Raw genomic sequence first — 57,671 nt, forward strand, 5'->3', positions numbered from 1 at the left:
ACTAGTAATAGCTAGCATTACAGCAAATGGACACTAAGCGGATATACATTAAAATTTAATCAAAAATTTACTTATTTATTATTTTAAAATAAATTTAACTTATTTGCATTTTAAATAAAATAGCTTTAATTAGCTAGATTATTATTCAAACAAAACACGTTTTTGTAAACTCAATTTTATTTGTAAAGTCTTAATTCATAATTACACTTATATCCAGAGTTTATAGTAGCACAAAAACTATTAACATTTGCAATACAATCACCATATATTTCTTACAGGTGTTTTTTAACGATTTTTCTTAATATTAAATACTTAACTTCTAAATAATCAACCTTAGTTTTAACTTGCAAATACTACAGTTTCTCGGTCTCTTAATTAAATTTACAAGGTACTCCCTATTTTTAACCTCAATTACCTACATTATATGGTTTTTTATTAACATTTTGAAGGCAAGCATCCTCGTACTTTAAGCTGTGCTTGTATTTTAAATCAGATCCGGCATTCCCTGTGAATAACTCCACCAAAAAAAATAATTTAAAGCATTATTTTCAACGTTCGTATTTGTAATTTAGCTGCTCAGCTTATGAAACAGTTTATAGTATCAGCACGCAAATACCGACCGCAACAATTTAAGGATGTTGTGGGGCAACAAGCTATTACCAATACATTACTTAATGCTATTGATAATAATCACTTAGCCCAAGCCTTACTATTTACAGGACCGCGAGGTGTAGGGAAAACTAGTTGCGCGCGTATTTTGGCGCGTAAAATTAATGCTGATGATACTACTAACGATAATGAAGATTTTGCCTTCAATATTTTTGAATTGGATGCCGCTTCAAACAACTCAGTAGATGATATTCGTAGTTTAATTGATCAAGTGCGAATACCACCTCAGGTAGGAAAATACAAGGTATATATCATTGACGAGGTGCATATGCTTTCTACCTCGGCGTTTAACGCTTTTTTAAAAACATTAGAGGAGCCGCCTAAACACGCTATTTTTATTCTGGCAACGACCGAAAAGCATAAAATTATTCCAACCATTTTATCGCGCTGTCAAATTTTTGATTTTAAACGAATTACCGTTGCTGATGCCAAAGCACATTTAGTTGAAATTTGTAAAACTGAAGGCATCACTGCCGATGAAGATGCCTTGCAAATAATTGCCCAAAAAGCAGACGGCGCTATGCGCGATGCACTATCAATCTTTGATCGCGTAGTAAGTTATTGTGGTACAAATTTAACGCGACAAGCGGTTACTGAAAATTTGAATGTACTGGATTATGAAACTTATTTTCAAGTAACGGATCAAATTTTAAACAACAGTATTCCTGAATTAATGATTAGTCTTAATGAAATCATTACCAAAGGTTTTGATGCCCACCATTTTATTGCAGGTTTAGCGTCTCATTTTAGGGATTTATTGGTTTGTCAAAATCCCCAAACTATAAATTTACTCGAGGTAAGCCAACAAATAAAAGCTACTTATCATGAACAAGCGCAAAAAGCACCTGCTTCATTTTTAGTGGCTGCCATTGAACTTGCCAATACTTGTGACTTAAACTTTAAATCAAGCAAAAATCAACGCTTATTGGTAGAACTGTGCCTCATGAAATTAGCTTCATTAACGGCTACAAGTGAAAAAAAAAAGTGGATCTAGTATAATTTCATCTTCTTATTTCAGCACATCTTCTAATACTATTGCAGCCTCAAATACACCAAAAAGTAGTACTCCAACCCTTGCTAATCACACTGCTGTAGAAGTTACAAAATCGTCTACTACAGATGTTAATAATGAAAATACAACAGTAAATACCAAATCAAAACCTGATATTTCAATTGAAAACGCTGTAGGATCTGCATTATCTATAAAAGGAATTCAGCAAAAAAAAGCACTTAGTAAAAAAAGAAAAGTAATTGTAGAAGATCCTACAAAACTTCCGAAAACTCCTTTTACGGAAGCGCAGGCGTTAAAATTATGGAATACTTACGGTAAACGTATGGACAAAAAGGGAGAACGAATTATTGGCTCCATGTTTGCCATGAACAAACCAAAGCTCAATGATAATTTTGAGCTTGTTCTGGAATTGCCTAACGAAACCATGCGCCTTGATATTGAAAATATTCAGACACCCTTACTTGCTTATATGGGTGAGGAGCTGAACAATTACAGTATTACCTTAAAAATAGTAGTCAACGAAGCTGTAGCCGTAAAACATGCATTTACACCTCAGGACAAATACGATAAACTAAAAGAGAAAAATCATTTTATTGATAAATTAAGAGCTAAATTTGATTTAGACCTGTAATACTAAAAGCTTATGTTAGGATTAAAGCTTCCCACAGACCCACGTTGGGTTAATATTGTTGAAAAAAATATAGACGAGATATTAATTGATCATGCTTACTGTGAACTTAAAGCCGCATCAACCGCTATTTCATTAATTAATAGTTTTCCTGAATATACGGAACTTGTTCAAGAAATGATTGCTTTAACTAAAGAAGAAATGAGTCATTTTAAACTGGTTCACGATAAATTACTTAAACGTGGTAACGTTTTAGGCCGTGATCGTAAGGATGACTATGTAATTGAGCTTCTCAAATTTTTCCCTAAAGGGGGAAGTCGCACCACGCAATTGGTACACCGGTTGCTATACGCTGCTTTAATTGAAGCACGTAGTTGTGAGCGCTTTAAATTACTATCAGAACAATTGCCTGATGCTGAATTATCTAAATTTTATAGAGATCTTATGGTTAGCGAAGCCAATCATTATACTATGTTTTTAAACTTTGCTCGCCAATATGGTGAGCGTACGGAGGTGGACAGCAAATGGCAAGAATTATTGGATTACGAATCTAAAATTATGCAATCTCTTAGTAAAAATGCCAGTATACATGGTTAATCGTACTTTGCTATTCATTTAATAAACACTTTACTAATAATAAGTAAAGTGTTTATTCATTATAACTTCAAACAAACTAATTAGCTTTTACAATGGTAAACGTCTCTTGTGAAAGATCCCCATTTAATGACTTAGTTAAATAAGCATTCAGAGCAAAAAGTTCACCCGATCCTAATTGAACAGCTGTTGTTGGAAACTTTTCAGCTTCTATCGGAAAATATGAAATCGTAGATGCCGAATTAAAATTATCAGTAGAACTAATTACATGTACACCAGGTTCACTGCCAAAGCCATTCTCCGTAATAGCAATATTACCGTTAGCTAGTAATTCCAATCCATCTAAACCGTTAAACGCTTTAGCTTCGATTTTAGTGACTTCTGATGGTGTATCTATTTTAATTTTAAACAAACTTCCATCATTAAGCTTTTCAGTAATTAAATAATCACCAACAACCACAATTCCATTTAGTGCAAATTCCATAGGAGCTGGCATGAAATTTTCTGAATTGTTTACAAAAATAGAAGCCTCCAAACTTTCACTAGATACCTTATATATTACTGGTGAAAAAGAATCCGTTATATAAATATTCCCTTCTTTATCAACTGCTACATCGTTAGCAAATGCAGGTGCATTTTCAGGTAACAAGGCTTGTAAATCGATTCCTTTGAATTTTTCTCCTGTAGCTAAATTATAAATTCCTACATATGCCGATGACGGTGCAGGATCATTATTACTATTTACTGAAAAAGGCAACCTACCAGAAGCTACAATAAGTCGATTTCTTGTTTCGTCCGTAAATACACCAGCCGGGCTACCCAATTCAGCATCCGATACAAAAGTAGTGTATGCTCCTGTTAATGGATTAACTAAACCTACTTCACTTTTTGCCAATGCACTAACTACAAATTGCTTTTTAATTTCATCAAAGTCAATCCCTTCAGGGTACAAACCTTGCTCCGCAATAATCAACACATCTGTAATTGGAATAAAAGTTGGCTCCGGAGTACTGTTATCATCATCCCCACAGGATGTTAATATGAGTAACGATACTATAATACTGCAACTTAATTTAAACTTTAAAGTTTCAATTTTTATTGATTTTAAGTGAGTGTATTGAGTCGTTTTCCGTGCTGAATTGTTACACTTTATATCATTGTTTCTGATTAATTAGAAAATACTTTAGTCCAATGTGCGCCCCAAACCTGAATTTAGTTATATCTTATTTTTTACCAAATTTGGATATTTTGTATAATATTTTGACTTCAAAATAGTTAGTAATTAATTACATCTATTTAATACGCTTCTTTTACATTTAAATTTTGTTTCTTACAAATACTACTTCCCTCCTGTACCTTTAAAATTCTGATTGCTATTTTTAAAGAGCACATTAAACGTGGTCAAACTACCATAAATTCGACTAATGTATTGCTGTAAATCAATTTTATCTTGTTCTTCCAGCACTTTTGAACTATTTATTTTTTGTTCCATTACTCTCACACGGTCACGTACCATCACTATTTTATGAAAAAAAGTATCAATCGGAATTTCTTTAGAAGAAAGACTCATATCTTTTGGTTTTAGATTGATAGTACCCCCTTTCCACTTATCCGCCATAGGCACTATTTCTGAAATATCACTGTATTTATGTAATAGCTTTTTAAAAATATCCTCCACTTCATAAAAACTAACGGTATCCACTTCATCATGCACAGCTTCTACAACTTCAAAATCTGCATCAACCTCAATGGTTTCCAAACCATTTTCAATAAAAGTAACCCAATAGTATTTAGCTGAAACATTAGTAACCACTCCCATTCCAAATTTTTCATGCTTTATACGCGAACCAATTCCTAAAATCATATGTATTATTTCTGTTAAAATTCTAATTATAAGATTACTATATTTTTACAATGCATACAATTTTTTCAGAAAGAAAAATTTACATAAAGTGGACATTGGAAGTTTAAAAAACTTTTTAAGATCTCGTTTGCAATAGTTATTGCAAATTACAATTTGAATTGGCTACCTTTAACCCGAATATGAATACAAGTGAATACACCGAAAATACTATTCATGTGCAAGGCGCACGTGTACATAATTTAAAAAATATTGATGTTGTTATCCCTAGAGATAAATTGGTTGTTATTACTGGTTTATCTGGCTCTGGTAAGTCATCATTAGCTTTTGATACTATTTATGCCGAGGGTCAACGCCGGTATATTGAAACTTTTTCGGCCTATGCTCGTCAATTTTTAGGTGGACTTGAACGTCCCGATGTTGATAAAATTGATGGCCTTTCGCCAGTAATAGCCATTGAACAAAAAACAACTAGTAAAAGTCCGCGGAGTACGGTTGGAACTATTACTGAAATTTATGATTTTCTCCGTTTACTTTATGCGCGTGCCAGCGACGCCTTTAGTTATGAAACTGGTGAAAAAATGGTTAGTTATTCCGATGAGCAAATCCAAGAATTAATTACTGAAAAATTTGAAGGGAAGCGCATTAATATTGTTGCGCCTGTTGTACGTTCCCGAAAAGGACATTACCGCGAATTGTTTGAACAAATTGCCAAACAAGGTTTTGTAAAAGTACGTGCCGATGGTGAAATTATTGATATTGTAAAAGGAATGAAGCTGGATCGCTACAAAACTCATGATATTGAAATTGTAGTTGATCGCCTTCTGGTTTCAACCGAAGAGGATGCACAAAAAAGACTTTCTGAAAGTATTAAAACTGCCATGTATCATGGAAATGATATCCTTATGGTGGTGGAACATAAAAGTCCGCAAGGACGCTTTTTTAGTCGTAACTTAATGTGTCCATCCTCGGGTATTTCTTATCCAAATCCTGAACCCAATAACTTTTCATTCAACTCACCCAAGGGTGCTTGTCAAAAATGTAATGGTATTGGTAGTTTATATGAGGTGAATTTAGAAAAAATTATTCCTGATGATAGCATTTCAATTAAAAACGGTGGATTAGCTCCTCAAGGGCCACAAAAAAATAATTGGATTTTTAAACAATTGGAGCTTATTGCCATGCGCTACAATTTTGCGTTAATGGATCCTATAGATAAAATTCCTAAAGAGGCATTAGCAATCATTTTACACGGTGGTAAAGAAAAATTTACCGTAAATAGTAAAGAACTTGGTGTAAAACGGAACTACTCCATAGATTTTGAAGGTATTGCTAATTTTATTCAGAGTACTTATGACAATAGTGACTCCACCTCCCTAAAGCGTTGGGCTAAGGAATATATGGATCATGTAAATTGCAGTGCTTGCCAAGGAACTCGATTACAAAAGGAAGCTTTAAATTTTAAATTAAATGGAAAAAACATAGCCGAATTGGCACATATGGATATTGTTGAACTAAAAAAATGGTTTGATGAACTTCCAAAACATATTAGTAAAAAACAACAACAAATTGCCAGTGAAATTATTAAAGAAATTTCCACTCGTATCCAATTTTTAGTTGATGTTGGACTTACCTATTTATCTTTAAACCGAAGCAGTAAATCACTTTCTGGTGGGGAGGCACAGCGGATCCGTTTAGCAACTCAAATAGGATCGCAACTAGTAGGCGTGCTTTATATTTTAGACGAACCAAGCATTGGATTACACCAACGTGATAATGAAAAATTAATTCAATCCTTGGTGCAACTACGCAATATTGGAAACTCAATAATTGTAGTGGAACACGATAAAGATATGATCGAACAAGCCGATCACGTTATTGATATTGGCCCAAAAGCAGGTCGTTTTGGGGGTGAAATTATTAGTGAAGGTGCTCCTAAAGATTTAAACAAACACAACACATTAACTGCGGATTACCTGAGCGGAAAAAAAGATATTGCTGTTCCTGCAATCAGGAGAACAGGAAACGGCAACGTGTTATCCTTAAAAGGCGCTACTGGGAATAATCTAAAAAATGTTTCTATTGATATTCCTTTAGGACAAATGATTGTGGTTACTGGTGTATCTGGTAGCGGAAAATCAACGTTAATAAATGAAACGTTATATCCCATTTTAAACAATCATTATTTTAATGGAAAAATGGAACCAATGCCTTATAAAAAAGTTGAAGGTTTGGATCATTTGGATAAGGTAATTGACATCAATCAATCACCCATTGGACGTACACCTCGCTCAAATCCTGCAACTTACACTGGTGTTTTTTCTGAAATTAGGAGCTTATTTGCAATGACACCCGAAGCTATGATTCGTGGATACAAGCCCGGACGTTTCAGTTTTAACGTAAAAGGTGGACGCTGCGAAATATGCGGCGGCGGCGGTTTACGCGTTATTGAAATGAACTTTTTGCCTGATGTTTATGTAGAGTGCGAAACCTGTCAGGGAAAAAGATTCAATAGAGAAACACTTGAAATTAGATACAAAGGAAAATCTATTTCTGATGTGCTACAAATGACAATTAACGAAGCTGTTGATTTTTTTGAACCAATTCCTAAAATTTATCGTAAACTAAAAACTATTAAGGATGTTGGATTAGGTTACATTACCTTAGGACAACAATCTACTACACTTTCTGGTGGCGAGGCGCAGCGTATTAAACTAGCTTCTGAATTATCAAAACGAGATACTGGCAATACGTTTTATATTTTGGATGAACCAACCACGGGATTGCATTTTGAAGATGTCCGTGTGTTGATGGAAGTGCTCAATAATTTAGTGGATAAAGGAAATACGGTGCTTATCATTGAACATAATATGGATGTTATTAAATTGGCTGATTATATTATTGATGTAGGTCCCGAAGGCGGTAAAGGTGGAGGAACTATTGTGGCTAAGGGCACTCCAGAAAAAATATGTAAAAATAAAAAAAGCCATACCGCTAAATTTTTACTTAAAGAATTATAGTAACTAGTCCCCATGTAACATTATTAATCAAACTGCGTTATTTAAAGCAGTAAAAACAAAAAAATTGAGAAACGAACAACATTACAAGCGTTGGAACGAAATTAAAACAAACGATTCCTGGGCAATATTTAAAATCATGGGCGAATTTGTAAATGGATTCGAAAAAATGAGCGAAATAGGGCCATGCGTATCCATTTACGGATCAGCACGTACAAAAAAAGAGCATCCATTTTACCAATTAGCTACTGATATTGCTGCCAACATTGTTAAACACGGTTACGGAGTAATTACTGGTGGTGGTCCTGGTATAATGGAAGCCGCTAATAAAGGTGCTTTTGAAGCCGGAGGTACCTCAGTAGGTTTAAATATTGACTTGCCATTTGAACAGTTTGACAATCCTTATGTTGATCGTGACAAAAATTTAAATTTTGATTATTTTTTTGTTAGAAAAGTGATGTTTGTCAAATACTCGCAAGGTTTTGTAGTCATGCCTGGTGGTTTTGGTACGCTCGATGAACTTTTTGAAGCAATTACCCTTATACAAACTAATAAAGTAGATAATTTCCCGGTTATTTTGGTGTGTACCGAATTTTGGGGCGGACTTTTTGAGTGGATTAAAAACACATTACTTGACAGTTTTGGAAATATCAGTCCTGGAGATTTAGATTTGGTACATTTGGTGGATACTCCTGAACAGGTAATTGAAATTTTAGATAAGTTTTACGACAAAAACAATCTTAAGCCTAATTTCTAGTTTCAGTACTTTGTTCAAAAAATTGCTTTTATTGGTATTTTTATTTGTTTCGCTAATTTGTAGCGGACAAAATGAATCTTACCTAAATGCAGTACTTTTTGACGAATTAAAAACCATTGTAGTTATACAGGAACTTCAGTATCAAAATACTTCAAATGATACTTTAAATGAAATTTATTTACTGGATTGGGCTAATGCCTTTTCAAGTAAAGAAACCCCTTTAACTGTTCGGTTTAATGAAGATTTTAGACGTGCTTTTCATTTTTCCAGTAAAAAGGAACGAGGCTACACTGAAATTGTAAATTTTAGAATAGGCTCTGAAAAAAGTAAGCAATGGTTCAGACTGGATGAACATCCCGATGTTATTAAAGTCAAATTAACTGATAAGCTTTTACCGGGTGAAAAAGTAAAATTAGAATTTCAGTTTCAAGTAAAAATACCTGATGATCGATTTACCAAATATGGCTACGGAAAAAATGAGTATCAACTCCGGTATTGGCACTTAGCCCCTGCCCTTTACAACCATGGCTGGAATTTTTTTAGTCATAAAAATTTGAATGATTTTTCAGCCGCTATTTGTAATTATACTCTTAATTTTAAAAGTGATACCGATTTTTATGTTGAAACCAACTTAAATAAAACTTCAGAAGATAAAAATGGTTTCACTACCTACAAAGAGAATAATGTAACCAACATAGTACTTTATTTATCAAAAAAACAGCGATTTGATACCATTAACTATAAAAATAAGCTGATTACTACTGATATTCCTAAAGAATCTTTAAACGACAAAGAACAAAAAGAATCCATTCAGAAAGTATATGATTACGTGGAAGCTTTTTTTGGAGAACTCCCTCAAAAAAAACTTTTACTTTCTTACACCAATTACAAAAAACAACCTGTATATGGTTTTAATCAATTACCCAATAAATTAAGGCCCTTTAAACCCAATTTTCAATATGAGATGATTTTATTGAAAGAAATGACAAAGGAATTTAATAAACAATGCATACAAACAGATTTACGAAAGGATCATTGGTTTACCGATGCCATTCAAGTGTATGCCATGATTAATTATGTAGATACTTTTTATCCCGATAGTAAATTAACAGGTCGTTTAAGTAAATTTATTGGAGTCAGATGGTTTCATGCTGCAAAATTATCTTTTAATGATCAATACTACTTAGGTGCAAAAAACATGGCAGCTCGTTTTTTAGAGCAACCGCTAACGACGCCTAAAGATTCGTTATTAAAATTCAATTACAATATTTCAAGCCCTTACAAAGCGGGAATGGGATTAAATTATTTAGACAAAAATTTGAATGGCTCCTTAAAAAAAACCATAGCACATTTTTTTTCTAACCAAAAATTAAAAAATACTACCAGTAACGATTTCAATAAGGCATTGGAAAACAGCACTGAGAAAGATATCAGCTGGTTTACTAAAAATTTTGTGAATTCCGATTCAACATTAGATTTAAAAATAAAGGGAGTTACTAGAAAAAAAGATAGTGTTTATTTACACTTGAAAAATAAAGGAACTTCCATACCTGTAAAAATTACTGGACTAAAAAAGAAAAAAATTAGTACTGAAAAATGGGTACCAAATTTTGAAGATTCACTTACTATTGGCTTTCAAAAAAAACGTGCCAATCATTTTGTATTAGATTATGATGAATATTTACCTGAAGTTAATCGACGTAATAACTATTGGAAAACTACTGGTGTTTTAAACAAAAAAATACAGTTTAGGTTATTTCAAGATATCGAAGATCCCAAATATCATCAAACCTTTTTGCTTCCTGTATGGGATTTTAATGTATATGATGGCTTTTTACCTGGTATTAATCTATTTAATAAATCCCTTATCAGAAGAAATTTTAATTATAATCTATCACCAGCTTACGGTATTAAATCAAAAAAAATATTAGGCTCTTTTGGAGTTGGACATACGCATCAATTTAAAAAAACCGGATGGTATTTGATCAATTTCGGAGTTAGTGCTTCAACGTTTAGTTACGCTCCAGACTTACTTTTCAGAACATTTACTCCTACGATAAGTATCAACTACCGTCCAAAAGATTTGCGTAAAAACATCAGTCAAAGAATTAGTAATCGACTAGTTTCTATCCAAAGAGAAAAAGATCCTAATATTCCCTTACAAACACCCAATTATAACGTTTTTAATACCCGCTACCGATATTCAGATCCCAATTTAACCTACTCATTAGGTATACTAGTTGATTTTCAGCAAGCTAAAAATTTTAATAAAATTGCTGCTACTTTTGGATACAGCAAACTATTTTTAAATAATCAACGTATCAATTTTAGATTTTTTGGTGGGACGTTTATAAATAACAAAACTCAGGCAGATGGTGATTTTTTTAGCTTTGCATTAGACCGACCAACAGATTATTTATTTGACTTTAACTATTTAGGAAGAGTAGAAAGTTCAGGCATTACCAGTCAACAATTTATTTCTGCCGAAGGTAATTTTAAATCGCAACTCACCCCTGCCTTTGCCAATCAATGGCTAGCCACCACTACTGTAGAAAGTAGTATATGGAATTGGATACAAGCTTATGCTGATGCTGGTTTAGTAAAAAACAAGGGATTTGCCCCTGAATTTGTTTACGATTCTGGTATTAAACTTAATTTGCTTACCAATTATTTGGAACTATTTTTTCCCTTGCAATCTTCACTTGGGTTTGAACCTAGCTTTTCGGATTACGAAAAACGTATCCGTTTTAAAGTTTCGTTAAGCATTAATACGTTGGTAGGCTTATTTACTCGTGAGTGGTATTAATTATAACAAAAAAAATAATACAAACTATATCAACCTAGTCTTTCATTGAGCTTTTTTTTTGGAATAATTCTCAATAAAAGTACTTTTTAAGGGAAATCCAAGTCCTTTATTTGAATACGTCACAAAGTAGAAACAGGATAACATTGTAAAAAAGCTTATTTATACTTATTTTTGTTTAGTCCAACTTAAACCATTGTATGCACACTAAGTCATCATCCACACTATCATTATCATTTACTGAATTTAAAGAGCAAGTTTTATCAGATTATAAAATTGCATTTATGAGTAGAGAATGTAGTTTGGCTGGTCGTAGAGAAGTGCTTACAGGGAAGGCTAAATTTGGAATATTTGGTGATGGTAAAGAACTGGCACAACTTGCTTGGGCAAGAGTGTTTGAAAAAGGTGATTTTAGGTCAGGATACTACAGGGATCAAACCTTTATGTTTGCTGTTGATTGTTATAAAATTTCAGAATTTTTTTCAGGACTATATGCTTTTACTGATATTAATGAAGAACCCTTTTCTGCCGGAAGGCAAATGGGAGGACATTTTGCCACCCATAGTTTAAACGAAGATGGGAGTTGGAAGGTACTGAGTGACCAAATAAATTCTGCCTCGGACATATCCCCTACCGCAGGGCAAATCCCACGTTTAGTCGGTTTGGCACAAGCTTCAAAAATATATAAAAATATTACTGAACTTAAAAACCGCACTAATTTTTCAAAAAACGGAAATGAGGTTGCTTGGGGTACTATTGGAAACGCTAGTACCAGTGAAGGTTTGTTTTTTGAATCCATTAATGCTGCGGGAGTATTACAAGTTCCTATGGTAATTAGCGTTTGGGATGATGATTACGGAATTTCAGTACATAACAAACATCATACAACAAAAGAAAGTATATCAGAAGTACTTGCTGGATTTCAACGGACGGAAACTGCTAAAGGTTTCGAAATTTTAAAAGTAAAAGGCTGGGATTACCTTGCATTGATTGAAACTTACGAAAAAGCAAATAAAATTGCACGTAAAGAACATGTGCCTGTAATTATTCATGTCACCGAATTGACACAACCGCAAGGACACTCTTCCTCTGGATCACATGAACGTTATAAAAATGAGGAACGTTTACTTTGGGAACGTGATTTTGACTGTAATAAAAAATTTAAGCAGTTTATTATCGATAGTAATTTAGCTACTGATGACGAAATTAAAACTATTGAAAAAGAAATCAAAAAAGAGGTTAGAACAGTTAAAAATGCGACTTGGAAAAGGTTTATTTCAGTTGTAATTAATGAACAATTAGATGCTTTAACCTATTATAAACCTATTATACAAAAGAGCACGCAAAGTGTTTTTATTAAAACTATAGTGAGTGAGCTTGAAGCTAAAAATGAGCCTTTACGCAAAAATATTTTAGAAACTGGACGCAAAATTTTACGCTACATTGCGCACGAAGATTTTCCTGAAAAAACTGCTATGATCAATTGGTTAAATGGTTATCAGGAATCATTACGTCCTAAATTTAGTGCGCACCTTACTAATGAGAATGAAGATCGCGCTACGTATATTGATGAAGTAATCCCTAGTTATGACAATGATGCCCCTATGGTTGACGGTAGAATTGTACTTAGGGATAATTTTGACAAAATTTTCGAAACCATTCCCGAAACATTAATTTTTGGTGAAGATGTGGGCTATATTGGCGATGTAAATCAAGGTTTAGAAGGGTTACAGGAAAAATACGGAGCTATCCGAGTAGCTGACACAGGTATCAGGGAACCTTCAATTATTGGTCAAGGAATCGGAATGGCACTAAGAGGACTACGGCCAATTGCTGAAATTCAGTACTTAGATTATATTTTGTACTGCTTACAAACATTGAGTGATGATTTAGCTTGTTTACGTTACCGAACTTTTGGAAAGCAAAAAGCGCCATTAATTATCAGAACTCGCGGACATAGGTTGGAAGGTATATGGCATTCGGGTTCGCCAATGGGCGGAATTATCCATTTGTTGAGAGGAGTTCATGTTTTAGTTCCTCGTAATATGACAAAAGCTGCTGGTTTTTACAATACATTACTAGCTAGTGATGAGCCTGCACTTGTTGTTGAATGCCTGAATGGCTACCGATTAAAGGAAAAATTACCAAACAATTTAGGAGAATTTAAAACTCCTATTGGATATGCCGAAGTTTTAAAGGAAGGCAAAGATATCACGCTTGTTTCTTACGGATCAACACTACGGTTGGTTGAAAAAGCTGCCAAAGAACTTCTGATTGTTGGTATTAATGCTGAAATTATTGATGTACAATCCCTAGTTCCGTTTGACTTAGATCACGCGATTGCTAAAAGTGTTTCTAAAACAAGCCGTATACTATTTATTGATGAAGATATGCCCGGTGGTGCTACAGGATACATGTTACAACAAGCACTTGATGTTCAGCAAATTTTTAAATATTTGGACAGCGCACCGCAAACACTAAGTGCACAGCCACACCGACCTGCTTTTGGTACTGATGGTGATTACTTTAGTAAACCCTCAATTGATGATATTTTTGAGAAAGCTTATGCCATTATGCATGAAAGTGATCCTGCAAAATTTCCTAAATTAAGGTGATATTGAATTAGTGTATTCAACTATTTATTAAGAAAACATATTCCCAGATATTTTTTCATGAATCGCTTGTGCTGCCAATTCACCTGAGTGCATGGCTGCATTTAATGAACCGTTTAATAAAGTATCCCCTGCTAAAAAAATATGCGTTGTCAATTGCGTTTCCGAAGGATGTACTGTTCTTTTAACATCAGTCAAATCAGGTAAAGCAAGTGGAATGGTATATTTTTTCAAAAATCGTAATGGTTTGCAATTTGCAACCGTCTTCAAATCTTTTTCTACTTCAATAATTAAATTAGCATCAGAAAATTGATGCGTTTTAGTAATAGAAACAGACAGTAATTTGTGTTGCGCTTCAGGCAAAACACTTTTAGGAAAACAAATAGAATTAATAATACAATTTTCGTCAAATGCAATTAACCCAATCATATGCCGTTCAAAAGTATTTTTTTCTACTTCAAAATAAAGGGTTTCGGTACCTTTCCATGTCAATTCCGATGCCGCTAATTGAGGGACTATTTTAGAGGCCTCCGTGGCTACAATAATATAATCTGATGTATGAGTTGCACCGTCCGAAAAATGAATAGTATTGCCTACTATTTTTTCCACCTTAGCGGAGAAGTAAATTTTGGTTTCCTTTAACTGAGCTTGTAACTGATTGGGAATTTCCTGTATACCCTTTCTAGGAATTACTGCGTTTCCTTCGTTAAACATTTTAAAAATAAATTCAAACATTCTGGAGGACGTTTGCAATTCATTTTCTAAAAATATACCCCCAAAAAAAGGTTGAAAAAAGTCTTTTATAAATGGTGTTGAAAATCCAAAATCTTTCAAATAATCATAGGTGCTTTTTTCTTCAGCATTAAAAATCTCATCTATTGTTTTACTTTTCAAACTTCGCGAAAGCTTAAAAATTTTCAGTTTATCCGAAAATGATCCAATTGTTGAAAATAAAGTAGGTAAAACCAGTGAACTATCTCTCAATGGATCACCGATACAAAATTGTTTTCCATTTTTAAATATATAGGAACCTGACTCAAAACTATCCAAAGCAAGGGTTTCAAAATTCAAGTATTTTTGAGCCATAGGGTAAGCACTTAGCAACACCTGAAAACCATGATCCATAATATAACCTTCATAAACATCACTTTGAACTCTACCTCCTACCTTTTTATCAGCCTCAAAAATCACGGGAGTATACCCCAAAGATTCTAATTCAATAGCTGCGGTAAGTCCACTTATTCCTGCTCCAATAATTGCTATATTTTTACTCATAGTTTGCTATTTTACAAAACAAAAATAGCCAATCCTACTATTTATTTGTGCATAAAATGAATAAACAACGCTTGCACTTTAATATGCTCAACAATGCATTACAACAATGTTTTTTTAGTATCTAAATTTTGACACATCGACTACTCCGATGGCTAAAAAATGTATCTTTGTTAAAAATTTTATTCAATGCAAGAATTACAACAAATTATAGAAAAAGCTTGGGATAACCGTGAGCTTTTAAAGGAAACTGCTACCCAAGATGCTATCAGAAAGGTAATAAGTTTACTGGATGCTGGAGAATTGCGTGTTGCCGAACCTACTGCTAACGGATGGCAGGTAAACGAATGGGTAAAAAAGGGCGTGGTACTTTACTTCCCAATTCAAAAAATGGAAACATTGGAAGCTGGTATTTTTGAATACCATGATAAAATGCCGTTAAAAACGGACTATAAAGAAAAAGGAGTTCGTGTTGTTCCTGGTGCTTCGGCTAGGCAAGGTTCATACTTGTCGGCAGGTACTATTTTAATGCCTAGTTACGTAAACATTGGTGCTTACGTGGACGAAGGTACTATGGTAGATACTTGGGCAACTGTTGGTAGTTGTGCACAAATTGGCAAAAATGTACACTTAAGTGGTGGTGTTGGTATTGGTGGTGTTTTAGAGCCTTTGCAGGCGGCACCTGTAATTATTGAAGATGGTGTTTTTGTAGGTTCGCGTTGTATTGTAGTTGAAGGAGTACGTGTTGAAAAAGAAGCCGTTTTAGGCGCTAACGTTGTACTTACTATGAGTACTAAAATTATTGATGTTACTGGGGATACACCGGTTGAAACTAAAGGTGTTGTACCTGAACGTTCAGTTGTAATTCCTGGTAGTTACACAAAAAAGTTCCCTGCTGGAGAATACAATGTGCCTTGTGCATTAATTATTGGTAAACGTAAAGAAAGTACGAACAAAAAAACATCATTAAATGATGCTTTACGTGAGTATGATGTAGCCGTATAGATTACTTGCTAGTATGATATTAAAAAGTCTTCTATTTTTAAAAATGAAGACTTTTTTATTTTAAAGGTATTTACACGATTTACGAATAAAAATTTCGTAAATCGTATTATTTATTTTTCAACTTTCGTTTTAAATGTTCTTTTTTTCTAATTTTTAATTTGAAAGCATTACTGCTTTTAAGTAAATTATGGTAAACGCTATCGTAGGAATAAGTACTTATTTCGGCGTATCGCTGTGCCACAATTTGAATCATCTGTTTTGATAGCCATAAACGTTTTAAATTTTCCATACGTTTTGGTAGCGATAAAGCCTCAAATTTCAACCTGTTTAAATCAATTAAATAAAAGTCATAATTCCCGTTTTTATGATCAATTATTAAAGTATTCCCAGGTGAGTGATCCAAAAAGTTCACTTTATTTTCATGTAATTTATATGTAAAGTCAGTAAATTTTTTTAAAATTTCAATTCTATTTTTAAACAGTGGATTATGAATTAAATGCCTAAAATCAAAATCATAATCAACGTTCAAACTCACATAATAACTCTCCTTTAACCCTAATAACGAAGATGCTTCAATGTAAGCCACTGGATTTGGAGTCAAAATATCCAAGCTTAATAACTTTTTAGCATAGTCAAAGGAACGTTTTGCCTTGGTCGGTCTAATAAATTTATACACAAACGCATTAAATGCCCCTGGCTTTCGAAATGATTTTACATTAAAGGTTTGTCCCTCAACAATAAATTTTTTAATCGTATTTCTTGCTCCTTTAGTTACATATTCCCCTTGACTGTCAAAATTTTTTATCATTTCTACAAGCTTTTCTTCCAGGTGAATATATTGGGGGTTGAAATGTATTTGATTCATAATTTCAAAGATATGTGAATTCAAATTTTATTTACATCACAAAAAATAATAATTTCGATAATTATTAAAGTACAAGTGCAATGAAAAAGATACTGGTAATTCAAAATAAACGCATAGGCGATGTACTTATAGCTTCAGTGATTGCTCAAAATATCAAAAAAGTTCATCCCGATGCTAATGTTGATTTTCTAGTTTATGATTTCACTACCGGAGTAATACAAAACAATCCATATATAAATCATATCATTGCTATTAATGAAAAGGAAACAAAACAGCTACCGAATTTAGTCAAACTCGCATTTACAATTAGAAAAAAAAATTACGATATCATTTTTGATCCCTATGCAAAATTTCAAAGTAAATTTATTTGCTTGCTTTCGGGAGCAAATCAGCGTATTGGATTAGTAAAGCCTAATAAAAAATTACCTTTTAAATTTTATACTGATGTGGTACATTTACTTGAAGAAAAAAGTAATGTGTGCGGAAAATCTATTGAAGATAGGGTAAATATGGTCAGTTCCTTGTTTCCCATTCAAAAAAATAAAATTGATTATACGCCCAAAATATTCCTTACTGAAAAGGAAATAAATTACAATAAACTAGATGGCTACAACCAGCCGTTTATTATGTTAGGAGTTTTAGGAAGTACGCCTCAAAAATCAATGCCTTATGACTATGTTACTGCTTTGATTGATTTTGTTACCGATACTTTTCAAGTAAACGTACTGTTTAATTATGCACCTCATCAAAAAAAAGAAGCGCTAAAAATTTACGAGACCTGTAAAAATAAATCACAAATTGTTATTGACATTTATGAAGATACAATTCGTGGTTTTATTAAGTTAATGAATAAATGCAGCTTGCTGATAGGTAACGAAGGTGGAAGCATTCACATTGCAAAAGCATTAAACAAACCTACGTTTACTATTTTTTCACCTTACGTACACAAAGAGCATTGGGCAAGTTTTGAAGATGGCGTGTTGCACACATCCGTACATTTGATTGAGGAAAAACCACATTTATTTGGAGATGACTTAGGTTTTGAGAGTATGCGAAAAATAGAAAACGATCCAGTAGCTATGTATCGTGAACTTACACCTGAACTTATGATCCCTAAACTCAACCTTTTTTTACAACGCTATTTAAAACAAATTAAATGAATATTATTAATAAATTTCATAATTGGAGAAGAAAAAAACGCTGGAATACGCAATACAAAAATGGCCGTTGGGATAATTTAAGAGGCAAAATCGAAATTGAACGCTACAAAACTATTGTTGATATTTGTAAAAATTACGCAAAGCCAAATCCAAGTATTATAGCTATGGGATGCGGCGAAGGTATTTTACTTGATCACTTACAAAGTATGCCTTACAGTGATTTTTTAGGCATGGATTTTTCAGAAGTATGCATTGCAACTGCCAAACAAAAGACACACCCAAATTCTGAATTTATATGTGCCGATATCCACACGTTTGTTCCTAAAAAAACTTATGACGTTATTGTTTACAACGAAGTATTTTACTATGTACAGGCAGCGGAAAGACAGCAAGTGCTTAATACTGCTCTTGATCACCTCTCGGAAAAGGGTATTATTATAGTATCAATGTTTAGAGACGGTAAAGGAGCCTGGACTTTTTTTGAAAATCCAAAACTACAAGAGGTGCAATCCGTAACGATTGAAAACGATGAAAAAGAAAACATGTATTGGAAAATAGCTACTTACACTAAAAAAAAGTAACATCACTTGTGTTATACCCCTAAAAAAAAGTTATAAATCCAGGTGGACACGTAATAATTAAAATGATGTACAAATTAATTGCTTTCCTTTTCTAGCTTTTCAATTCCATACCTAGTTTTAATCACTTTATGATCTTTAGTATGTTTTCTGATAGCTAAATTTCTATCCAAAGATTCCTTTGTTTTATATCCTCGCGGATGATCCAAATGCAAACAAATTGCTTTGTACCTAATTTGTTTAGTTTTTATGCCATAATTTACCAACCGCTCTCCCAACTCGCGGTCAGGTCCACCGTACTGCATACGCTCATCATAACCATTTATTGCAATTAAATCTGCTTTCCATGCCGAAGAATTGCAATTATTAAAGGTAGCACCAGTAGGAGTTACCACATCTAAAAAATTAGCTAACGTATCACCTACGCTTAATTTCAATTCTTGTTTTTTGCCTAATTGCCCTTTACTTTTTAACCACTTTACATTAAAACAATTGCCTTGTTCAATATCGCTTGGGGTAATGGCTTGGCTTGAAGGCATGTCTAACTTGCAGTAACCTCCAGATAAAAAATAGCCCTTTTCAGCATATTTTGCGTGAGTTGAAACAAAATCAGGTCTAGCAATACAATCCCCATCCGTCATTAAAATGTACTCAAAAGCTGCTTCAGTAATAGCAATATTTAATATGCGCTGCCTTCGGTAGCCTTGGTCTTCATGCCAAATGTGCCTTAAATTTACAGGGTAATCTACTTTAAAAGCATCAATTAATTCCTTGGTACTTTCTTTAGATCCATCATCGGCTACTATTACCTCAAAATTAATATAATCCTGATACTTGTAGCTTTCCAAAACATTACGCAACCATGTTTCAGAATTATAAGTACTTACTATTACGGATATTGATATTTGACTCATTTTTATACTTTTTTACGATGCTAATAAATAGATACATATGTAATCGTCCATTATTTGTTTCGTCTTTAAATTAAGTGATTTTAAGGTAGTATTTATCGTTTCTTTGGTAAATGGCAATTTTTCATTTGTTTGTATAAAATCAGCTTTCCAAATCGAATAGTTTGCGAAATCTATCCCTTCATTTTCTTGCTTATTTTCGTTCAGTTTCAACCATTTTTTATCAAAATAAGTTTCATTATAAATATACTCCAAACTATTTGAAGTAGGAATTTTTACTCCCGTAACAGCTTTGCAATTTCCTGTAATTTTATACCCTTCTTCCCTTAACATAATATGCTTTTCAATAAAAAATTTACTGGGTATAGCGCTTCCGCTAGAAAAGATTAAATAGGATGAAATTGTTTCTTCAAATAAAGCTTTTAATTTTATAACGCGTATTGGAAAAAAAAAGTTTTCTTATTAGCTTCCACTTCTGAGAGTATCTTATCTGAAAAGTCAGTAACAATAAGTAGCAACTCAAATTGCCTATAATTCTGGTTATTATAACCATGTAACACATGATTTAAAATTTCAAAACTTCCTTCATAAAAAAGAACTACCGTGGTGTCTATTTTTGCCATTTCATATACAAAGATAAAGTTTTTTTATAATTTTACTTTATGAAAAATCTGACTGTAATTATTCCTGCATTTAATGAAGAACACTATATTCAGGGAGCCATACACTCAGTATTATTTGCCACAAAAATAATTGTAATTGACTCCTTTAGTACGGATGATACTGTGGCTATTGCTGAATCCTTTGGCTGCGAAATTGTACAGCGTAAATTTGATAATTTTTCTAATCAAAAAAATTACGCCTTGCAATTTGCTACTACTGAATGGGTATTATTTGTTGATGCTGATGAGCGCATACCCTATAAATTACAGCAGGAAATAAAAACTGCAATACACTCAAACACGCATAGCGCATATAAATTAAATTTCCCACACTTTTATATGAATCGCTTTTTATACCATCATAGTGATCATGTTACGCGTTTAGTTAAGCGAACGAATGCTCATTTTGAAGGTAGCGTACATGAAAAACTAATTATAAAAGGAACCATAGGAAAACTTAAAAACCCTGTATTACACTACACTTACAAAGGACTCATTCATTATATTAGTAAAAAGGATAGTTATGCGTGGTTTCAGGCAAAACAGCTTTTAAAAAAGAAAAAAAAGCAACTTACTTCCATTTGATTTTCAAACCCTTTTACCGTTTTTTTAGCAGTTACATTTTACGCAAAGGCTTTTTAGATGGTATTCCTGGACTAACAGTGGCTACTATAAATGCTTATGGGGTTTTTTCCAGATATGTAAAATTAATGCTCATTGAAAAAGACTTAAAATAACTTACTCCCCCATTTTAATTTTCGTTTAAATTTAGTTAATCCATCTTCAGCCTTTATGTCCAAACGTTGAATTTCGAAATTGTTTTTAAAAGGAAACGAGTTTATTCTGTTACCAATACGCAAAGCATATTTTATATTATTTTGTCGCAAAATAGCATTGAACTCCTTATTTTGATTGCCCTTTCTCGGAAATTTCCCATAAGGATATGCCAAAACGTTGCTCACATTCAAACTATTTTCTTCTATAAAATTCAAACTTTTTTCAAAATCCAGCTCCAATTCATTAGTATTTAATAATGGGTATGCTTTATGTGCATAGGAATGTAACCCCAATTCAATTACCGATTCGTCAAATGATTTTAATTGAGATATATCCATAATTTCCTGCTTTCCTGTACTCCAGTCGTCCTTACCATTAACATATTTAAATGGCACAAAAAAACTAGCTTTTAAACCATATTTTTGTAATAACGGATAGGCTATAACCCATTGACTTTTATACACATCATCAAACGTGATAATTACTGATTTTTTTGGCAATACAAATGATGGCTCTCCTAAATCTTTAAAGTGAAACGTGGAGTACCCTTTCTCCTTTAAATAATTAAAGTGTGATTCCATAGTATCTTTAAATATAGTTAAACCCTTTGCATCACTTTTATTAAGTGTTACATTATGATACATTAAAATAGGAAGCTTTGCCATATTAATTAACTGATAAACACTACTACACCTTTAAATAATAACAATAGTTTCAATTGCATTAAATATATTTCAATAATAAATTTATTTAAAAATATACTATGGGAATAAAACAAAAGTGAGTATGGAAAAAATCTTAAAATGATTACTTTTGACACAAATATATACAACAATATATAAATGGTAAGTGCATTAGTAATTTCAAACAATGAAAGCTTTAAAATTAATGAAATAAGCACTAATCTAACCTTTGCCGATGAGCTCATAATTGTGGATCATTGTGATTTTGATAATAACCAATCAAAATCGCCAGTATGTACGTTTTTGAAAAGCGAACAGCAACAAGTAGAACTGAGAATTTTAGAAGCTGTTGAATTAGCAAAACACCCTTGGATTTTTATATACTACACAAACGAACACCTCCCCGATGGTTTAAAAAAAGAAATTTTATCTATTTCAAATTCTAATACCTCCAAAACATTTGCCATCAAAACAGACTTCATTTTTATGGGAAGAATGATACGTTTTGGTACATATAACAGGCATACATCCTGTAGGTTATTTAATAAAAAAACATGCAAAAACATACTACAAGTAAAAAGCAATTCATTTTTAAAGAATAAATTAATTGATGAAAGTTATATTGGAATTGATGAATTTAATATCCAGATAACCAAAAAAAGTATTGCAGATGCAGATGTGCTGTACAAAAAAAATAAACGTCCCACGATTTATCATTTATTGCTAAAACCATGGTTTACCTTTTACAAACTCTATATATTTAAATGGCTATTTTTACAAGGTAGAGAAGGCTTTATATTAGCATACTACATATCTTTCGGAACCTTTAAAAAGTATATCTATTTATGGGGTAAATACCGAAACTTGGATTAATAAAAACCAAGTACCAATATTCCATTGATTGTAAGAAATGATTACTTTTTAGTATTTTCACCGTCAAACCCCTGAATTCTAATTATTATGGACTATAATGATCTCGAAAAAGAAAATAAACGTTTAAAAGCTGAACTTAATAATCGCGATACTCGAAAAAAAGAAAAATGGGCCAAACGTGTTAGGATCACAAAAAAAATTTCAGCAAATTTTTTAGGAAGCAATTTAAAAAATGCTATTACTGATTTTTTTACTGAATTGGAAGAAAAAAGAAGTGTTTCAAAAAACACAGTTTCTGAATTGCTATCGGCTTTGTTTATGCGAATCACGCGGATTGGTGTTTTTCTTATTCTTACCTCTGTTTTGCCAACACTTTTTTTACTCATCCAAGTGTATTATTTACGTAATCAAAATCAATTAATTACTGGTCAAAATGAGCGTTTAGGGCAACAAACTAATTTACAAGAAGCTGACAGACGGAGTTCCATGCTGTTTGTTTTAGACCAAATGATTAAAGATGTAACTACCGATGGATACAGAAATAATGGTAAAATTTCAAAGGCAAATAGTACGCGCATCATTGCAATGAGTAAAATACTTAAACCTTATAAATATTTAGATAAGGACACATTAATAACTAAGCCTGTCAGTCCTGAAAGAGGGTATTTATTAATGTCCTTACTAGAAAGCAACATTGATTTAGGTAAAATGATTGATCAAAACACCAAGCAAACCCTTGCTTCACTTTTAAATTTCGAGTATGCGGAATTAACCAAAGCCAGTATCACTGGTATTGACTTAAAAAATTTAAATTTAAGTCATACCAGAATGGAGGAATCTAATTTTATAAAATCTTTTATTCATAAAACAAAATTTAATGAAGCCAACTTGAAAAACACCAATTTTTCAAGAACCGATATTATTGAATCTAATTTTATGAATGCTAATTTAAAAAATGCAACTTTTAAAGGAGCTACGCTTAAAATTGTCAATTTTGAAAATTCTGATCTTACCAACACGAATTTTACAGAAGCCGATTTAATTGAAGTTAATTTTAAAAATTCAACAATAAAAGGCGCTAAGTTTGACAACGCTTTAGTAGCTCCGAACTGGATGGATTTACAAGAAGAAAATTTGAATAGTGATAATTTTAACTATTTAGAAAATCATTATAAAATAAAAGTTCACAATAAAAAAGGAATTTTGATTGCTAAATAAAATGTTATTTTTAAGTGGTGTTTTTGAGTTAATAAATACCATTTACTTCAAATTTCCCACTAAAATATTTTTAATGATCCCTTGAAATTAAACCCCGCTTAAATGTCAATAGAATAGCTATAAAAATGCGTATCATTTTTCAGTAAACTCCATCTCTGTAGGTTTAAACTCGCTAATAGGAGCATCGCAGACTGAACAGCAATACGAATCTGGTAAATCTTCGAAAAAAGTACTTGGAGCTATTCCGTTTTCTACATCACCTACTGATGGATCATATATTGTAAAACAATGATTGCACTGATATACCTCTAATACAATTTTTTCATCTTCTAAATTTAATGATCCAGGCTTAATTACTTCCTGTTTTTCACTATCTAGATTTTGAAAATATATTTTAGTCAGTTCCATCAATAAATTTGGCAAATCCATTTTATCAATATCCTGAGCATAAACTACATAACTACGTGTGTTTGGATTAAAATTTATGGCATATACTACATTAAATGTTGGTCGTACCACAAAATCCGTGTTGTTGATTTCAGGCAAAGGATTTGATTCAATAACAATAGAAGTAAAATACCTATTCCTATCTTGATTTGAAGTTATGGCAAAAGTTAGTCCGTAGGTACTAATATCATTTTGATCAAAATTTAATACTAAATTCTTTTTTAAATCAAGTGCAGCCTTATTATCAACAGGTAAATGCCAGTTCAATTCTAAAGCAGAATGCCTAACATTTATACCATACTGACCCAATAATTTTTCAAGTGCAAGCTTATAATCTGCTTGAATACCTTTAACTATAAATGATTTCCATGGCGTTAAACATAATTTACCAATACGATATTCAACACAAAAAGCACATAATGCCTTTAAAAAAGACATACTATACCTATTATCTCTCCAATACAAACCTAACCAATATTGATTAGTGTGCATTTTATTCATTCCTTCGTAATAAGGAAAGGGAGAAAAATCTACGTTCAGTCTTTTTTTTATTATTTTATTATTTAAGGATGTTGTTTTATTTAGCGTTTCAAACAACTCCTGTACAGAATTAACTGTTCTGTAAGTATCTTCGATTAATTCCGTTAAATGAGCAATATCCCAAGTATACACTAAAACAGGATAATATTCCTGATCCAAACCTGGTAATTTGGTATACAAAAACCAATAATCTTCATGCTCTGAAGCTATAAAATTAAGCTCCCCAGAAAACAATGGCACTATTTGTTGCTTTGGGTCAACTATATTTATTTTTAAATTAGGAGCATATCTAAATTCTTCTAAAATATACAAATATGTTGTTCCACGTAACCATACGGTTGAAGGAAAAATATCAATACATACGTATGAACTCATTATATTTTGCTCCTCAGGCTTTGAAAATAAAGACAAGTCAAAATTTTCATGATCAGCTGTAATTTCCTTTTGATCGTTTTTTGTGGGAAATAAAATATCTTGTCTTGATCCAAAATGTAATGCATCTAAACCTATAGACTCCGCCATTGAAATTACTTTTTGTAATTCACCTGGCGATATAATACCTCCCTTAACCTGTATTCTTTGTAAGTAATTTTCCATAATTATGCAGGTTGTAATGTATTTTCCATTATTTGTTTCACTTCACTTTTACAGCTACCGCAACCTAAACCAGCGCCCGTTTGTTCACAAAGTTTAGCAAAATCAGTACATCCATTTTTAATTGCAGCCTCTAAATTTCCTTCGCCTACCTGACTGCATGAGCAAACTAATTTACCCACAATAGGTTCATCTACTTTACTTGAGCGTAATAATTCTTCTCTTTTTTCCGAAAGTTCAATTTTTTCTTCAATTAAACGCTTGAATTCAGCAAACTCACTTTTATCTCCCATTAAAATGGCTCCAATTAACCAATCGTTGTAAACAATGCATTTTTTATAAAAACGCTTAGACACATCCATTAAAACGATCTCCTGATAAGCCGGATCATTTTGAGGATAATCCAAAGTACCAATACTACATAAATCTAAATCTTCGAACTTTAAAATATTCATAAAGACAGATCCTTTATAAATAGCAGAATAATCACCTAATAAAAATTTAGCAACTATATCTGCTTGCTGTTCAGCTGCTGCAGTAATTCCGTATAAACTACCATTAAAATCAGCAATTTCTCCAACTGCAAAAATAGACGGATCGGAAGTTTGCAAATAATGATTTACAACGATACCTCGTTTACAAGTTAACCCAACGTTTCGTGCCAGTTCTATATTAGGAATTGTACCAATAGAATATACTATGGCATTACAATTTAATTCTTTACCAGTTTTTAAAGTGACACTTAATTGATAGTCTGATTCATTAAAAACAGTATCTACTTCATTATCAAAATAAATTTGTATTCCTTTATCTTTTACATCTTCAGCCAAAAGCCTACTTGCTACTACATCCAACTGGCGCTCCATTAAACGGTTACCACGCTGTATAATGGTAATAGCCACATTCTTTTTTCGAAGCGCTGCAGCTAATTCCAAACCTAATAAACCACCTCCAACAATAACTACATGCTGATTATCAACAGGTAATCCTGAATCGTCTAAATAATTTTTTAACTTATCAGCATCTTCCCTGTCACGCATGGTAAAGCGTCCTGGTAAATGTATAGGAACTTCTTTAGGTACAAAAGCACGACTACCAGTAGCCATAAGCACTACATCATAATTATGCTTTACACCTTTACTATCTAAAATGTATTTTTCTTCTCTATTAATTTCTTCAGCAGGATTACTCATTTCCAACCGAATATTAAAGCGTTCCAACTCTCCTTCTCTCAATTTTTGCAACTGTTCCCAAGTTAACTCCTCAGAAACATACTCGGGTAACAATACGCGATTATAAAAAGGATAGGGTTCTTTACAAAATACTACAATTTCATCTTCCTGATTATGTTCCCTGTAGGTTTGAATAAATCGAAATGCTGCTGTTCCCGCTCCAACGATACATATTTTTTGTTTCTCTTTTTTAAATTTTGTTACCTGTACGGCAGAAAACTTAAAATCTGGTTCTTTAGAAATTGGATCTAAAATGCTTGTCGTTAAATTATTAACACGAGCATAATCATTTCCAAAAACCTTACCCCAATGGATTGGCATAAATACCACGCCTTTCCCAATATTATCCGAAATTTGAACTTTTACTTGAGTTGTACCACGTTTACTTGCCACATTGACGATATCGCCCTCCTTTAAACCTCTAATAAATGCATCCACTTGGTTCATTTCCACATATGGGTCTTGTATGTGGGTGAGTAATCGGTTTACCTTGCCCGTTTTCGTTCGGGTATGCCATTGATCCCTGATACGTCCCGAAGTAAGGACTAATGGAAAATCTTCAGTTGTTGTTTCAGATGTTGGCATTACAAATTCGGGAAGCTTAAATTTTGCTCGCCCATTATCTGTATAAAATTTATTATCGGTAAATAAACGCGGTGTTCCTGGATGTCCAACAGTTGGTACTGGCCATTGAAACGTTCCTTCGTCTTTTAGTCTTTCATAACTTAAACCTGAAATATCAATTGATGTTCCTTCTGTCATACGGACATACTCAGCATACACATCGGAAGCCGAAGAATAATTGAAGCTTTCATATCCCATTTTTTGAGCAAATCGCCAGATAATTTCAACATCTGGTAATGCATTACCAGGAGCGTCAACCACTTTACTTAGGTGCGAAATTCTTCGTTCACTATTGGTCATGGTTCCTTCCTTTTCTGCCCATGCTGCGGCAGGAAGAATTAAATCTGCATACTCTAAAGTTTCAGCATTGCTTGAAATTTCCTGTACAACAACAAATTTTGCATTTTTTAAGGCGCGTTCCACCTTATTTGAATTTGGTAAGCTTACCAGTGGATTGGTACACGCTATCCAAACGGCTTTTAATTCACCACTTTCAAGAGCATCAAACATTTGGGTAGCTGTATATCCTGGTTTTTCTGAAATTTCTTTTCCTCCCCAAAAATTAGCTACTTCATTACGATGTTGTTCATTACCTAAATCCTTATGAACAGCTAATAAGTTAGCCATTCCACCAACTTCTCTACCTCCCATGGCATTTGGTTGCCCTGTTAATGAAAAAGGACCTGAACCAGGCTTACCAATATGACCTGTCATTAGTGACAAGTTTAGTAACGCATTATTTTTATTTACACCTATCGAACTTTGGTTTAATCCCATAGCCCAAAGTGTCATAAAACCATTGGCATCCGAAATCATATCGGCTGCTTTTTTAATATCTTCAACAGATACGCCACATATTTTAGAGGCTTCTTTTAAGCTTTTTTGTTTTACAAGTTCTTTTACTGCCTCAAAATTATCGGTATGATTTTCTATAAAGGATTTATCAATTTTTTTTCTATCAATCAAACGTAATGCAATTGCATTATAAAGTACCACATCCGTACCTGGCAATAATTGCAAATGCAAATCTGCCAAATCACAAGTTTGTGTTCTTCTAGGGTCAACTACAATAATTTTCACATTTGGATTTTCTTCCTTATGGGCTTCAATTCGGCGCCATAAAATTGGATGACACCAAGCTGGATTAGCCCCTGCAACCATAAATAAATCAGCCTCCTCTATATCAGCATATGCTATAGGTACACTATCCTCTCCTAAAGCTTGTTTGTATCCAACTACTGCGGAACTCATACATAAGCGAGAATTAGTATCAATATTATTAGTACCAATAAAACCTTTGGTAAGTTTATTAAATAAATAGTACTCCTCAGTCAAACATTGACCTGAAACATAAAATCCAACACTATTAGATCCGTATTTTTTTATAATTGAACTAAATACGGCCGCAGCACGTTCCAAAGCAGTATCCCAACTAACATCTTGTAAATCATGATTTTTACTCCAGCGCATTTGTGGTTCAACTAATCGATCTGTTTTATCTTGAACAACATGGTGTAAATTCATTCCTTTGGAACAGAGCATACCTTTGTTTACTGGATGATCTTTGTCTCCTTCAACAGTTATTGCCCCATTAGCATCTTTACTGGCAACTATACCGCACCCGACACCGCAATATGAACATGTAGTTTTATGAGAAGTTGTTAATGACATAGGGAATATTTAATTTTTCCAAAACTACGTATTAATACTTAAATAAGCTTCATTTTCGAATTTCTTTTTTGATAAAAAAAACCCACAAATATTAATAATATTAATACTTTAACAAATATTTGTAATGTTTTTATCAATTCAACAAACTACGTATTAGTATCCAATTAATTTTCAAAAAAAACATCACTTTTTTTACTTAAAGTACAAAAGAGATGATTTTTTAAGCATAAAACAGTAAGCAACTTATGCTATTTCAGTCTAATGATTCAAACGAAAAAATAGTAGTACTCTCAAATTTTTCCTTCCCTTTTAAAATTGATTTTGGACTATCAATATTAGGGCCATTAGGGTAGCGATGGGTTTCAAAACAAAGTCCTTGATATTTTCCGAATTGTTGACCATTTTCGCGCATTAATTCGTCTGATGTATACTTCCCTGTATAAAATAGCACCCCTGGTTCAGTTGTAGCAATTTCCATTTTTAATTTTCCGACTTTACTAGTAATGGTAGCTACACTTTCTAATTCAAAATTATTTTTATCAAAAATATAGTAATGTTCAAAACCTTCATTCATCGCTTGATGAACTTCACCAATAGTTTTAGTGACACGTAAATCATCAACCGCTCCTTCTAAATTAATAATGTTTCCGTTACATGCCCCGGTAGTGTCCATTTCGAGTTTTTTACTTGCCTTTATAGAAACCGTATGTGATTCAATAGATGTTTCAAAACCCGACAAATTAAAATACGTATGATTTGTTATTGTAAACGGAGTATCCTCGTCACTAAAAGCTTCATAAAATATTTTCAATTGATTTTCCGCAGTTAAAATAAAGGTTACGGAAACGGTAATATTCCCAGGAAAACCTTCTTCCATATCCAAACTATCCAAACGCATTTTAACGGAAGTTCCTTCAGGAGTACTATAGGGTTGCGCTAGCCACATGCGTTTATCGTACCCAACATTACCACCATGTAAATTATTATCATCGCAATTTTGAGCGATATTAAAGTGTTCACCATTTAAGTAAAAATAAGCATCTTTTATTTGAGAGCAATAACGGCCAATTGTTCCTCCAAAATAGGGGGCATTATTTAGGTAAACCTCTGAAAAGTAACTTTGAAAAGTGTCAAATCCACAAGTAATTTCTTTGAAACCTTCCTTTAAATCAGGAACTTTTATTGATGTGATCGTAGCTCCAAAATTCATGACATGCACTTCCATTCCGTTAACATTGGTAAGTATAAACTTTTCTACAGGGGCACCCTTGTAATTTCCAAAAGTCAATTGCTTAAAATTCATAAGATAAATAGGGTTAAATTATTTTGTAATTACTTTAAAATGTATGTGTTATAAATTATTAAAATACTACAAATACAATTGGTTTAGACTGTTTTTTATTTTAATTAAGACACTGTATTTAAATTATGAAAACCCTAACAAATGTTTTACTTTAAATATTGTGATAATATTCAAAAATTAACATAAAAACAACTATAATGTTTTAGTTTTTGATAAATGATAAAACTTGCAAAAGCAAACTTTAGTATACTTATGCAAGTAGTTCTTTGGAGTCCAATTTATTGTTTTTTACAAAAATCTAAAATTTTACAACACTCCACAACTTTTCGGGTTGATCCACTTTTCGGGTTGATCCTTTTGATCCCATGGCAAACCAAGATAAAAAAAAACGGAAGGTCTCCACCTTCCGTTTCTCAACACAAATCATTTTAATTTCGGGGCTTAATCTAAAATTAAAACATTAACTCTAACTTAAAATCAATCAATTATTGTTTATTGGGAAAACAATAACTCTTATTTACATTACAAATATACAACACTTTTGGACTTATGCAAGAAAAAAAATGCATTTAATCTGAAAAAAAATACTTTTTAACGTTTTTAAGCCGTTTTGTTTGAATAAATCACACAAAATAACTATACAATATTTGTCGTAATTATCTGTAAATTAACTGGTTGTGTTAAAGTTTTCAAAAAACATATTCACTTTTTAAAAAATCTTTTTTTTGAAATTAAATTATAATCTAAACACAGAAAAATAATATAACGCGAACTAATTAGTACATTTGCATTCCAATTTTTAACACCATGCGTTTACACCGAAACTTAGTATTTGCCGTTATTGATACACTTACTGAAATTTTTAATGAACATAAATACGCTGACAAAGTTGTCACAAAAACCTTAAAACGGGATAAACGGTGGGGGGCTCGTGATCGTGGATTTATTGCTGAGACTACCTATGAAATTGTTCGCTGGAAGCGTTTATACGCTGAAATTGCTGATATAAAAGAACATTACTCGCGTGAAAATTTATTTAAAGTATTCTGTGTTTGGGCTGTGTTGCGAGGTATAGAATTACCTGACTGGAAACAATTTACTGGTACTCCTGCTCGTAGAATTAAAGGTAGATTTGATGAACTTTCTAAAGATAGAAGGTTCAAAGAATCTATTCCAGATTGGATGGATACCCTAGGTACTAACGAGTTAGGAGAATCCCTTTGGATAAAGGAAATTAACGCCTTAAACAAACAGGCTCCTGTCATATTAAGAACAAATACCTTAAAGTGCGAAACCAAAAAGCTCAGAAGTATTTTAGCGGAACATGAAATTGTATGCGAAACTGTTCCTAATTATCCCGAGGCGCTTCAGCTTGTTGAACGTGCCAACGTATTTAGCACGCAAGCTTTTAAGGATGGATTGTTTGAAGTTCAGGATGCTTCTTCGCAACTTGTTGCTCATTATTTAGAGGTACAACCAGGAATGCGCATTGTAGATACTTGTGCTGGAGCAGGCGGTAAAACTTTACACATCGCTGCTTTAACTAAAAATAAAGGACAGATTATTGCTATGGACATTTATGAAAATAAATTGAAAGAGCTAAAACGACGTGCGCGAAGAGCTGGTGCACATAATATTGAACCTAGAGTAATAAACAGTACCAAGGATATTAAAAAATTGGCTAATAAAGCAGATCGTGTACTTATTGATGCTCCTTGTAGTGGTTTAGGTATTTTACGCAGAAATCCTGATGCCAAATGGAAGTTACAACCTGAATTTATTGCAGCAATCCAACAAACACAACAAGAAATTTTACAAAGTTATTCGAGAATGGTAAAACCTGGGGGGAAATTAGTGTATGCTACATGTTCCATTTTACCCTCGGAAAACCAGCATCAAGTTGAAAAATTCTTAAAAAGCGAAGCTGGTAAGGAATTTTCATTTGTTAAAGATCAAAAAATATTAGCGCATCAATCAGGTTTTGATGGTTTTTATATGGCCCTCATGGAGAAAAAATAGTAAAATTACGTGAAGAAATTCAACTTTAGTAAGATAATTAAATTTAGCGTCATTATTTTGATTGCTATTTTATGCATTATTTTGATTGCTAATAAAACCATTAGTGCTTCAGCAAAACAAAAGTTGTATGCTTCTACTATTACTATTCCTAAAAATAAAATTGGATTACTTTTAGGTACATCAAAATATGTTTCTAGCGGACAAATAAATCTATATTACCAATACAGAATTCAAGCAGCTGCTGAATTATACCATGCTGAAAAGATTGAGTTTGTTTTAGTCAGTGGCGATAATAGTTCCAAGTCATATAATGAACCAAAAAAAATAAAGGAAGACCTTATTAAACAAGGCATTCCTGCAAATAAGATTGTTTTAGATTATGCTGGTTTTAGAACTTTAGACTCCGTAGTACGGGCGCAAAAAGTGTTTGGAGAACCAAAATTTACAATTATTTCTCAGCAGTTTCATAATGAACGTGCTTTATTTTTAGCAGATCGTTTTAATTGTGATGCTATTGCTTATAATGCTAAAAGTGTGAGTAGTCGTTACGGTTTGAGAGTTAAAATAAGAGAATACTTTGCTCGAGTCAAAGTTTTTATTGATCTGATGTTTAATATAAAACCTAAGTTTTTGGGTGATAAAATTACTATTGGTTAGCTTTTAATAGAAAGATATACTGGGTTCGTTGACAAAAAAACTCAGCACAGATCTATAACAAATTTTTAAGTGCCTTCTCTATATTTGCATACCCAAACATAAACCCTTGTGATAATATTTTTTCCGCACTAACTCGCTGACTTTCTGTAATCAACACATGCATTTCCCCTAACAATAATTGAGCTACAAACTTCGGAATGTTAGGTAAAATCAAAGGTTTATCTAATTGTTGTGCGCTTGCTTTAATTAATTTGTTTTGTGTAATCGGATTTGGCGCCACTGCATTGTAAACTCCCACCAACTTATGTTTAGCTAAAAATAAAAATAATTCAGCCAAATCATCTACATGTATCCAACTCTGCCATTGTTCTCCTGAACCAAAAGCTGCTCCAACATATTTTTTTACTGGAGCTATCATTTTTGGTAATGCACCTCCTTTATTCGAAAGGACTAAACCAATTCTTAATTTAGCAACATCAATACCTTCTGATTCCATTTTATCTGCTGATTGTTCCCATACTTCAACCACTTTTCCTAAAAAATTAGAGGCCGATTTTGTAGTTTCCTCCGTATAAAATTCAGTAAATGAACTTGGGTAAATGCCAATAGCGCTAGCTGATATAAATTGAGTCACCTGATGATCAATTTCACTCAACGTATCCCGTAAAAGTGATGCAGTGTTTACTCTACTCTCCAAAATTTCTTTTTTGTAAGCTTCTGTCCAACGTTTCGCTACAGTAGCTCCTGCTAAATGAATAATGGTTGACACCCCTTTAAATGCTGCTTTGTCAATTTCACCACGTTCAGGATTCCAATAAAACCCCTTGCAAAACTCATTATCTTTAATTTTACTATTACTAGTAGTTAAGTAATGCACATGAATACCGTTTCTTTTACAAAGTTGGACAATTGATGTTCCCACCAAACCAGTAGCACCAGTAATTAAATATATCATTAAAAATCGTTTTACATTATAAAATTAATATTGACTATACAAAAACAAAGAACAATTATAATGTATTTAACAATTTATCGCATTGTATTATTAAAAATTATTTTGTTGCGCGTAACATTTCGCGTTTTCCAGGTGGTCCTTCCAATCGCTCTACACTGAAACCAACAGATTGCATTGCTCTACGAACGCTTCCCTTGGCTGCATAGGTTACTAAAACTCCTTTGGGTTTTAAAGCCATAAACATTTTTTCAAAAATAACCTCTGTCCATAATTCTGGCTGCACTCTTGCTCCAAAGGCATCAAAATAAATAAGGTTATATTGAGCATTATCATCAATATGCTCAAACTTCTTTTCTTCCTTTTTCAAAGAAAATGAATTAATAATAGCCTCCTCCTTTCCCCATAATACTTCGTGAATTTTATTAAAAATTAAGGAAGCTTCTTGTTCCTGATCAATTAACTTTCCATAATCCATTGCTTTCCATTCATTTGTAGTTACTGGATAAGCCTCCACTCCAGTATAATTAATTTTCAAATTCAGGGCTTTTGATTTCATGTAGGTTAACAAACAATTTAAGCCTGTCCCAAACCCAATTTCTAAAATAGCCACAGCATTAGGTTTACTTATATTATAAAAATGTTCTAATCCCATTTTTATAAAAACATGTTGAGCTTCTTGCAGGGCTCCGTGTTTCGAATGGTATTGTTCATTAATATCTGGCAAATGTATTGACATTGACCCATCAGCAGTTTTAAATAATTCGCGTTTCATTAGTATTATAAGCGCTTATTTTGGTAAAATTAGCTATCAAATTTCAGTTTTTTTTACAATTACATCAAATCTCCCTGACTGTTTACCAAAAAATAAATAGTGAATCTTTAATTTTGTTACAATAATGCTAATTTAAAGCTAAAATCTGCGCATCTTTTAGATTATCGATAACATTTCATAATTTAGTAAATATACTTACTTCAATAAGTTTCAATTGTTAATATTTAGGTATTTTTGTTGTTACCTTTATATTAAAAACAGTACTAAAATTACAAGGGATGAAAGAGACACTTTCTAATCAGGTGAAAATTACAAAGATTGCACAATCTAAAATCGATCAAGTTGATTTTGAAAACGTTAGTTTCGGTAAAGTCTTTACTGATCATATGTTTGTGTGTCATTACAAAAATGGCACATGGCAACAGCCTGAAATAGTCCCTTATGGTCCAATCCAATTGGATCCTTCGGCTAGAGTTTTTCATTACGGACAAGCAGTTTTTGAAGGCATGAAAGCCTACAAAGACAATAATGGTGATGCCTTTTTATTTAGGCCAGATGAAAATTTTAGAAGAATTAATAAATCAGCGGAGCGTTTGGCTATGCCTGCTTTTCCTGAAGACTATTTTAATGAAGGACTGCATGCCTTATTAAAGTTAGACAATAACTGGATCAAATCAGGTTTAGGGAATTCTTTATACATAAGACCATTTATTATAGCTAGCGAAACAAGCCTAATGGCTTCTGAAGCTAACGCATATACTTTTTATATTATATGCTCACCAGTACAATCGTACTATGGTGGTGAGGTTAATGTCCTTATTTCCGATTACTATTCGCGTTCCGCAAGTGGAGGAATAGGTTTTGCTAAAGCTGCTGGCAACTATGCTGCACAATTTTATCCAACTAACTTGGCCAAAGAGAAAGGTTACGATCAAATTATTTGGACGGACTCCAGCACACATACTTCCGTAGAAGAGGCCGGAACAATGAATATTTTTTTCAGAATTAATGACACCCTACTTACCGCTCCCACAAGCGAACGTATTTTAGATGGTATTACCCGCAAAAGTATTATTACCATGGCTGAAAAAGAAGGCTACAATGTAGAAGTTCGCGATATAAGTGTAGAAGAAATAGTTGAAGCAGCTAAAAACGGCACACTTAAAGAAGCCTTTGGGGCGGGTACCGCTGCAGTAGTAAGCGTAATTAAAGGAATTGGCTATAAAGATAGCCATTACGATATTCCTGTTTTAACAGATGGATACGCCCAATTTTTTAAAAAATCATTAACTGATATCCAATATAATTTATCAGATGACGCTTTTGGCTGGAGGGTAAAAATTGGTTAACCCTGATACTATTTTCCTTATATTATTAAAAAATAGATATAAAAATAAATCAAATCAATTTCGTGCCAAGCGTAGAAAATTAATAAAACTGAAAGACCATTTATTTTAAGTAGATGGTCTTTTTTTTAAACTAACATCAAAATTGCCATTAATATCATAATCGCATTTTCAATAAATGTAGCTTCTGTCATAGGAAGTTTTAGCGCTGTTCCCAGGCAAGCACATTGTATGCTTTTCTTATCCAGTAACACTTTAGTAACGCCCAAAGTAGTAATTCCTAAAATAAATAAAGTAAATAGTAGCGCTAGCTGAACTTTTGTTTTCGTTAGAAAAAGAATTCCTAAAACGGTTTCTATAAACGGATAAAGCCATGCATACCCAGTTAGTTTTTTTGCTAAAGGATCATACATACGGAATGAATTTACAAACCCCTTAATATCTAAAAACTTAAAAAACTAAAAACAATATAAAACAACCCCATAAAAGTCAGCATCATATCGTTAATAGTACCCCCTTGTTTTGTAGGTATCCAAATACTTGCCACTGTTACATAACCTAATATCAGCAATAAGGGCTTGAGCTGCTGTATTTTTGTTTTTTCTTTTACAGAAGTTAGTGTACGTTCCTGATCAGGATTATATGCTAAAAATTCAGAAACAGCATATTTATCAGGCAAAATACTTTGTAATAGTTTGACGTTTACAGGTGTGGACGTCATTAATTCAGCAGTTTTTTGTTGCAGAAAGACATTACATTTTAATACCTCAGGTAATTCAGCAAATTTTTGCTCTACTCCTGTTGCACAAACACTGCAGGTCATTCCTTCTATTTTAAAAACTTGTTTCATTTGTTTTTAATTCTTAGAATTAAATGTCATCGGGCTCCAAAATAATTAATTGACTTAAGAAAATATATCATGATTATTATGTCGAAAACTACGCTTAATAGTTACAATGCTTTAGCTTCTTCCCAATATGTATTCATCTCATCCAAATTCATTTCTTTAATAGGTTTTTCTAACTCTTTAGCTCGCTTTTCCAAATGCATAAAGCGTTTAATGAATTTTTTATTGGTTCGCTCCAACGCGTCTTCGGGGTTTACTTTTAAAAACCGAGCATAATTGATCATTGAAAATAAAACATCGCCAAATTCAGCTTCAATCTCATCCTGATTTTCAGCAGTAATCTCGGCTTGTAATTCTGCAAGTTCTTCTTGTACTTTTTCAAACACTTGCTGTGGTTGTTCCCAATCAAAACCTACGCCCGCTACTTTATCCTGTATCCGGCTTGCTTTAACTAATGCTGGTAAGGATTTTGGAACACCCTGCAATACACTTTGTTTGCCTTCTTTTAATTTTAAAGCTTCCCAATTTCGTTTTACCTCCTCTTCATCAGTCACCGTAACATCGCCATAAATATGTGGATGACGATGAATTAATTTTTCGCAAATACCAGTTGTTACACTCTCAATATCAAAACTATTGGTTTCACTACCTATTTTAGAATAAAAAACAATGTGCAAAAGCAAATCCCCTAGTTCATTTTTAATTTCATTTAAATCATTATCTAAAATAGCATCGCCCAATTCATAGGTTTCTTCAATAGTTAGATGCCTTAAACTTTCAAAAGTTTGTTTTTTATCCCAAGGACATTGTTCCCTGAGTTCATCCATAATGGTTAATAAACGATCAAAAGCCTGAAGTTGATTTTTTCTACTCATTAGTTTGTGTTCCGTATTTAAAAAGATTTTTTGATAGTAAGGATTTTAATCAAGTCTTCTGTTTCTTCTTTTTGGCTGCAGGAAATAATAAATTATTCAATATTAGTCGGTATCCAGGAGAGTTTGGATGTAACTCTAATTCCGTTTTGGGATCTCCTACCCTATGCTGATAATCCTCAGGGTCATGACCCCCGTAAAAAGTAAAAAAGCCTTTTCCTTTAATTCCATGTATGTACCTGGCTTCATTATTAATTTTATTTTGCCCCAATAACAATACATTTGATTTTACTAATTTATGATCAAAAGCCGTGGTTTGACCCATAAATCCTTTTACCAGGCTAGTGTGATTTTGACACAACATGGTTGGAATAGGATCCCATTTAGCCGAAAAATCCATTAAAGAAAAATAATCCAATTCCTTACGCACCTCCCTTCGTTTGGTTGTCATATCAATATCCGAAAATTCGTATTTTAACGTACGCTCTAATGTGAAATTTTTAAAAGCAAAGGTACGTTTGTAGTCTATTTTTGATTGGTAATTTGGGTCGGTAGGATCTCCGTCAAACATGGATTGACAAATATCTACTCCTTCAGCACTTAATGCAATATCAAAACTATCCGTAGCACTACACATAGCAAACATAAACCCACCACCAATGACAAAATCTCTGATTTTTTTTGCTACGGCTAATTTTTCTTGTGATACTTTGCTATACCCTAATTCCGTGGCTAAGGCTTCTTTCCTTAATTTATCTTCAATATACCACTTAGATGAACGGTAATTTTTATAGAATTTACCATATTGCCCTGTAAAATCTTCATGATGTAAATGCAACCAGTCATAAGCAATTAATTCATCCCCTAATACTTCTTTATCGTACACTAACTCATAAGGCACTTCGGCATAAGTGAGTACCATAGTTACTGCATCATCCCAAGGCTGTTTCCCATCGGGCGAATAAACGGCTACTTTGGGAGCTTTTTCCAAAACAATAGCTTCCATATTTTGCGATGGACTACTAATTTCACGTAAAATTCCTTCTGCTTTAGCATCAGATAACACTTCAAACGATACACCACGAATTTTACATTCATTTTGCAATGCTGGTGTGTCAGCCATTAAAAATGATCCTCCTCTATAATTTAATAACCATTTTACTTTTTGTTGGCGCTGCAAACTCCAATACGTGATTCCGTATGCCTTTAAATGATTTCTTTGTGAAACCTCATCCATAGGTAACAACACATAATTTGCAAAATTTGAGCAGGTGTATAGAAGCATAAAAAAAAGCACAATCCCTTTAACGGCAGTATGCTTTTTTGTATTTGAATGGTATTTTGTATTAAAAAGGTACATCATCATCAGTTGGCGGATTTATACTACTTTCAAAAGCCTGATCGGGTGACGGCGATGGTAAATCACCACCCGTAGCAAATGGATTGTCCCCCGTTTCATTCGCATTCATACTTGAATGAAATTCAAAAGGAGTACTAAAGTCCTCTAAGTTATCGAATTTCCCTAAATGTCCAAGGAATTTTAAGCGAATATTCTCCAAACCACCGTTACGGTGTTTAGCCACAATGAACTCTCCTTGACCGGCTGTAGGAGCACCTTCATCATCATCCCATTCGTCAATTTTATAATATTCCGGTCGGTAGATAAATGAAACAATATCCGCATCCTGTTCAATGGCACCAGATTCACGCAGGTCACTTAACAGCGGTCGTTTTGATCCTCCACGTGTTTCCACCGCACGCGATAACTGAGATAAAGCAATTACTGGCACATTTAATTCCTTTGCTAACGCTTTTAAGTTTCGGGATATTGTTGAAATTTCCTGCTCTCTATTTCCATTTTTACCTGATCCGCCGGCTGTCATTAATTGCAAATAATCAATCATAATCATCCGAATACCATGCTGCGATGCTAATCGACGTGCTTTTGCCCGTAAATCAAATATAGATAATGAGGGCGTATCATCAATGAATAAGGGGGCTTTTTCTAAATCTTTTACTTTCACATTTAGCTGCTCCCACTCATGTTTTTCTAATTTACCCGTACGCAGTTTTTCCGATGACAATCCCGTTTCCGAAGAAATTAATCGAGTAATTAACTGTACTGATGCCATTTCTAACGAAAAAAAGGCTACTGGTATGTTTTGACCCACCGCAATGTTACGTGCCATGGATAGCGTTAGCGCTGTTTTACCCATACCAGGACGCGCGGCTACAATAATTAAATCACTAGGTTGCCACCCTGATGTTAGTTCATCTAACTTTGTAAAACCTGAAGGCACACCACTCATACCCTCCTTATTGGAAATTTCCTCAATATTCTTTTTTGCCTGTGTTACTAAACTTTGAGCTGTTTCCGATGATCTTTTTATATTCCCTTGAGTAACTTCATAAAGTTTAGATTCCGCAGTATCTAATAAATCAAACACATCAATTCCTTCATCGTATGCTTCTTCAATAATTTCATTTGAAATTTTAATCAAACTACGTTGAATATATTTTTGAAGAATGATACGTGCATGAAATTCAATATGTGCCGACGATGCTACTTTTTGAGTCAGTTGAATCAAATAATATTCCCCACCAATTTGTTCTAGATTTCCATCCTTCCGTAATTGATTAGAAACTGTTAATAAGTCAATTGCGCTTGAATCTTCAAACAATTTCACAATAGCTTCAAATATAAATTGATGCGCTTTTTTGTAAAAAACATCTGCATTTAGGATATCAATTACTTCATCAATCCCTTTTTTATCAATCATCATTGCTCCAAGCACTACCTCTTCTAAATCAATGGCCTGTGGCGGTATCTTCCCTTTTTCCAAAGAAATGACATTTGATTTTGAATGTTTGATATTTTGGATCCCCTGCAAATTTTCCATGAGTACGAAAGTAACTAAAAAGCCTTCTTTTTTATCTTAAATTTAAGAAGTCGTTATTCACCAACAACTAACAAAGTTACTGTTGATAAGTTATTATTTTTGTTAATAAGCAAAAAAATCTGAGATGCATAATCTCAGATTTTGATAATGGTAGGGTATCTGTCAATTAATCTTTGACTACACCCATTTTTGAATACTTATCAATCCGATTTGAAATTAATTCATCTGGTGATAAGTTTTTTAATTGCTCGTATTCTTTAATTATTTTATTTTTTACAATTTCAAAAGTAGCTGTACGATCGCTATGGGCACCTCCTAAAGGTTCGTTTACAATTTCATCAATCAGCTTTTGCTTCATCATATCATTAGCGGTCAATTTTAAAGCATCAGCAGCTTGTTCTTTATACTCCCAACTTCGCCATAAAATGGAGGAACAAGATTCAGGTGAAATCACCGAATACCATGTATTTTCCAACATCAGTACTTTATCACCGACACCAATACCTAAAGCACCACCACTAGCTCCTTCGCCAATAATAAATACAATAATGGGCACTGATAATTGTGCCATTTCATAAATATTGCGCGCAATAGCTTCGCCTTGTCCACGTTCTTCAGCTTCTAATCCAGGATAAGCCCCAGGTGTATCTACAAAACAAACAACTGGAATATTAAATTTTTCAGCACTTTTCATTAAACGAAGCGCTTTTCGGTAACCTTCAGGATTTGCCATACCAAAGTTACGATACTGACGGGTTTTGGTATTGTTCCCTTTTTGTTGACCAATAAACATAAAACTTTGGTCGCCAATTTTACCTAAACCGCCAATCATTGCTTTATCGTCCTTAACATTACGATCCCCATGAAGTTCTACAAAAGTATCGCCACAAATGGTTCGGATATAGTCCAACGTATATGGGCGCGAAGGATGACGTGAAAGTTGTACACGCTGCCAAGGTGTTAAGTTTTTGTATAACTCTTTTTTGGTCTTCTTTAGTTTAGTTTCAATTTGTTTACACGTATCGGTAACATCAACATCACTCTCCTCTCCTATAGAACATGCTTTTTCAAGCTGCTCTTCAAGTTCCTTTATCGGTAATTCAAAATCTAAATACTCCATTAAAATATGAATTTGATTATAGACTATAAGCCTACAAATATAAAAAACTTACTTGTAAGGATTTCTAAAAGATGTATATTTTATTGTCCAGGCACAATTATAAACGGATATTTTCCTATTAGCGAATCTGCATTATAAAAACACCTCCAACTTACTTAAAATCAATACGTTTAATTCAACCAATTAAGTGTTTTTATAAACTATTCAAAAATTAGCGCCTCCCTTTTAAACATTAAAGCTTTGATTTACATGTTATTGATTTCAACTAAAAGATTAGAAAAGACAACAGCCACTTTCCGTCCTACCTTCTGGCTCTAGCCAATAAGTACATTGCTAGTATTGCAAATACTACGTTAGGAAACCATACCGCAATAATTGGCGAAAAATCGGATTGTGCAGCCATAGTTCCAAAAACTTTATCAAAAAACACAAATCCGAAAGCTATAATTAACCCAAAAGCTAGGTTTGCTCCCATACCACCACGGCGTTTCATTGATGAAACTGCTACTGCAATTAAAGTAAGTATGTACGCAGATACTGGTAAGCTCCAACGCTTGTAAGCCACCACCTTATAGGTGCTCAAATTTGGGGATCCACGTTTTTCCTCTTGTTCAATAAAATCCTTTAACTCAAAATAATTTAAAGTTTCAGCTACATATGATACGGGAGTTAATCTATCTATATCAAAATTAAAAACTGTATCGTATACTTTTTTTGATTCAATAATATCAATGGAATCTGTTATAGTGCGCTTTACATATCTAGTCAATCTAAACGTAGAATCCTTTTCGTTATACTTTAGTTTATTGGCCGAAATTTTGTGAATCAATTTATGATTTTCAAAATGCTCTAAGGTAAATTTTAAAGCTGTTTTTTCTTTAGGATAAAAAGCATGCGCATAAATAAATTCATTATCATCGATTTGACGGTATAAATTAATAGAATTTTGAACCTTTGTCTTTCTACCTTTAAGATAATAATTATTGAATTCATTATAATCTTTACTTGCTTTAGGCACTACAAACATTCCTAACAATAATCCTGAAATTGATACAATAGTCGCTCCAATAATATAGGGGCGCAAAAATCGATTATAGGACACGCCCGAACTTAAAAAGGCAATAATTTCAGTTTTATTCGCTAATTTGGACGTAAACCATATCACTGAAATGAAAAGCAACAACGGAAATAATAGATTAGCAAAATAAATAGTGAAATTTCCGTAAAACTTAAGCACCTCCATTAAAGGCGCTTCATTTTCAAAAATATTGTCTATTTTTTCGGCCAAATTGGCCATAATTCCAATAGGTATAAATATCAAAAACAGGGTGATAAATGTACCCAAGTAACGTTTTAATATGTACCAATCTAAAATCCTTATCATATAAAGCCTTGCTTACAAACGATTATCCATTTGCTTTACCATTTTTGTTTTCCACTCAGCAAAATCTCCTGCTAATATATGTTTTCTGGCCTCTCGAACCAACCACAAATAAAAACCTAAATTGTGTATTGTAGCTATTTGTTTTCCTAATAATTCATTTACTGAAAATAAATGTTTTAAATAAGCTTTAGAATATTCAGTATCTACCCAGGTAATATTCATTTTATCAATAGCTGAAAAATCATCCTCCCACTTTTTATTTTTTATATTGATTGAGCCATGAGCGGTAAACAACATTCCATTTCGGGCATTACGGGTTGGCATTACACAGTCAAACATATCAACGCCAAGGGCTATATTTTCCAGAATATTTATTGGTGTACCCACCCCCATTAAATACCTAGGTTTATCTTCGGGCAATACCTCGGTTACTATTTCAGTCATTGCATACAATTCTTCCGCTGGCTCCCCAACCGATAATCCACCAATAGCATTTCCGGGAGCACCTGCATTGGCGATGGTTTCGGCAGACTGCCTCCTTAGATCCCTATAAGTACTTCCTTGCACAATTGGAAAAAAGGCTTGTGAATAATCATATTTAAATGGTGTTTTTTCCAAATGATCCATACAACGCTTTAACCAACGGTGCGTCATATGCATACTACGCTTTGCATAATTATAATCGCAAGGATACGGAGTACACTCATCAAATGCCATAATGATATCAGCACCTATTGCACGTTGTATTTCCATGACATTTTCAGGCGTAAACATATGGTAAGAGCCATCAATATGAGATTTAAACTTTACTCCTTCTTCCTTTATTTTTCTTCTCCCCGAAAGGGAGTATACCTGGTAACCACCGCTATCAGTTAAAATATTACGATCCCAGTTCATAAATTTATGTAGTCCACCTGCTTTTTCTAAAATTGGTGTTTGCGGACGCAGGTATAAATGATAGGTGTTTCCTAAAATAATATCTGGGTTAATATCTTGTTTTAATTCGCGTTGATGCACCCCTTTAACGGTTCCCACCGTACCTACTGGCATAAAAATTGGGGTTTCTATTACTCCATGATCAGTAGTAAGCGTAGCTGCTCTGGCTTTTGTTTGCGAATCTTTAGCAAGTAAATCAAATTTCATAAAACAAGTTTAAGGCTGCAAAGATAGCTTTTAACTCGCATTTGTACGTTACAAATGTAAATAAGCAAAAAACAACTTTGAAGAATGACACAAAAATTTGACTATTGTGGCAACTTTTTTGTTTGGATTATATGAAATTTGCTAGTATCACAAAAAAAAAGCGATTTTGTTATCAAACAAAATCGCTTTTAGATTGATTCAAATAAGCAATTTACAGCTTAAAATCTTCAGGCTTAAAACCGTTATTAAATTTAACATCACTGGATGTATACTCACCATTTAAGGTATATTCCCCTTTTTCGTTTGGAGCAAACGATTTACGTGTTGTAGCTACGTACACTCCATTAATTTGTTCGTATTCCAAAGACATTTTAATCACTGGTTTTGTGATTCCCATGCCTACGATGTTAAAATAAAAGAAATCGACTAAGTGAGTTGAAGGATTAAAATATAAAATGTACTCATCATTCTTCTCCTTTTTTGTAACCGCACTTTTATAGGTTAACCTTACTTTATCATAAGTTACTCCATCAACTTCTTCGTTTCCTTGATACTCGTAAACAGTTCCTGGATCATTTAATTTATACATCATGGCAAACCAAAAAATGTTCACTTTACGTAAAAAATCTGCAGTACCAACTGCTTTTGGATCAGTAACTGCTTCGCCATTCAAGGTCACAGCCACTTTATTATTTACTAAAGATTGCACTACTTTTCCTTCTTGCTTTGGCAATACATGAATTTGATGTGTTTCATAAGCTCCCCAAGAATGTTCGCCATTAAAAATATATTTTTCAACAGACACATCTTTACCCTTATCAAAATTATCATATACATAGGTATACTGTACATCATTTTGAGCTGCTAATTTTTCATACCCTCCGTTGACTTCAGTCATTGCTTTTAATAAAGCTGCTGACTTTTCATCAGTTTTTTGGGCAAATGCCTGGATTGAAAAAATAGAAGTAATCAGGGTGAATTTTAAAATACGTTGTAGCGTTTTCATTTTTGTTAGGTTTGTGTATAAATTTTATTTTAATAATCTAAATAACCCTTGGCTCCAGGAGTGTAAAATAAATCTGGATTAGGATCTTTTAACGGTTTATCTTCTTTAATTTTTTCAATAAAGTCTGGATTAGAAATAAAAGGCCTCCCTACGTAAATTAAATCCGCACCTTCTTTGATAATAGCTTCAGCATCTTCAACACTTTGTACATTTCCTCCTGAAATTACGGTGCCTTCAAAATGTTGTTTTATTGCTCCTCGGATATTGGTTTTAAATTCAGGTGCATTAAAAGCTACGCGTTGATCAACAATATGAATGTAAGCAATTCCTAATTCTTTTAACTTTTCTGCAAGATAAACAAATTGTATTTCAACTTCATCATGAAACGCCTCCATATCATTGAACTCACCGTAGGGAGAAAACCTAATCCCCACTTTATCAGCACCTATTCTATCACTAATTTTTTCAATAATTTCTAAAACAATTTTACATCTGTTTTCAACGCTGCCACCATAATCATCAGTTCGTTTGTTTGATTTAGGATTTAAAAATTGATTTAACAAATATCCATTAGCTGAATGTACCTCAATCCCATCAACTCCCGCTTTATTTACCAAATTATCTGCCGCATCTACAAATTCATTAATTGCATTTGCAATGTCCGCTTCACTCATTTCCTTTGGATTGTCATGAGCAACCATTCCGGTTTCGGTAAAAATTTCACCAGCTGCTGGTACTGGTGATGGTGCAATTGTTTCCGCTCCATCAGGTAAATTTTGTGATGCTGATATACGCCCACAATGCATTAATTGTACAAAAAAAACGCCATTAGCATCATGAACGGATTCTGCTACTTTTTTCCAACCTTCAATTTGTGCGGGTGAGAATGCTCCTGGAATCCGTGGATATCCTAATCCATTTGGCGACGGCGAAGTACCTTCCGAAATAATCAACCCAGCGTCAGCTCGCTGCTTATAATATTCTTGCATCAAGTCATTGGGAATATTATCAATAGCTCTACAGCGCGTCATAGGCGCCATTACAATTTTATTTTTAAGAGTTTTGTTTCCTAGTTTAACTGTTTCAAATATGTTCATATGTTGTTTTTTTTCAAAAATATTTGACTCCAACCAATTAGGTTTGCTCAAATAGTATTTTAATAAAACTATAACAAACGTTAATAAAGCGATCCAAAACTACTTGTATAACAAATAAAAATAAAATTCGAGAACTAATAAAAAACACGTTTTTTAATAAAAAAATTAACAAATACTTAAGTACTTTGACAGAATGCACTAAGTAGCCCAAAAAAGAATAACAAAATAACATTATCATTACATATAATACAAAAGCATTTCAGTATTTTGCTAAAGTGGCTAAAACCACTATTTTTGGAGATTAAATAAATGAAACAAATAAAATGTCAAACATCAATAAACTAGAAGATTTTGCTACTCAAGTGCGTAGAGATATCTTACGTCAGGTACATGCTGTTAACTCTGGACACCCTGGTGGGTCCCTAGGTTGCACCGAATTTTTAGTAGCCCTTTACCAAGAAATCATGAACCGAAAAGAGGGTTTTGATATGGATGGTATTGGAGAAGATGTATTTTACCTTTCAAATGGTCATATTTCACCAGTAATATATAGTGTTTTAGCACGTAGTGGTTATTTCCCTATTGAGGAGCTAAGTACTTTCCGAAAGTTAGGAACACGTTTACAGGGACATCCTTCAACGCATGATGGATTACCTGGAGTACGTATTGCTTCTGGCTCTCTTGGGCAAGGATTATCTGTAGCTTTAGGAACTGCACAGGCAAAAAAACTAAATAATGATGATAACCTAGTATTTACCTTACATGGTGATGGTGAATTACAAGAAGGTCAAATTTGGGAGGCTGCCATGTATGCTGCTGCAAACAAAGTAGACAACTTAATTGCTACAGTAGATTATAATGGACAACAAATTGACGGATCTACTGAAGAGGTTTGTTCATTAGGAAATTTAAAAGCAAAATTTGAAGCTTTTGGCTGGGATGTTTTGGAAGTAAAAGAAGGAAATAATCTTGAAGCAATTATTGCTGGTTTAAATGAAGCTAAATCAAAAACAGGAAAAGGAAAACCAGTTTGTATTTTACTACACACTATGATGGGTAATGGGGTAGATTTTATGATGCATACGCATGCGTGGCATGGTAAGGCTCCAAGTAACGAACAATTAGAATTAGCACTTTCACAAAACCCAGAAACTTTAGGTGATTATTAATGAACCGAAAGTTTATTCAAACAAAGACATTATGAAAAAATATACAGATACAGGAAAAAAAGATACGCGTTCAGGTTTTGGAGCTGGATTGACTGAATTAGCATCAGCTAATGAAAATGTAGTTGCCCTTTGTGCTGACCTTATTGGTTCCTTAAAAATGGAAGGGTTTATTGAAAAAGCACCAGAACGCTTTTTCCAAACTGGTATAGCGGAAGCTAATATGATTGGTATGGCTGCAGGTTTAACTGTAGGAGGCAAAATTCCTTTTGCAGGAACGTTTGCTAACTTTGCTACTGGTCGTGTTTACGATCAAATCCGTCAGTCGGTAGCTTATTCGGAAAAAAACGTGAAAATTTGTGCCTCGCATGCCGGACTTACTTTAGGTGAGGACGGTGCTACGCATCAGATATTAGAAGATATTGGATTAATGAAAATGTTGCCTGGTATGGTAGTTATTAATCCTTGTGATTTTAATCAAACAAAAGCCGCTACGCTTGCAATTGCAGAATATGAAGGACCCGTTTACCTACGTTTTGGACGCCCAAAGGTAGCCAATTTTACTCCTGAAAATGGATCATTTGTTATTGGAAAAGCGGTGATGCTTAACGAAGGAACTGACGTTACTATTGTAGCTACAGGCCACTGTGTTTGGGAAGCTTTATTGGCTGCTGAAAAATTAGAAGCTAAAGGTATTAGTGCTGAAGTAATTAATATTCACACCATAAAACCATTAGACGAGGAAGCTATTTTAAAATCAGTAGCAAAAACGGGATGTATTGTTACTTGCGAGGAACACAACTACCTTGGTGGACTTGGAGAAAGTGTTGCCCGCGTGTTGTCATTAAACAATCCTACACCTCAGGAATATGTGGCTACCAAAGATACTTTTGGCGAAAGTGGTACTGCTACAGAATTAATGGCGAAATATGAACTTGATGCTCCTGCTATTGAAAAAGCGGTTGAAAAAGTAATTACTCGTAAATAAATAGTACACAATCTAGTTCGTTAACAGAATATAAATTGCCAAAACGCACTTAAAATACACTTTTAAGTGCGTTTTATATTATCATAGATACAAAAAATTACCTAGGCACAGTTTACGCTTCATAAAAAAAGATCATTCAAAATTTGAATGACCTTTTTTATTATGCTTTAGTGATGAATAGTAATACAATACTAGTTATGCATAAATGATTGTTTAGCCAATAATTCATCTTCTGTTTCAACAACGTCCTCATCAGGTACACAACAATCCACTGGACAAACCGCTGCACATTGAGGTTCTTCATGAAAGCCTTTACATTCCGTACACTTGTCTGGTACTATATAATATAATTCGTCACTTACAGGCTCTTGAGATTCCTCAGCATTGGCTGATTTTCCGTTTGGTAGCACTATATCACCTTCTAAATCCGTACCATCTGCATACCTCCAATCATCAGCGCCTTCGTAAATTGCAGTATTTGGGCACTCTGGTTCACATGCCCCACAGTTAATACATTCGTCTGTTATTATAATTGCCATAAGCTCTTTTTTATTCTAAATTTGCACAAAAATAACGCCAAACATTTTTAAAAACAAATTGCGCATGACTTTAAATGACAGAATTATTACTTTTTCAGAATTAGGTAAATTTTTAAGCCAATTTAATGAAGGTGATGCTTCTCCTAAAAATGAGGTCCGCTACAATGACCAATTTTTCGATTCGTTTCAATCATTATGTAATGCTGCACAACATAAAAATGGATGGTTTTTACCTGAACAAGTTTATTTTGCTACGCAACAGTGGGCTAAAGCTTTAAACAGAAACAACCTTGAAAATTGGGTAAGTACCTACCCTATTTCTGACCTAAGTCAAACTAAAACAGTTGGAATTATCATGGCAGGCAACATCCCCTTAGTGGGGTTTCACGATTTGCTTTGTATATTGATTTGCGGACATAAGGTGTTAATAAAACCCTCCTCAAATGACACCAATTTAATTAAAATGGTATGCGACTATTTGGTGGCTATAAATGCAGATTTTAAAAATTTGATCCATTTTACTGAAGGAAAACTTGAAAATTATGATGCTATTATTGCTACCGGTAGTAATAATACAGCACGTTATTTTGAATACTATTTTAAGGACAAACCACATATTATTCGAAAAAACAGAAATTCAGTCGCCGTTTTGACCGGACAAGAATCCAAAGAAGACTTAATTGCACTTGGCGAGGATATATTTAGGTACTATGGACTAGGTTGCCGTAGTGTATCCAAACTATTTATCCCTAAAGGGTACGATTTTGACTTGTTTTTTAATGCAATGTACACTTATCAGGACCTTATAAAACAAAACAAATACACAAACAATTACGATTATAACAAAGCGGTATATTTAATGAGCGAATTTAAATTACTTGATAATGGGTTTTTGATTTTAAAGGAAGACGAAAGTTATAGCTCACCAATTTCGAGCCTATTTTATGAATACTATGAAGATTACAGTGATTTAGCAGCCAAATTCAATTCCGATGCTGAACAAATTCAATGTATTGTCAATTTTCCAGAAAGTGATAAACATGTAGCTTTTGGAAAAACACAAACACCACAACTTAGTGACTATGCTGATGGTATAGACAGTATCGCATTTTTGTTAAAAATTTAAAATATAATTTCACATAAATTCATTGTAAAAACAAAGATTATTAAGACATTTGTAGCTTGATAGAATTTAAAATAATTGTTTCCCCTATTTAATACGGAAAACACAAAATATTGTTACTAAGTTTACATTTATGAAAAAACATAATTTTAGTGCCGGACCTTGTATTTTACCACAAGAAGTATTTCAAAAAGCATCGCAAGCTGTTTTAGATTTTAATAACTCTGGTCTTTCTATTTTAGAAATTTCTCACCGTAGTAAAGACTTTGTAGATGTTATGGAAAAAGCAAGAGAATTGGCTCTTGAATTACTTGGTTTGCAAGGAAAAGGTTACAAAGCTTTATTTTTACAAGGAGGTGCTAGCACACAGTTTTTAATGGCTGCTTACAATTTACTAAAAGGAAAAGCAGGTTATGTAAATACAGGTTCATGGAGTGACAAAGCTATCAAAGAGGCTAAGTTGTTTGGTGATGTGGTTGAATTAGCTTCTTCAAAGGATGCTAATTTCAAATACATTCCAAAAGGGTATACAATTCCTGATGGATTGGATTACATTCACATGACTAGTAACAACACTATTTTTGGAACACAAATTCATGATTTCCCAACTACTGATGCTCCTTTAATTTGCGATATGAGTAGCGACATTTTTTCGCGTGTGTTGGATTTTTCAAAATTTGGATTAATATACGCTGGAGCTCAAAAAAATATGGGTCCTGCAGGGACTACGTTGGTTGTTGTACGCGAAGATATTTTACAAGAGATTGGTAGAAAAATTCCATCAATGTTAGACTATAAGGTGCACATTAGCAAGGGATCAATGTTTAATACACCTCCTGTATTTTCAGTTTACGTATCCATGTTAACTATGGATTGGCTGAAACAAAAAGGAGGAATTGCTGCAATTGAAGAGGAAAATGAAAAGAAAGCAAACTTAATTTATTCGGAAATTGATTTGAATCCTTTATTTGAAGGTTTTGCTGCCAAAGAAGACCGTTCAAAAATGAACGCTACTTTTAATTTAACCAATGATGACCTTAAAGAAACATTTGAAACTATGTTAAAAGAAGGTGGTATCAATGGTGCTAATGGACACCGAAGCGTAGGCGGGTACCGTGCAAGCATGTATAATGCTATGACAATGGAAAGCGTTGGTGCACTTGTAGATATTATGAGCGACTTAGAAAGAAAAGCTTAACTTATAGGATCTATTCCCACTAATGTGGAAATTCATTTTTATATACTGAGATAAGAAAAACAATAAATATATTCCTGCTTTAAGCAGAACAAATTAAAATCACATTCCTAAATGAAAATCTTAGCAAACGACGGAATCTCGCAAAGCGGAATAGACGCTTTAGAAAAAGCTGGCTTTGAAGTATCAACAACAACTGTTGCTCAAGAACAACTGGTAAATTACATTAATGAAAACAATATTGTGGCGTTACTAGTTCGTAGTGCTACAAAAGTACGTACTGATATTATTGACAACTGCCCAGGTTTAAAAATAATTGGACGTGGAGGTGTTGGTATGGATAATATTGATGTTGAATATGCACGTGAAAAGGGATTATCGGTAATTAATACTCCTGCTGCTTCATCGGAATCTGTAGCTGAACTGGTTTTTGCTCATTTATATGGTAGTGTTCGATTTTTATATGACGCGAACAGAAATATGCCATTAGATGGTGAAACTAAATTCGGGAAACTTAAAAAAGCGTACGCTAAAGGTGTTGAGCTTAAAGGAAAAACGTTAGGAGTTATTGGTTTTGGACGCATAGGACAAGCCACTGCACGTATTGCTTTGGGTGTAGGTATGAAAGTCATCTACTTTGATCCTTTTACAACCGAGGCTACTATTGAAGTTGGTTTTTATGATGGACAATCCGTAAGCTTCAACTTAAAAAGCGTAAGTAAAAAGGAAGTTTTAAAGCAAGCTGATTTTGTTACATTGCACGTACCTGCTCAAAAGGAGTATGTAATTGGTAAAGCAGAGTTCAATTTAATGAAGGATGGTTCAGGAATTGTAAATGCTGCCCGCGGGGGTGTTATAGATGAAGTAGCCTTAGTTGAGGCTTTAGAAAGTGGTAAATTAGCATTTGCTGGCTTAGATACTTTTGAAAACGAACCCACTCCTGCTATTAAATTGTTAATGCACGATAAAATTTCATTAACTCCACATATTGGTGCTGCCACTAACGAAGCACAAGACCGTATTGGCGTTGAATTGGCTACTCAAATTTCTGAAATTTTGAAATAATAGTTTATTTAAAAATTAAAAAAAAGCGATCGAAATTTAATTATTTCGATCGCTTTTTTTGCAAACTGATAATTTTATGTTGTTTCACCACTAAGCAACTACCATATTATGAGGCACTTTTAGTTTTCTAATACTTTTAGAAACAACACCTTTTTTTAATAAATTTAATTGAAGACGACATAGCGTGTCTAAACGCATAAAGATAGATTTGAACTCCGTACTTGCTGTTAAATTATTTTTTATAAAATCTAATTGACTGCAAATAAGTAGCAATAAGTTGTAATGCTTTATGAGCACATTATCATTTATTACATCGGTAAATTCCCTTTGAATTTGATTTTCTTCTTTAAAAAGATCCAAGCCACAATACCAAGGAAACCTTTTAGCCAACTCATTCCTTAAAAAGTTAATTTCATCTTGCGATTTTTCAAACTTTTCAATGTCTACCATTTGTTGTGATTTGTGGTTTACTTTGGCATAACTTTCATTAATCAAAACCAGCATTTTGCTCAATTTCACAATACTACGAATAATATTATTTTGCCCCATTATAATTTAGTTTATTGTTGATGTTATGTGATAATTGTTGAATGAATTATTTGTTAAAATAAAGTGTAAAAACAAATTCTAAATTAATCAACAATTGTTAAATTACGCCAAAATATTCCGAATTCAAAATTTAAATAATTGTAAGTTAGGTTTTTAACTTATACTAAACATTTCATTAGAACTTTGTTAACTTATATCTCATTAAATGATTACCTATAAAAATCAGAAACAGTATAAATCATAGTACCAAAAAATTAATTGTATGTGCAATAAAATCATAAAAACTATGTGGTATTCAAAATAAATAATGAAAAAGTCTCTAAATATCATTAAATATTATTGTAATTTTATTTAATAATCAAAACTTTAATCAAATGTCTGGTATTTTAGATTTATTACAAGGACCAATGGGTCAACAAATTATAAGTGGAGTTGCAGGTCAAACTGGTCAATCAGCAGATAAAACTAGTGGATTGTTAAGTATGGCTTTACCAGTTCTTATGGGTGCTATGAAAAAAAATGCTTCCACCCCTGAAGGCGCACAAGGTTTATTAGGTGCTTTAAATAATCATCAAGGTGGTATTTTAGACAATTTAGGAGGTCTATTTGAAGGTGGTGTTGATGACAATGTGAAACAAGATGGAGCTGGAATTTTAGGACATTTATTAGGATCAAAACAGCCCGCTGTAGAAAGTGCACTGAGCCAACAATCAGGTATGGATATAAGTTCTGTGGGTAATATTCTTAAAGTAGCTGCGCCCCTACTGATGGGTATGGTAGGTAAAAAAACACAATCTGCTGGAGTATCTGATGCTAACGGATTAGGTAGTTTATTAGGTGGATTAATGGGGAATTCTGCAAGTTCAAATAGTGGTTCTTCATCCATACTCACTTCAATTTTAGATGCCGATGGTGATGGTAGCATTATTGACGATATTGCAGGAATGGCTATGGGTGGAAATAAAAAGAAAGGTGGAATAGGTGGTTTACTAGGAGGCTTATTTGGGAAATAATACTATTCGCTTCAATTAATTTATTTTAATTGAACTTGTAATGTTTTTGCATTGCATTCTCATATATCGTTTCCAACATTAAATTACCCATTCAAATTCAGAACCGATATAATCGCATAAAAATATCTTTGCCGAATCCATAGTGTTTCGGCATTTTTGATTATGAAGAAAACTTTAATATTACTTTTATTACTTGGATTTACAATAGCCTGTGCTACTAAAAAAGAACACCCTTTTAAGGAGAATGAACTTGAAAAAAAAGTACGTATTGCGAATGATAGTTTGGAATATGAACTTATTGTTTTCGATATAGGTTTCAATCGCTTTTTAAATACCCAAGCTAGGCCACGCGGTTATTTTGGCATTAATTTTTTAGAAACAAAAAACTATTTTTTTGTTACACAGTATAATATTAGAGCCAATAATCCCGTGCAATTCGGAGATATTTACGGTCCTGTTATTGATTACCAAAATCAAATTCACTACGGATATGAAGTCAATTACTTATTATACAACTACTTCCTGTTTTTTCAACGCAAGTACCGCCAGCGTTTGTAATTTAAGCTTTGTTTATGTTTAGAATTGAAGATGAAAGGTTGGCGTAAAAAACTTAAGCCTCAAGTCATTCTAAATTTAAAACAAAAGGATCTATTTACTAAATCTAATGAGCATAGCGGAATATTCTCTATTAAAGCACCAATGCGCTTCGGCTTTCATTTTAAACTATTACCTATATAAATTTACCGAATTAAAATGAGCATTTAGAAATTCTACATTAAGATAAAAAAGAACCGTAACTCATGCTATGATTATTTTTTCTGATTTGTATAATTTCTAAAGACGCATTTTTCTTTAAGGTAAATTCAAACAGAAAATAGTATCACAGCAAATATTATTTAACTTTTGCATAATTTTCAAATGAGAAATTTAATTGTAAATTTGCCGCTATGGAAAATTCAAAACAAAGATGGAAAATTTTAGATTATGCAGCAAAACTCAAACAAAAATGGGGAGTTGAGCATAATTGGGAGTTTGCGATCATTTTTATTGTTTTTGCCATCACCGGTACTACGGCATCAAAATTAGCAGCTCCTTTAACTGAGTTTATTGGTCTTAGTAAAGAAGCTACTTCAGGCTATATATTTTGGCCAGTACGCATCTTATTGATCTTCCCAATTTACCAAGTCCTACTAGTATTTTTTGGCTGGGTATTTGGTCAATTTAACTTTTTTTGGAACATGGAAAAGAAAATGCTTACCAGATTAGGCTTAGGCCGCTTTTTAAAGGACTAAGCTTTATTAACTTTTTTACCAGTAATAATATATGTATATATCCACATTAATGTAAATGTTGGTATTACATCGATACCGGGTATACCTTCTTCTATAAAAGTAATTATTCCTGCTATCTTCCCCTCTTTGCCTTTGTATAATTTTGTCATCAACCAACCTGAAACTGGTGCCCAAATGACATCCGAAGCTTCACCAATTCCTGGAAAAAGATACGATAGCATTCCGACACCATCCAATAATAAACTAATAAAAAGTACCGTGTATTTATTCATAAAGTTTTATTGAATATAATTGCAAAGGTTGTTCCAAATTTTTATTCTTTCACAAATTCTTTAAAATAAGTATTCAATTTGTTTACTTTAGGGTTTATCACAGCTTGACAAAAAGCTTGCTCACCGTTTAAATTAAAGTAATTAATGTGGTAATCTTCTGCTGGATAAAAATTTTCAAACTTTGTAACTTCCGTTACTATTGGATCATCAAAAACTTTTTGTTTCGTCAGTACGTTTATAAAATTTTCAGCCAATTCTTTTTGCTTGTCTGAGGTATAAAAAATAGCACTTCGGTAATGAGTGCCTTTATCTGCCCCCTGTCTGTTTAAAGTAGTAGGATCATGTGTGGCAAAAAATACTTCTAACAAATTTTGAAATGTGATCACCTCTGAGTCAAAAGTAACTTCCACAGTTTCAGCATGACCAGTGCGTTGAGTGATCACCTCTTTATAGGCTGGATTTTTAACTTCTCCTCCTGAAAATCCAGAACGCACTTTTGATACTCCTTTTACACGTTGAAATACAGCTTCGGTACACCAAAAACAACCTCCAGCAAATATTGCTTTTTCACTCATAATAACTAATAATTTCGATTTTACCCATAAAGTTAATGGTATTCTGTACAAAAGTGGGTATTTACATCCTATAAATATTCTATAAAATTGTATTTTCACTCCATGATTGAAGCGGCGAATATTCATAAACATTACGGGGAATTAGAAGTCCTTAAAGGAGTAGACTTACATATTAAAAAAGGAGAAATTATATCAATAGTTGGCGCTTCGGGTGCTGGCAAAACAACGTTATTACAAATTTTAGGCTCGTTAGATACTATGGATAAAAATTCGTTGAGTAAACTTACTATAAACGGCGTAGAAATAAACACTTTAAAAGATAAAGCCTTGGCTAAATTTAGAAATGAACAACTAGGTTTTATATTTCAATTTCATCAGCTACTACCAGAATTTACAGCACTAGAAAATGTGTGCATCCCTGCTTTTATAAAAGGAGTTCCTAAAAAGAAAGCTGAAACCAAAGCCAAAAAATTACTTGACTTTTTAGGATTATCACATCGTTACCACCATAAACCTGATGCCCTTTCTGGCGGAGAACAACAACGCGTTGCCGTTGCACGCGCTTTAATTAATGATCCCAAAGTAATTTATGCCGATGAACCCTCTGGTAATTTGGATAGCGAATCTGCAGAAAACTTACATCAATTATTTTTTTCACTTCGCGATACTTTTGGTCAAACTTTTGTTATTGTAACGCATAACAATAAGTTTGCTGACATGGCAGACAGAAAACTAGTCATGCGCGACGGTAATTTAATTTAAGTTACCTAATAGCTAATAATGAACTAAATTCTTAAATTAAAATAGAATACATCTTGCAAAAACTTTCCAAACGAGCGCTTAAAGATTTTTTGGATGAAAAAGCTGCTTTATACGAAACGCCTACTTTTTTAGATACCGATCCTATTCAAGTTCCGGCTTTATTTACAACTAAACAAGATATTGAAATTGCTGGTTTTTTAACGGCTACCATTGCCTGGGGAAATAGAAAAAGTATTTTGACCAATGCTCATAAATTAATGGAAATTATGGGACACACTCCGCATGATTTTGTTATGAATTATAAACCCGAAAAACACTCAGAACTTTTTGATGGGTTTGTTCACCGAACATTTAATAGCATTGATTTAGCTTATTTTATAGAAGCATTACAATTTTTATATGGTGCACACCAAACCATGGAGAATTATTTTAACCAATTTGCAGATCTTTCAAGATTGAATGATGCTATCCCTCAATTCAAACGTGATTTTTTTAGTTTGCCTCACCCTAAAAGAACAACAAAACATGTGAGCGATCCTTCTAAAAATTCTGCTGCTAAACGCATAAATATGTTTTTCAGATGGATGGTGCGTCCCAACAAAAATGGAGTTGATTTAGGCATATGGAATAAAATTAACACCAATCA

The 57,671-nt window shown here is 33.2% G+C and carries 54 protein-coding genes (1 of these 54 running past the window's edge); 27 read left to right on the forward strand and 27 right to left on the reverse strand.

What is annotated here, in order from left to right; translation table 11 throughout:
• Nucleotides 1-583: 583 nt before the first annotated feature.
• The 3 genes from dnaX to GMC_RS0108565 are packed head-to-tail and all read left to right on the forward strand — an operon-like array spanning nt 584 to nt 2,906.
• The gene (gene dnaX, locus GMC_RS22760; RefSeq protein ID WP_010521730.1) at nt 584-1,663 is read left to right on the forward strand and encodes a DNA polymerase III subunit gamma/tau; all 1,080 of its coding nucleotides are present in this window, start codon (nt 584-586) and stop codon (nt 1,661-1,663) included.
• Nucleotides 1,641-2,312 (forward strand): DUF8439 domain-containing protein, encoded by a 672-nt coding sequence (locus tag GMC_RS22765; protein ID WP_010521731.1) that lies wholly within the window; start codon nt 1,641-1,643, stop codon nt 2,310-2,312. Before dnaX ends, GMC_RS22765 begins: the two co-directional genes overlap by 23 nt.
• Before the next feature lie 12 nt (nt 2,313-2,324).
• Nucleotides 2,325-2,906, forward strand: a complete 582-nt coding sequence (locus GMC_RS0108565) for a MiaE family protein (protein ID WP_010521732.1) — start codon at nt 2,325-2,327, stop codon at nt 2,904-2,906.
• 76 nt (nt 2,907-2,982) lie between these two features.
• On the opposite strand, the gene GMC_RS0108570 is transcribed toward GMC_RS0108565, so the two are convergent.
• Complete coding sequence (locus GMC_RS0108570) at nt 2,983-3,879, reverse strand: hypothetical protein (protein ID WP_138940595.1); 897 nt, start codon at nt 3,877-3,879, stop codon at nt 2,983-2,985.
• 363 nt (nt 3,880-4,242) lie between these two features.
• Nucleotides 4,243-4,767: a DUF8685 domain-containing protein gene (locus GMC_RS0108575; RefSeq protein WP_010521734.1), complete on the reverse strand. Its 525-nt coding sequence runs from the start codon at nt 4,765-4,767 to the stop codon at nt 4,243-4,245.
• Between the two features lie 179 nt (nt 4,768-4,946).
• Here GMC_RS0108575 and uvrA point away from each other — a divergent pair, with 179 nt between their 5' ends.
• From uvrA to GMC_RS0108595, 4 genes are all read left to right on the forward strand, one after another.
• Complete coding sequence (uvrA, locus tag GMC_RS0108580; RefSeq protein WP_010521735.1) at nt 4,947-7,784, forward strand: excinuclease ABC subunit UvrA; 2,838 nt, start codon at nt 4,947-4,949, stop codon at nt 7,782-7,784.
• 64 nt (nt 7,785-7,848) lie between these two features.
• On the forward strand, nt 7,849-8,538 hold the full coding sequence (locus tag GMC_RS0108585; protein ID WP_010521736.1) for an LOG family protein: 690 nt from the start codon (nt 7,849-7,851) through the stop codon (nt 8,536-8,538).
• 31 nt (nt 8,539-8,569) lie between these two features.
• Complete coding sequence (locus GMC_RS0108590) at nt 8,570-11,344, forward strand: gluzincin family metallopeptidase (RefSeq protein WP_010521737.1); 2,775 nt, start codon at nt 8,570-8,572, stop codon at nt 11,342-11,344.
• A 197-nt stretch (nt 11,345-11,541) separates the two neighbouring features.
• Nucleotides 11,542-13,956, forward strand: a complete 2,415-nt coding sequence (locus tag GMC_RS0108595; RefSeq protein WP_010521738.1) for an alpha-ketoacid dehydrogenase subunit alpha/beta — start codon at nt 11,542-11,544, stop codon at nt 13,954-13,956.
• Between the two features lie 27 nt (nt 13,957-13,983).
• On the opposite strand, the gene GMC_RS0108600 is transcribed toward GMC_RS0108595, so the two are convergent.
• On the reverse strand, nt 13,984-15,228 hold the full coding sequence (locus tag GMC_RS0108600) for a protoporphyrinogen/coproporphyrinogen oxidase (protein ID WP_010521739.1): 1,245 nt from the start codon (nt 15,226-15,228) through the stop codon (nt 13,984-13,986).
• A gap of 186 nt (nt 15,229-15,414) precedes the next feature.
• Here GMC_RS0108600 and GMC_RS0108605 point away from each other — a divergent pair, with 186 nt between their 5' ends.
• Nucleotides 15,415-16,230, forward strand: a complete 816-nt coding sequence (locus GMC_RS0108605) for a 2,3,4,5-tetrahydropyridine-2,6-dicarboxylate N-succinyltransferase (protein WP_010521740.1) — start codon at nt 15,415-15,417, stop codon at nt 16,228-16,230.
• Between the two features lie 106 nt (nt 16,231-16,336).
• On the opposite strand, the gene GMC_RS0108610 is transcribed toward GMC_RS0108605, so the two are convergent.
• Nucleotides 16,337-17,038 (reverse strand): lipopolysaccharide kinase InaA family protein, encoded by a 702-nt coding sequence (locus GMC_RS0108610; RefSeq protein WP_010521741.1) that lies wholly within the window; start codon nt 17,036-17,038, stop codon nt 16,337-16,339.
• Between the two features lie 137 nt (nt 17,039-17,175).
• Between GMC_RS0108610 and GMC_RS0108615 the strand changes: the two genes are divergently transcribed.
• Both GMC_RS0108615 and GMC_RS0108620 read left to right on the forward strand, forming a co-directional pair.
• The gene (locus GMC_RS0108615) at nt 17,176-18,255 is read left to right on the forward strand and encodes a glycosyltransferase family 9 protein (protein WP_010521742.1); all 1,080 of its coding nucleotides are present in this window, start codon (nt 17,176-17,178) and stop codon (nt 18,253-18,255) included.
• Entirely contained in the window at nt 18,252-18,836 is a 585-nt protein-coding gene (locus GMC_RS0108620) for a class I SAM-dependent methyltransferase (protein ID WP_010521743.1), read from the forward strand. The genes GMC_RS0108615 and GMC_RS0108620 overlap by 4 nt, the downstream gene beginning before the upstream one ends.
• Nucleotides 18,837-18,910: 74 nt before the next feature.
• Here the strand turns inward: GMC_RS0108620 and GMC_RS0108625 are convergent, their stop codons facing one another.
• From GMC_RS0108625 to GMC_RS0108635, 3 genes are all read right to left on the reverse strand, one after another.
• Nucleotides 18,911-19,747 carry a glycosyltransferase family 2 protein gene (locus GMC_RS0108625; protein ID WP_010521744.1) on the reverse strand — a complete coding sequence of 279 codons (837 nt, stop codon included), beginning with the start codon at nt 19,745-19,747 and terminating at the stop codon, nt 18,911-18,913.
• A 12-nt stretch (nt 19,748-19,759) separates the two neighbouring features.
• The gene (locus GMC_RS0108630; protein ID WP_010521745.1) at nt 19,760-20,077 is read right to left on the reverse strand and encodes a hypothetical protein; all 318 of its coding nucleotides are present in this window, start codon (nt 20,075-20,077) and stop codon (nt 19,760-19,762) included.
• A 95-nt stretch (nt 20,078-20,172) separates the two neighbouring features.
• Nucleotides 20,173-20,367 (reverse strand): hypothetical protein, encoded by a 195-nt coding sequence (locus GMC_RS0108635; RefSeq protein ID WP_010521746.1) that lies wholly within the window; start codon nt 20,365-20,367, stop codon nt 20,173-20,175.
• Nucleotides 20,368-20,406: 39 nt separating this feature from the next.
• Between GMC_RS0108635 and GMC_RS19515 the strand changes: the two genes are divergently transcribed.
• Both GMC_RS19515 and GMC_RS22190 read left to right on the forward strand, forming a co-directional pair.
• A complete protein-coding gene (locus tag GMC_RS19515; protein WP_010521747.1) occupies nt 20,407-20,991 on the forward strand; it encodes a glycosyltransferase family 2 protein in 585 nt (194 codons plus the stop codon).
• Nucleotides 20,988-21,143, forward strand: coding sequence for a hypothetical protein (locus tag GMC_RS22190; protein WP_010521748.1), 156 nt, complete (start codon nt 20,988-20,990; stop codon nt 21,141-21,143). The genes GMC_RS19515 and GMC_RS22190 overlap by 4 nt, the downstream gene beginning before the upstream one ends.
• On the opposite strand, the gene GMC_RS0108645 is transcribed toward GMC_RS22190, so the two are convergent.
• Nucleotides 21,135-21,848: a polysaccharide deacetylase family protein gene (locus tag GMC_RS0108645; RefSeq protein WP_010521749.1), complete on the reverse strand. Its 714-nt coding sequence runs from the start codon at nt 21,846-21,848 to the stop codon at nt 21,135-21,137. The two genes, GMC_RS22190 and GMC_RS0108645, sit on opposite strands and share 9 nt — an antisense overlap.
• Before the next feature lie 177 nt (nt 21,849-22,025).
• Between GMC_RS0108645 and GMC_RS20645 the strand changes: the two genes are divergently transcribed.
• Nucleotides 22,026-22,739, forward strand: coding sequence for a glycosyltransferase family protein (locus tag GMC_RS20645; protein WP_010521750.1), 714 nt, complete (start codon nt 22,026-22,028; stop codon nt 22,737-22,739).
• A gap of 87 nt (nt 22,740-22,826) precedes the next feature.
• Nucleotides 22,827-23,957, forward strand: coding sequence for a pentapeptide repeat-containing protein (locus GMC_RS0108655; protein ID WP_010521751.1), 1,131 nt, complete (start codon nt 22,827-22,829; stop codon nt 23,955-23,957).
• 132 nt (nt 23,958-24,089) lie between these two features.
• Here the strand turns inward: GMC_RS0108655 and GMC_RS0108660 are convergent, their stop codons facing one another.
• From GMC_RS0108660 to GMC_RS0108670, 3 genes are all read right to left on the reverse strand, one after another.
• The gene (locus GMC_RS0108660; RefSeq protein WP_010521752.1) at nt 24,090-25,541 is read right to left on the reverse strand and encodes a rubredoxin; all 1,452 of its coding nucleotides are present in this window, start codon (nt 25,539-25,541) and stop codon (nt 24,090-24,092) included.
• 2 nt (nt 25,542-25,543) lie between these two features.
• On the reverse strand, nt 25,544-29,065 hold the full coding sequence (locus tag GMC_RS0108665; RefSeq protein WP_010521753.1) for a nitrate reductase: 3,522 nt from the start codon (nt 29,063-29,065) through the stop codon (nt 25,544-25,546).
• A 253-nt stretch (nt 29,066-29,318) separates the two neighbouring features.
• Nucleotides 29,319-30,368, reverse strand: a complete 1,050-nt coding sequence (locus GMC_RS0108670) for an aldose epimerase family protein (protein WP_010521754.1) — start codon at nt 30,366-30,368, stop codon at nt 29,319-29,321.
• 807 nt (nt 30,369-31,175) lie between these two features.
• On the opposite strand from GMC_RS0108670, the gene GMC_RS0108680 reads away from it, so the two are divergent.
• Nucleotides 31,176-32,387 carry an RsmB/NOP family class I SAM-dependent RNA methyltransferase gene (locus tag GMC_RS0108680; RefSeq protein ID WP_010521755.1) on the forward strand — a complete coding sequence of 404 codons (1,212 nt, stop codon included), beginning with the start codon at nt 31,176-31,178 and terminating at the stop codon, nt 32,385-32,387.
• A gap of 57 nt (nt 32,388-32,444) precedes the next feature.
• Nucleotides 32,445-33,044 (forward strand): SanA/YdcF family protein, encoded by a 600-nt coding sequence (locus GMC_RS0108685; RefSeq protein WP_010521756.1) that lies wholly within the window; start codon nt 32,445-32,447, stop codon nt 33,042-33,044.
• A gap of 52 nt (nt 33,045-33,096) precedes the next feature.
• Here the strand turns inward: GMC_RS0108685 and GMC_RS0108690 are convergent, their stop codons facing one another.
• On the reverse strand, nt 33,097-33,999 hold the full coding sequence (locus GMC_RS0108690) for a TIGR01777 family oxidoreductase (protein ID WP_010521757.1): 903 nt from the start codon (nt 33,997-33,999) through the stop codon (nt 33,097-33,099).
• Between the two features lie 97 nt (nt 34,000-34,096).
• Nucleotides 34,097-34,771, reverse strand: coding sequence for a tRNA (5-methylaminomethyl-2-thiouridine)(34)-methyltransferase MnmC2 (gene mnmC2 / locus GMC_RS0108695; protein ID WP_010521758.1), 675 nt, complete (start codon nt 34,769-34,771; stop codon nt 34,097-34,099).
• Nucleotides 34,772-35,049: 278 nt separating this feature from the next.
• On the opposite strand from mnmC2, the gene GMC_RS0108700 reads away from it, so the two are divergent.
• On the forward strand, nt 35,050-36,120 hold the full coding sequence (locus GMC_RS0108700) for a branched-chain amino acid aminotransferase (protein WP_010521759.1): 1,071 nt from the start codon (nt 35,050-35,052) through the stop codon (nt 36,118-36,120).
• 125 nt (nt 36,121-36,245) lie between these two features.
• On the opposite strand, the gene GMC_RS22770 is transcribed toward GMC_RS0108700, so the two are convergent.
• The 10 genes from GMC_RS22770 to GMC_RS0108745 form a co-directional block, all read right to left on the reverse strand.
• A complete protein-coding gene (locus GMC_RS22770; RefSeq protein WP_316928971.1) occupies nt 36,246-36,530 on the reverse strand; it encodes a MauE/DoxX family redox-associated membrane protein in 285 nt (94 codons plus the stop codon).
• A 29-nt stretch (nt 36,531-36,559) separates the two neighbouring features.
• Nucleotides 36,560-36,967, reverse strand: coding sequence for a heavy-metal-associated domain-containing protein (locus GMC_RS22775; RefSeq protein ID WP_316928972.1), 408 nt, complete (start codon nt 36,965-36,967; stop codon nt 36,560-36,562).
• A gap of 101 nt (nt 36,968-37,068) precedes the next feature.
• A complete protein-coding gene (gene mazG, locus GMC_RS0108710) occupies nt 37,069-37,839 on the reverse strand; it encodes a nucleoside triphosphate pyrophosphohydrolase (protein WP_010521760.1) in 771 nt (256 codons plus the stop codon).
• A gap of 49 nt (nt 37,840-37,888) precedes the next feature.
• Entirely contained in the window at nt 37,889-39,196 is a 1,308-nt protein-coding gene (locus tag GMC_RS0108715) for a hypothetical protein (RefSeq protein ID WP_010521761.1), read from the reverse strand.
• Nucleotides 39,183-40,736, reverse strand: coding sequence for a replicative DNA helicase (dnaB, locus tag GMC_RS0108720; RefSeq protein ID WP_010521762.1), 1,554 nt, complete (start codon nt 40,734-40,736; stop codon nt 39,183-39,185). The genes GMC_RS0108715 and dnaB overlap by 14 nt, the downstream gene beginning before the upstream one ends.
• A 166-nt stretch (nt 40,737-40,902) precedes the next feature.
• A complete protein-coding gene (locus GMC_RS0108725) occupies nt 40,903-41,856 on the reverse strand; it encodes an acetyl-CoA carboxylase carboxyltransferase subunit alpha (RefSeq protein ID WP_010521763.1) in 954 nt (317 codons plus the stop codon).
• Between the two features lie 301 nt (nt 41,857-42,157).
• The gene (locus tag GMC_RS0108730; RefSeq protein ID WP_010521764.1) at nt 42,158-43,240 is read right to left on the reverse strand and encodes an LptF/LptG family permease; all 1,083 of its coding nucleotides are present in this window, start codon (nt 43,238-43,240) and stop codon (nt 42,158-42,160) included.
• A 12-nt stretch (nt 43,241-43,252) separates the two neighbouring features.
• Complete coding sequence (gene tgt, locus GMC_RS0108735) at nt 43,253-44,383, reverse strand: tRNA guanosine(34) transglycosylase Tgt (RefSeq protein ID WP_010521765.1); 1,131 nt, start codon at nt 44,381-44,383, stop codon at nt 43,253-43,255.
• A gap of 211 nt (nt 44,384-44,594) precedes the next feature.
• Nucleotides 44,595-45,389, reverse strand: a complete 795-nt coding sequence (locus tag GMC_RS0108740) for a DUF6503 family protein (RefSeq protein ID WP_010521766.1) — start codon at nt 45,387-45,389, stop codon at nt 44,595-44,597.
• Nucleotides 45,390-45,418: 29 nt separating this feature from the next.
• The gene (locus tag GMC_RS0108745) at nt 45,419-46,486 is read right to left on the reverse strand and encodes an alkene reductase (protein ID WP_029489685.1); all 1,068 of its coding nucleotides are present in this window, start codon (nt 46,484-46,486) and stop codon (nt 45,419-45,421) included.
• Between the two features lie 323 nt (nt 46,487-46,809).
• Between GMC_RS0108745 and GMC_RS0108750 the strand changes: the two genes are divergently transcribed.
• Together GMC_RS0108750 and GMC_RS0108755 are read left to right on the forward strand one after the other, a co-directional pair.
• Nucleotides 46,810-47,655 (forward strand): transketolase, encoded by an 846-nt coding sequence (locus GMC_RS0108750; protein WP_010521768.1) that lies wholly within the window; start codon nt 46,810-46,812, stop codon nt 47,653-47,655.
• Between the two features lie 31 nt (nt 47,656-47,686).
• On the forward strand, nt 47,687-48,640 hold the full coding sequence (locus GMC_RS0108755; RefSeq protein WP_029489686.1) for a transketolase family protein: 954 nt from the start codon (nt 47,687-47,689) through the stop codon (nt 48,638-48,640).
• A 191-nt stretch (nt 48,641-48,831) separates the two neighbouring features.
• Here GMC_RS0108755 and GMC_RS0108760 read toward each other — a convergent pair whose 3' ends face one another.
• Nucleotides 48,832-49,179, reverse strand: coding sequence for a 4Fe-4S dicluster domain-containing protein (locus GMC_RS0108760; protein WP_010521770.1), 348 nt, complete (start codon nt 49,177-49,179; stop codon nt 48,832-48,834).
• A gap of 64 nt (nt 49,180-49,243) precedes the next feature.
• On the opposite strand from GMC_RS0108760, the gene GMC_RS0108765 reads away from it, so the two are divergent.
• The 3 genes from GMC_RS0108765 to GMC_RS0108775 all read left to right on the forward strand — a co-directional run bounded on the left by GMC_RS0108765 (nt 49,244) and on the right by GMC_RS0108775 (nt 52,562).
• Complete coding sequence (locus tag GMC_RS0108765; RefSeq protein WP_010521771.1) at nt 49,244-50,305, forward strand: acyl-CoA reductase; 1,062 nt, start codon at nt 49,244-49,246, stop codon at nt 50,303-50,305.
• A gap of 130 nt (nt 50,306-50,435) precedes the next feature.
• Nucleotides 50,436-51,500 (forward strand): 3-phosphoserine/phosphohydroxythreonine transaminase, encoded by a 1,065-nt coding sequence (gene serC, locus GMC_RS0108770; RefSeq protein ID WP_010521772.1) that lies wholly within the window; start codon nt 50,436-50,438, stop codon nt 51,498-51,500.
• A 111-nt stretch (nt 51,501-51,611) separates the two neighbouring features.
• A complete protein-coding gene (locus GMC_RS0108775; protein WP_010521773.1) occupies nt 51,612-52,562 on the forward strand; it encodes a D-2-hydroxyacid dehydrogenase in 951 nt (316 codons plus the stop codon).
• 90 nt (nt 52,563-52,652) lie between these two features.
• Here GMC_RS0108775 and GMC_RS0108780 read toward each other — a convergent pair whose 3' ends face one another.
• Nucleotides 52,653-53,111 (reverse strand): hypothetical protein, encoded by a 459-nt coding sequence (locus GMC_RS0108780; protein ID WP_010521774.1) that lies wholly within the window; start codon nt 53,109-53,111, stop codon nt 52,653-52,655.
• 374 nt (nt 53,112-53,485) lie between these two features.
• Between GMC_RS0108780 and GMC_RS0108785 the strand changes: the two genes are divergently transcribed.
• From GMC_RS0108785 to GMC_RS0108800, 3 genes are all read left to right on the forward strand, one after another.
• On the forward strand, nt 53,486-54,124 hold the full coding sequence (locus GMC_RS0108785; RefSeq protein WP_010521775.1) for a DUF937 domain-containing protein: 639 nt from the start codon (nt 53,486-53,488) through the stop codon (nt 54,122-54,124).
• A 162-nt stretch (nt 54,125-54,286) separates the two neighbouring features.
• Complete coding sequence (locus tag GMC_RS0108790; protein WP_010521776.1) at nt 54,287-54,682, forward strand: DUF6146 family protein; 396 nt, start codon at nt 54,287-54,289, stop codon at nt 54,680-54,682.
• 389 nt (nt 54,683-55,071) lie between these two features.
• Nucleotides 55,072-55,416 carry a DUF6787 family protein gene (locus GMC_RS0108800; RefSeq protein WP_010521777.1) on the forward strand — a complete coding sequence of 115 codons (345 nt, stop codon included), beginning with the start codon at nt 55,072-55,074 and terminating at the stop codon, nt 55,414-55,416.
• Here GMC_RS0108800 and GMC_RS0108805 read toward each other — a convergent pair.
• Together GMC_RS0108805 and msrA are read right to left on the reverse strand one after the other, a co-directional pair.
• Nucleotides 55,413-55,688, reverse strand: a complete 276-nt coding sequence (locus tag GMC_RS0108805; protein ID WP_010521778.1) for a hypothetical protein — start codon at nt 55,686-55,688, stop codon at nt 55,413-55,415. The two genes, GMC_RS0108800 and GMC_RS0108805, sit on opposite strands and share 4 nt — an antisense overlap.
• Nucleotides 55,689-55,729: 41 nt before the next feature.
• Nucleotides 55,730-56,263, reverse strand: coding sequence for a peptide-methionine (S)-S-oxide reductase MsrA (gene msrA / locus GMC_RS0108810; RefSeq protein ID WP_010521779.1), 534 nt, complete (start codon nt 56,261-56,263; stop codon nt 55,730-55,732).
• Between the two features lie 102 nt (nt 56,264-56,365).
• On the opposite strand from msrA, the gene GMC_RS0108815 reads away from it, so the two are divergent.
• Nucleotides 56,366-57,025, forward strand: a complete 660-nt coding sequence (locus tag GMC_RS0108815; protein ID WP_010521780.1) for an ABC transporter ATP-binding protein — start codon at nt 56,366-56,368, stop codon at nt 57,023-57,025.
• Nucleotides 57,026-57,078: 53 nt separating this feature from the next.
• A protein-coding gene (locus GMC_RS0108820; protein WP_010521781.1) for a TIGR02757 family protein crosses the window boundary here: on the forward strand, nt 57,079-57,671 show its 5' portion. The gene runs 184 nt beyond the window's last position; the window shows 593 of its 777 coding nt (coding positions 1-593); the start codon lies at nt 57,079-57,081; its stop codon lies beyond the right edge, outside the window.

The organism is Aquimarina agarivorans, assembly GCF_000218485.1.
In the GTDB taxonomy this organism is placed as follows: Bacteria; Bacteroidota; Bacteroidia; order Flavobacteriales; family Flavobacteriaceae; genus Aquimarina; species Aquimarina agarivorans.

What these genes read in the sequence shown, in the direction of transcription:
- GMC_RS0108660 (WP_010521752.1), bottom strand. Translation starts at nt 25,541, where the DNA reads ATGGAAAATTACTTACAAAGAATACAGGTTAAGGGAGGTATTATATCG.
- tgt (WP_010521765.1), bottom strand. Translation starts at nt 44,383, where the DNA reads ATGAAATTTGATTTACTTGCTAAAGATTCGCAAACAAAAGCCAGAGCA.
- GMC_RS0108725 (WP_010521763.1), bottom strand. Translation starts at nt 41,856, where the DNA reads ATGGAGTATTTAGATTTTGAATTACCGATAAAGGAACTTGAAGAGCAG.
- GMC_RS0108805 (WP_010521778.1), bottom strand. Translation starts at nt 55,688, where the DNA reads ATGAATAAATACACGGTACTTTTTATTAGTTTATTATTGGATGGTGTC.
- mazG (WP_010521760.1), bottom strand. Translation starts at nt 37,839, where the DNA reads ATGAGTAGAAAAAATCAACTTCAGGCTTTTGATCGTTTATTAACCATT.
- GMC_RS0108630 (WP_010521745.1), bottom strand. Translation starts at nt 20,077, where the DNA reads ATGTTAAGGGAAGAAGGGTATAAAATTACAGGAAATTGCAAAGCTGTT.
- GMC_RS0108655 (WP_010521751.1), top strand. Translation starts at nt 22,827, where the DNA reads ATGGACTATAATGATCTCGAAAAAGAAAATAAACGTTTAAAAGCTGAA.
- GMC_RS0108775 (WP_010521773.1), top strand. Translation starts at nt 51,612, where the DNA reads ATGAAAATCTTAGCAAACGACGGAATCTCGCAAAGCGGAATAGACGCT.
- mnmC2 (WP_010521758.1), bottom strand. Translation starts at nt 34,771, where the DNA reads ATGAAACGCGAATTATTTAAAACTGCTGATGGGTCAATGTCAATACAT.
- GMC_RS0108700 (WP_010521759.1), top strand. Translation starts at nt 35,050, where the DNA reads ATGAAAGAGACACTTTCTAATCAGGTGAAAATTACAAAGATTGCACAA.
- GMC_RS0108600 (WP_010521739.1), bottom strand. Translation starts at nt 15,228, where the DNA reads ATGAGTAAAAATATAGCAATTATTGGAGCAGGAATAAGTGGACTTACC.
- GMC_RS22775 (WP_316928972.1), bottom strand. Translation starts at nt 36,967, where the DNA reads ATGAAACAAGTTTTTAAAATAGAAGGAATGACCTGCAGTGTTTGTGCA.
- GMC_RS0108745 (WP_029489685.1), bottom strand. Translation starts at nt 46,486, where the DNA reads ATGAACATATTTGAAACAGTTAAACTAGGAAACAAAACTCTTAAAAAT.
- GMC_RS0108730 (WP_010521764.1), bottom strand. Translation starts at nt 43,240, where the DNA reads ATGATAAGGATTTTAGATTGGTACATATTAAAACGTTACTTGGGTACA.
- GMC_RS19515 (WP_010521747.1), top strand. Translation starts at nt 20,407, where the DNA reads ATGAAAAATCTGACTGTAATTATTCCTGCATTTAATGAAGAACACTAT.
- GMC_RS0108760 (WP_010521770.1), bottom strand. Translation starts at nt 49,179, where the DNA reads ATGGCAATTATAATAACAGACGAATGTATTAACTGTGGGGCATGTGAA.
- GMC_RS20645 (WP_010521750.1), top strand. Translation starts at nt 22,026, where the DNA reads ATGGTAAGTGCATTAGTAATTTCAAACAATGAAAGCTTTAAAATTAAT.
- GMC_RS0108790 (WP_010521776.1), top strand. Translation starts at nt 54,287, where the DNA reads ATGAAGAAAACTTTAATATTACTTTTATTACTTGGATTTACAATAGCC.
- GMC_RS0108815 (WP_010521780.1), top strand. Translation starts at nt 56,366, where the DNA reads ATGATTGAAGCGGCGAATATTCATAAACATTACGGGGAATTAGAAGTC.
- msrA (WP_010521779.1), bottom strand. Translation starts at nt 56,263, where the DNA reads ATGAGTGAAAAAGCAATATTTGCTGGAGGTTGTTTTTGGTGTACCGAA.
- GMC_RS0108715 (WP_010521761.1), bottom strand. Translation starts at nt 39,196, where the DNA reads ATGTACCTTTTTAATACAAAATACCATTCAAATACAAAAAAGCATACT.
- serC (WP_010521772.1), top strand. Translation starts at nt 50,436, where the DNA reads ATGAAAAAACATAATTTTAGTGCCGGACCTTGTATTTTACCACAAGAA.
- GMC_RS0108620 (WP_010521743.1), top strand. Translation starts at nt 18,252, where the DNA reads ATGAATATTATTAATAAATTTCATAATTGGAGAAGAAAAAAACGCTGG.
- GMC_RS0108595 (WP_010521738.1), top strand. Translation starts at nt 11,542, where the DNA reads ATGCACACTAAGTCATCATCCACACTATCATTATCATTTACTGAATTT.
- GMC_RS0108615 (WP_010521742.1), top strand. Translation starts at nt 17,176, where the DNA reads ATGAAAAAGATACTGGTAATTCAAAATAAACGCATAGGCGATGTACTT.
- GMC_RS0108740 (WP_010521766.1), bottom strand. Translation starts at nt 45,389, where the DNA reads ATGAAAACGCTACAACGTATTTTAAAATTCACCCTGATTACTTCTATT.
- GMC_RS0108605 (WP_010521740.1), top strand. Translation starts at nt 15,415, where the DNA reads ATGCAAGAATTACAACAAATTATAGAAAAAGCTTGGGATAACCGTGAG.
- GMC_RS0108690 (WP_010521757.1), bottom strand. Translation starts at nt 33,999, where the DNA reads ATGATATATTTAATTACTGGTGCTACTGGTTTGGTGGGAACATCAATT.
- GMC_RS0108755 (WP_029489686.1), top strand. Translation starts at nt 47,687, where the DNA reads ATGAAAAAATATACAGATACAGGAAAAAAAGATACGCGTTCAGGTTTT.
- GMC_RS0108665 (WP_010521753.1), bottom strand. Translation starts at nt 29,065, where the DNA reads ATGTCATTAACAACTTCTCATAAAACTACATGTTCATATTGCGGTGTC.
- GMC_RS22770 (WP_316928971.1), bottom strand. Translation starts at nt 36,530, where the DNA reads ATGTATGATCCTTTAGCAAAAAAACTAACTGGGTATGCATGGCTTTAT.
- dnaX (WP_010521730.1), top strand. Translation starts at nt 584, where the DNA reads ATGAAACAGTTTATAGTATCAGCACGCAAATACCGACCGCAACAATTT.
- GMC_RS0108575 (WP_010521734.1), bottom strand. Translation starts at nt 4,767, where the DNA reads ATGATTTTAGGAATTGGTTCGCGTATAAAGCATGAAAAATTTGGAATG.
- GMC_RS0108785 (WP_010521775.1), top strand. Translation starts at nt 53,486, where the DNA reads ATGTCTGGTATTTTAGATTTATTACAAGGACCAATGGGTCAACAAATT.
- GMC_RS0108565 (WP_010521732.1), top strand. Translation starts at nt 2,325, where the DNA reads ATGTTAGGATTAAAGCTTCCCACAGACCCACGTTGGGTTAATATTGTT.
- uvrA (WP_010521735.1), top strand. Translation starts at nt 4,947, where the DNA reads ATGAATACAAGTGAATACACCGAAAATACTATTCATGTGCAAGGCGCA.
- GMC_RS0108800 (WP_010521777.1), top strand. Translation starts at nt 55,072, where the DNA reads ATGGAAAATTCAAAACAAAGATGGAAAATTTTAGATTATGCAGCAAAA.
- GMC_RS0108765 (WP_010521771.1), top strand. Translation starts at nt 49,244, where the DNA reads ATGACTTTAAATGACAGAATTATTACTTTTTCAGAATTAGGTAAATTT.
- GMC_RS0108780 (WP_010521774.1), bottom strand. Translation starts at nt 53,111, where the DNA reads ATGGGGCAAAATAATATTATTCGTAGTATTGTGAAATTGAGCAAAATG.
- GMC_RS0108680 (WP_010521755.1), top strand. Translation starts at nt 31,176, where the DNA reads ATGCGTTTACACCGAAACTTAGTATTTGCCGTTATTGATACACTTACT.
- GMC_RS0108635 (WP_010521746.1), bottom strand. Translation starts at nt 20,367, where the DNA reads ATGGCAAAAATAGACACCACGGTAGTTCTTTTTTATGAAGGAAGTTTT.
- GMC_RS0108645 (WP_010521749.1), bottom strand. Translation starts at nt 21,848, where the DNA reads ATGGCAAAGCTTCCTATTTTAATGTATCATAATGTAACACTTAATAAA.
- dnaB (WP_010521762.1), bottom strand. Translation starts at nt 40,736, where the DNA reads ATGGAAAATTTGCAGGGGATCCAAAATATCAAACATTCAAAATCAAAT.
- GMC_RS0108610 (WP_010521741.1), bottom strand. Translation starts at nt 17,038, where the DNA reads ATGATAAAAAATTTTGACAGTCAAGGGGAATATGTAACTAAAGGAGCA.
- GMC_RS0108750 (WP_010521768.1), top strand. Translation starts at nt 46,810, where the DNA reads ATGTCAAACATCAATAAACTAGAAGATTTTGCTACTCAAGTGCGTAGA.
- GMC_RS0108670 (WP_010521754.1), bottom strand. Translation starts at nt 30,368, where the DNA reads ATGAATTTTAAGCAATTGACTTTTGGAAATTACAAGGGTGCCCCTGTA.
- GMC_RS0108625 (WP_010521744.1), bottom strand. Translation starts at nt 19,747, where the DNA reads ATGAGTCAAATATCAATATCCGTAATAGTAAGTACTTATAATTCTGAA.